Here is a 57,671-nt window from a genome sequence, read left to right on the forward strand (position 1 = left end):
GTCCGCCGCTCATTCCACAAGCGCACACCCCGAAGGGTGATTGCTTGCTTCCTGCGCTCGACTTGCATGTATTAGGCACGCCGCCAGCGTTCGTCCTGAGCCAAGATCAAACTCTCCATAAAATTGGCTTGCACACGGATGTGCTGACATCGACGTTGCAACACGGATGTTGCGAACTTAGTCGACAATCATTGAGTTTGCTTACTCATTACTTGACTAGCATGTTACTTCTTAACATATTGGTTGTTTTGTTCAGTTTTCAAAGATCAAATGGTGGGCCTGAGTGGACTCGAACCACCGACCTCACGCTTATCAGGCGTGCGCTCTAACCAGCTGAGCTACAGGCCCATTTAATGGAGCGGGTGAAGGGAATCGAACCCTCGACATCAGCTTGGAAGGCTGAGGTTTTACCACTAAACTACACCCGCATAAATACTAAATGGGATATTTAATTTCATTTTTCTCTCAATGGTCGGGAAGACAGGATTTGAACCTACGACCCCTTGGTCCCAAACCAAGTGCTCTACCAAGCTGAGCTACTTCCCGTAATGGCGCGCCCGAGAGGAGTCGAACCCCTAACCTCTTGATCCGTAGTCAAACGCTCTATCCAATTGAGCTACGGGCGCTCAGTAAAGCGACATATTCTAATGTATCACACAATGCGATAGTATGTCAATAGTTTTTTTGATGCGGTCGAGAGGACTTGAACCTCCACGGGATTACCTCCCACTAGGCCCTCAACCTAGCGCGTCTGCCATTCCGCCACGACCGCATAAAGTGTTAAAAACACTTTATTTGATGAGCCATGGAGGATTCGAACCTCCGACCCTCTGATTAAAAGTCAGATGCTCTACCAACTGAGCTAATGGCTCGGAACTTTAATATCACATCTAATATCAACTTTCAAAATAGAAAATCCTCCGAAAACAAATTTGTTTCAAAGGTTTTTGTAAAAGAAACATATTTGAGTGTTAAAGACGAAAATGGCTGGGCTAGCTGGATTCGAACCAGCGCATGACGGTACCAAAAACCGTTGCCTTACCGCTTGGCTATAGCCCAACAATGGCGGTCCGGACGGGACTCGAACCCGCGACCTCCTGCGTGACAGGCAGGCATTCTAACCAACTGAACTACCGGACCTATTCTTTTTTTAATAGTAAGTGACCCGTACGGGATTCGAACCCGTGTTACCGCCGTGAAAGGGCGGTGTCTTAACCACTTGACCAACGGGCCATAAGACATAAAAAATGGCGGAGAAGGAGGGATTTGAACCCTCGCGCCGCTTACACGACCTACACCCTTAGCAGGGGCGCCTCTTCAGCCACTTGAGTACTTCTCCACTGGCTCCACAGGTAGGATTCGAACCTACGACCGATCGGTTAACAGCCGATTGCTCTACCACTGAGCTACTGTGGAATAATGTAATTTTTTAAATAACTAACAGCGACGATAGATATTATATCTTGTTAAAAACAATTTGTCAACACATTTTAAAAATTTAATTTCAAAATGTAACTGAAGTATAAGACGACAATGTTTTTCACATCTTTTTTCAAATGCTTATATAATTTAACATGAAATATCTTAATTCGTCAATGGTTTCAGATAAAATACAGAATGTTTTTTTATATTTCTTTTTTCAGCTTTCCGCTACACTTACCACAACGGTATTTATTTGTATCAATTCTACGCCTTCTATTATATCTTTGATTACATCCACTACATTTATACGTAAGTAATGTTTGATTTTGCATCGTTGGTAAAGGCTGACAATGTCGTGGAGATCCTGTTTTTTTTAATAACTGTCTAAATTCTCTATCACCATGTTTGTAGCCTTTCCCCTCAATATGTAAGTGATAATGACACAACTCATGTTTAATGATCCCTTTGAATTCTTCCATTCCTAGCTCTGTTAAAAATTTTGAGTTTAATTCAATTTTACGTTTAGAGGGTAAATATCTTCCACCAGTAGTTCGTAGTCGTTCGTTAAATGCCACACAATCTTTAAAAGGTTTGTTAAAGTAGGTCATTGATATCTCGTTGACCAGTTGATGTAATTCTAATGCATTCACTATCTTCCCTCTCCTTCCTACAAAATGGTTTTAAGTATACATGAAGCATACATAAGCATACATTATTATTTTAAAACCGATTGGACAAATCACCATATAAGCCTAAACTTCATAAACTATATTATCTCGACCCCTACTCTTTTCAACTGTAGACGTTGAATTTAAATAGATTTAGATTTGCTTGCACATTTTAGACCAGGAGGTGAAAGGGATGCCTAATTGGTTCAGAATACAAATGACAAACGCTTTTCTAACAAAAAATATCTATCAAATAAAAATGTTAAATCAATGTTGGTTTTTTTATTTAGATAGAAGGATATCAAAATAATTCGATACCCTTCTATTATTAATCTGCTTTGATCATCGATAAAGCTATGCGTTGTTTTTGAACATCAACATGATCAACCCAGACAGTAATGACATCACCTACCGAAGCAATATCCATCGGGTGTTTTACAAAGCTATTAGACATTTTTGATATGTGAACAAGCCCATCCTGCTTTACACCAATATCGACAAACACACCGAAATCTACCACATTACGAACAGTACCCTGTAGTTCTAATCCAGGTTGTAGATCTTCCATAGAAAGAACATTTTTCTTTAATAATGGTTTAGGTAAATCATCACGCGGATCACGGGCTGGGCTACGTAAAGCTTTCATCATATCAGATAACGTATGCTTTCCGATTTGTAACGCTTCTAATATATGATCTGTTTGAAGTGTATCTAATTGCTTAATTAGTTTTTCTGTTCCTATATCTTCTGATGTACAACCTATCATCTTAAGTAAATTTTTTGTTGCTTGATAGCTTTCAGGATGTATAGGCGTTCTATCAAGTGGTTCTGTTCCATCAATGACACGTAAGAAACCAATACTTTGTTCATAAGTTTTATTACCGAGTCTTGGTATTTTTTTTAATTGTTTTCGATCAGTAAATTTCCCTAATTCTTCTCTTTGCTTAATTACATTGTTTGCCACGGTTTTACTAAGTCCAGATACGTATTGCAATAAAGAGGCTGATGCTGTATTAACATTTACACCAACTTGGTTAACAGCCGTTTCCACTACAAATTTAAGTGATTCATTTAGACTTTTTTGACTGACATCATGTTGGTATTGTCCAACACCAATTGATTTTGGATCAATCTTAACTAATTCAGCCAATGGGTCTTGTACACGTCTGGCTATAGATACCGCACTTCTTTCCTCAACTTGCAGATTTGGAAACTCTTCTCTAGCTAACTTCGAGGCAGAATACACACTTGCTCCAGCCTCATTTACAATCATATATGAGACAGATAAATTATGTTTCGCAATTAAGTCTGCAATAAACTGTTCTGTTTCTCTTGAAGCTGTTCCATTGCCAATAGCAATTAGTTCAATAGGATATTGCTTAATATATTCCAACACTATTTTTTCTGCACCTTTCACATCATGCTTTGGTGCAGTTGGATATATAACATTGATATCATGTATTTTTCCTGTTTCATCAACAATGGCTAATTTACACCCTGTTCGAAAAGCTGGATCCACACCTAAAATTGTTTTTCCCTTTAATGGGGGTTGCAATAATAGGTTTTTTAAATTTTTCGAAAAAATGTCTATTGCTTGTTTTTCTGCCATTTCTGTTAATAAATTTCGAATTTCTCTCTCAATAGACGGTTGAATTAAGCGCTTATAGCTATCTAATACTGCTGCATTCAGAAACTCTCGGATAGCTTCTACAGCATTTGGTTTCATAATCTTGTTCATTAAATAAGTTTCAATGCTGTCAGCCGGTGAGATAATCGAAACTTTAAGTATCCCTTCTTTCTCACCTCGATTCACTGCTAGTACACGGTGGGCAACAATCGTACGAATTGGCTCTTCATATGAATAATACATTTCATATACGCCTTTTTCATCTTCAGCTTTATTCTTTTCTTCTGTCTTAATTAGACCTTTTTTATATGTAGTATCTCTAATATATTCTCGGTATGTCGCTTCATCGGACACCCATTCTGCTAAAATATCATTTGCACCCTGCAATACATCTTCAACTGATAACAACTCATTTTCTTCAGACACATGTGCCTTTGCTTCCACATGCAAGTCTATATTCTGTTGTTCCCAAACGCGGAGTGCCAGAGGTTCTAACCCTTTCTCTTTTGCAATTGTTGCCCTTGTCCTTCTTTTTTGTTTGAAAGGTCGATACAAATCTTCCACACGTTGTAATTGTGTTGCATTTAGAATATCTTTGTGTAACGCATCCGTTAACTTTCCTTGTTCATCAATTAGCCGTATCACTTCTTGTTTCCGTTCAGCTAGATTTAGTGCATAGGTCCATTTATCTTCAATTTGTTTAATCTGCACCTCATCAAGTGCTCCAGTTTGTTCTTTTCGATAACGAGCAATAAACGGTACGGTATTACCTTCTTCTAATAATGAAATGACTTGTTTAATCGAGGGCATTGCGATTGCCGTTTCTGTTGCAACCCATTTCATTAATTGATCTTTATTCGATTCTGCCACACATCTTCCTCCTAACTATTTCTTTTATAGTGTATCAGACTATTGGTTTTTTCCCAACACACATTACGTTAAAGACGCAAGCTCACAGTCTATTCTTTTGATACTTTGCTTACCTCTTAACAGAAAAAAGTTCTTATCTTTTGCGACAAGAACTTTTTAAGCATTATATTTCATAACAAGTAAGGTAGTATCATCTTTAATAGAATCAGATAAGAAATGCGAGAATAATTCAGTGATTTTCGAAACGTCTTTTCCTAAGAAATAACTGGATGATAAATCTAGTGAATCCACACCATCGGAAAACATAACAAAAACCATTTCATCCAATAGGTTATCACGCAAGACTTTTAAAGGTCTAGGAAAACCACCGATATAACCGGCATTTGGAATATTTCGCTTTTTCTCTGATTTGCTTGATATTGTCATTAAACCGATGTTTCCAATAGAAGAAAAAGTATAATTCTTTTCATTAAAATCAACTTTTAATATACCTAAAACCACTCCACGCTTACCTACTAATTTTTGATTGCACACTTTAATGATTTGTTCCACAGAAGCGTTCGTGTTTGATTCAATGATATCCATCACTAATTGTGAAGACTCTTTTGCATATTCTCCACTACCTAAACCATCAGCAAGTGCACAAATAAATCCTTGTTCGGTTTCTTTGTAATAGTAACTATCTCCACAGTAATAGTTACCTTTTTTAGGTTTCTGGAATACAGAGATATCCATATGCATTTGTGTCACAGTTATACTCCTGTTCCATTCGCTTGTAGCGCTTCACGAAGTTTTTTTAATGCCCGACGTTGAATTCTTGATACATGCATTTGAGAGATACCTAATAAGTCACCTGTTTCTTTTTGACTTCTATTTTCAAAATAGGTGTATTGAAGGATATTTTGTTCACGTTCTGATAAAATAGGCAAAATCTTTTCAAGCAACATGCGTTGGTCAGTATTTTTAAAACCATTATCTTGCTCACCAATTAAATCTAAAATAGAAACAGTACTTCCATCAGAATCCGCCTCAATTTTCTTATCAACAGAGAGAGCTTTATAACTCTGTCCCATTTCCATCGCTTCCAATACCTCTTCTTCTGATACTTCAAGGTATGTTGCAATATCTTTCACGGATGGAGAGCGTTGTTGTTCAGTCATTAACTGTTCAGTAGCTTTCTTGATTTTCGGCCCTAATTCTTTAATTCGTCTTGGTACATGCACACTCCATGTCTTATCTCGAATAAAACGTTTAATTTCACCAATAATTGTTGGAATAGCAAACGATTCGAATGATTTACCTAATGTTGGATCATATCTTCTAATTGCTGCTAATAATCCTAGCATCCCTACCTGTACAAGATCTTCATGTATCATGCTGTTTTTAGCATATTTCCTTGCAATTGAGTGTACAAGATCTTGATATGTTAAGACTATTTTCTCTTGTATTTCTTCGTCTTTAGGATTCTTTTGTAGATGCTCTATCCATTGGTAAATCTCATCCCCACGTTTATTGTGTGGCTGAGATTTGGTCGTCATCTAATCCCACCTCATTCGCATGAAGGTATTTTGTCATCAGTACAATTACCCCATAATCATTTTTTATCTCTACTTTATCCATTAATGCATTAATTAGGAATAGACCAAAACCCCCTTCACGGAGATCTGCAACAGATTCAGATTGTCGGTATGGCCCTATCCCCTCTTTTACCTTGGATAAATCAAAGCTACCACCGTGATCAGCCACCATAACTTCTAATCGATTTGCATACAAACCAAAGCCTATTGTTACTTCTCCATCATCACAATCTTCATAGGCATGTGTTGCAGCATTAGTCATCGCTTCTGAAATAGCTACCTTCAAATCTTCAATATCTTCATAAGAAAAGCCCATTCGATTAGCTACACCAGATACACTTAAGCGCACAACACCAACATACTCAGGTTTTGCAGGTACTTTTATTTCTACAAAATCAAATCGTTCCATTAGTTTCCACCTCGTACTGTTGACTCAATTGTAATGATACTATCCAAACTTGTAATTTCAAATAAACGACGTACTCGATCCTGGAGTTGAACTAATTTAAGTTCGCTATCATACTCTTTTGTTGATTTTAACGCACTAATAAAAACTCCCAATCCAGTACTGTCCATATAATTCACCTTTTCTAAATCAACTATTATTTCCATACCAGTTTTTCTTGTCAAAGGTAGTAATTGCTCTTTTAACTTTGGTGCTGTATAGGCATCTATTTCTCCCGTCAATAATAAATGTAAAGTGGTACCTTTTTCAACCAATTCCACATCTAAATTAATATTCATTTAGCTACCTCCAATTATCTTCAATTGCTTTAACATGTACCCTTTATTTATATAAATCAAACTAATTTTTGAATAATGATCAATGTGAAGTCATCTCTAAATTGGAATTCTTGCAGTCGTTCAAAATGTTTATATACTTGTTCTACCGCTTCTTGTGCTGGTAGATGGATGTATCTTTGAATAACCTCTAAAATTTCATCCCGCTCAATAAATCGATCACCTACACGACATTCGGTTACACCATCAGTTAAAAGAATGAGCCGATCGTTTTTATTGATTTTCTTTTCAAATTGTTTATATACCGCGTTATCTGTTGCGCCTAAAACTAAACCTTTCGCTTCTATCTCTTCAAATAATTGTTTATCTGCATGATAATAGAAACCTGGTTCGTGTCCTGCAGAAGCATAAGAAAACATTTCCGTATTTGGATTGTATAATCCGTAAAACATGGTAACAAACATGCTGGGATCAACATTCCGCTCAACAACTCTATTCAAATTTTCTAAAATAGCACTTGGTTCCCTCTGGTTCTCTGGGAAACTATCCATCGAATATTTAATCATGGACATAGCCAAAGCTGCCGGTATCCCTTTACCAATTACATCAGCAATCGCGATCCCTAAAGTATCATCATTATCAGCAACAAAATGGTAATAATCACCACTCATCTGGTTTGCAGGAACACTAATTGCCCCTATATCTAATCCTTTTATATTAGGTTTCACTGTAGATAACAACGTTTCTTGCATCTTTGCCGCCACAGATATTTCAGATTTTAATTCAGACTGCTTTTCTCTCAGGGTTTGAAACTCTTGGTAGGCTAATCCATACGAAATCATCGCCTCTAATAAAAAATTCAATGAATCATCTACTTCTTTCGGTAAATTAGGATAGAGTTCTTTTAAAGCTTTGATATGAACATTAACAATTTCCTCAGGTGAGATATTGTGTTGCATGGATAACTTACTAAACTGTTCCGCTTGATAAAGTGCTGTTTCATTTTTAGTTAATAAGTATTCTTTTAAAATTTTACGATATTGTTCTAAATCAAGTTTAATAGTTTCCAATTAAGCACCTCCTAAGACTACCTTACCCACTTTGCTGTTCGAATCTCCGTTCCTTTTCCATGCTCGGAAACAATATCAAAATAATCCATTAACCTCTTCACACCAGGTAACCCCGCTCCTAAACCACCAGAAGTAGAATAGCCGTCTTCCATGACCTGGCTTAAATCTCGAATTCCCGGACCATCATCTTTCGCAATGATTTTTAAACCTTTATGCTCCAGATCTTCGATGATTTCAAAACAGATTTTACCATTCCCTGCATATAGATAAATATTTCTAGCAAGCTCTGAAATTGCTGTTGCAATTCGTGCCTGATCTACCGTGCCAAAACCAATTTCTTTCGCTTTATCTCTCCCTAGTTGCCTAGCACCAACAATATCCCATTCTTGTCTAATGTGTACGCAGGATTGGAAGTCCATCATCAGTCCTCCATTTCCTGGCGAAGTTTGATCAATCCTTGTTCCAAGTCTAATGCTGTTGGAACGTCCTGCAAGTGGATACCTAAGTCAATTAATGTCATCGCCACTGCAGGCTGGATGCCAGTCAAAACTACTCTCGCTCCCATCAAATCGGACATCGTCACTACATCACCTAACACTTTCGCAATAAAAGAATCGATTATATCAACAGATGTTAGATCAATGACAACACCAGTTGCTCCGCTTTTGTGAATCTTGCTCAACAGATCCTCCTGAAATTGAATCGCTGTTTGATCATCTAAATCGATTTGAATGGAGATTAATAAATAATTATGTAGCTTTAAAATAGGTATTCGCATCTAGATCACTCCTTATTTAAAGAACTAAGTAGTTGTTCAATGGCTTGCTCTTTTTCCTGCGAACGAATAATTTTTCTATCAGTTAATTCAAGCGCAGTTTCAAATCCTTTTCTTAAAGAACTTTTTGTTGGGAATTTTCCTAAATCAATGCCCAAATTAACAATGGTTTGTGCAATTTCTGGCCTAATACCTACCAAGATACAAGTAGAACCAATTAGCCTAACCGCCTCAGCAGCCTGAATAATATGATGTGCCACCATTGTATCTACTACTGGGACACCTGTAATATCAATTAATACAACTTCTGCATTATGTTTAATGACGCCTTCTAATAAATTCTCCATGATTAGCTTAGCACGTTCTGTATCAATCGTACCGATAAGGGGCATGATTGTAATATTTTTCATAACAGGAATCAAAGGAGCAGATAACTCTTGTAGAGCCACGCGTTGTAAAGAAACCGTGTGTTCCCAACTACCGGAATATTCATTCACCAAACGATTGATAATTGGATCAACCCAACTATCTACCATATTTAAGACAGTAGAAAAATATTCAGAATCAATTTGCTCTGAGCGACTTAAAATAAAATCAATTGTTACACGTCTAAATACTTGAAGCCCATCTGTTATATAACTTAATGGCCAACCCAAATTAATTAATCGTTCAGAGAAATGATCTAATTCACTCGTTAACCCTTGTTTATCTAGACTAGTAAAAATAACATTTACAAATTCACGACTTGTACTTTGAAATAATTCTTCAGAAATAGCAGATGTATACTCATTCTTTCGCTTTTCCGATATTTGTTCTAACCAATTTTTTATAATGGTATCACTATTCTCTACCACAATCGATTGCAGTTTTCTATGCATAAGAAATCCTCCAATTCCAGATCTAATCTTCAATTTATTTTAACACTTTTTATAATTCTTACTAATAATTTATCATTGTTTCACAGACAGTACCAGAATATATGACTATTTTTTCTTTCAAATTACAATTTTTCGTATTTTTCAACAATAATAACAAACAAAAGAAGTTCTTATATTTAAATATAAGAACTTCTTTTGTTTGTTAAATTATAATTAGAATTCAGCTAAGCCTAAACTGATTTCTAACGCTTTGTCGATTTTATCCATCATATTATCGTCCAAATATGTGATTTTATCTGTAAGTCGCTGCTTGTCTATTGTCCTAATCTGTTCTAATAAAATAACAGAATCACGTTCAAATCTATACTTTTCCGCATCTATTTCTACATGTGTAGGTAGTTTTGCCTTTTGGATTTGCGCAGTAATTGCGGCTACAATAACCGTTGGACTAAAACGATTTCCAATATTATTCTGTAGGACCAATACCGGACGTACGCCCCCCTGCTCTGATCCAACAACCGGAGAAAGATCAGCGAAATAAACTTCGCCTCTTTTTACTATCAAAATACTACACCCCGCTCACTAAGCGCTCTAAGGTGTTTTCTGCCTCCTCTTCAGCCTGGAAAGCTTCTGAAGCAATATTTAAATTAATTTTAGCCATTTCCATATAACCACGTTGCATTGATTCACGAATATGATTTTTCTTTCTGTCTCGCAAATATGATTTGGTTGCTTGACACACAATTTCACTTAAATCACTGTTCTCATTTTTCATTAGATCATCCACCTCATTAAGTAGGTTTTTAGGTAATCGTACAACTACTTCTTGCACACTCTCTGACAAACCGTACACCTCCACCAAATCTACAAGTAAAAATTTAATCCAATACTATCTTATCATTACTAAAAGTGCTTTGCAAAGGCATTTTTATCTTTTTATTTCATCCTAGCAATTTAATTTGCAATACAATTTCTTTACTAAAAATTTTATAAGTACAATGTAAATCATATGCAACAAAATGCTATACTAAAACAATAAATTTTCAGCGAGTACTATTTAAATAGTGTCGAGGAATGCGAGAACTTAGCATACATGCAATTTCATAATTAATTGTTTCTAATCGAGCAGCAATTTCATCCATAGTAATTTCTTCTTCAAATTGTTTGCCAATCAATGTTACTTGTGTACCAATAGGATACGATTGATCTAACCTAATCATACATTGATCCATACAAATTTTTCCGACAATCGGCATTCTTTTTCCCTCAATTAAAACATCCATACCAGTTAATTGTCGAGCTAATCCATCAGCATAGCCTAGTGGAATGGTACCTATCCATTCTTCTCTATCTGTCGTATAGGTTGCACCATAACTAATCGATCTACCTGTAGGGACTTGCTTCACATGAATTAATTTAGTATGCAGGGACATCGCTGGATGAAGATTGATTGGCTTTTCTTCTTTAACAATCGGAGATGGATAAAGCCCATACATACTAATACCAAAACGAACTGCATCAAACATTTGGTTTGGAAATCGCATGCTAGCAGCACTATTTCCAGTGTGAAGTAGTAGATCATTTTTATAAGATTGGAGTATTTGTTGCAATTTAATCCAATTCAATTGCTGGTGCTCATAATAAGCCAAACCCCGTTCATCTGCAGTTGCAAAATGAGTAAACGCACCAGCTATATGTAATCTTGAATCATTACACACTTCCAAGAGGGTTTCTAATTCTGATTTTGTAGTAACACCAAGTCTGCCCATTCCTGTATCTACTTTTAAATGAAGGGATAATTCACCTTTGAATGGGATTTGCTTCACTTGTTCGAGCCAACTTTTTTGAAAAAAAGTTAAGGTAATGTGGTGTTCGACCGCAATCGGAACATATTTTGGATCCACCCAGCCAAGTACAAGGATAGGTGCTAATATACCACCTTCCCTTAAGTGCAGCGCCTCTTCTAATAGCGCAACAGCTAACATCGAAGCGCCAGCCTCTATTGCAGTTCTTGCTACTTCCACATCACCATGTCCATATCCATTTGCCTTTACTACCGCAAATATTTCTGTACCTTCTGGTAATCGATTTTGTAATTGATGTATATTATAGTAAATTGCGCCTAAATCTACTTCTATCCAAGCAGGACGATATGAAACTTCTCCCATGTACAATCTCTCCTTAAAATGGAAACAAATGCAACAAACAAAATACGAATAGTTAATAATAGTTTACGTTTATTTATAACAAATACTTTATCTTAAATTCATGTCACAAGCAACTTCTACTTGGTTAGTAATTGACTTGGGACAAAGCGCCTGACCCCCTGTCCCATTTTATACAAAAATAAAAGCAGAGCCCTTTTATTAGAGGTATCTGCTTGTTATATATATTATCTTTGAGATTTTGTTATTTACTTGCTTGTGTAGTAATTGAAGTTGCTACCTCAATCATTTCTTCTTTAGTTAATTCTTTGCTCGCTAAATAGTAATCTACTCCTTGATAACTCCATTCAAGCGCTGAATCTGTTTGAGCCGCTACTGTAAAACCTAAACTCACTGGTTCACCAGGTACTATTTTCGGACTCATTACAGTAGTTGGATGTGCTATAACTTTCTCTTGTACGAGCGTGAAATTCTTTTCACCCTCATAAGATAACAGCACACGTTGCCCCTCTTCTAGATCTACTTCTGATGTTTCAGCCAATGTACTACCTAATAGTTCATTTGGATACAACACCCTTAGTTCGTCATTATTTTCAAGAACGCCATCTCCAGTAACTGGAATACCGAATAAGCTACTTGTCATATTATGTTCCATCTCAAACATGTTGTCTTCAAAAGTAGGATTTAGTGTAAACTCAGCAAAACTTACGGTTACAACAGCTTTCCGATCCTGATCAAACACTTTTACCATTACAGGAGTGAATTGCTTCTTATCAAAGTAAATCTCTTGATAAGGTAGTGTGGTATTGTTCTGATAATTTGTCTTTGTTTCAAACACGTAATAATTCTCAGTCGTTTTAAAAGTAGCATCTTTATCGTTTAAAATATCAGAAACAAGCGATTGATACAAGTAAGGTTGACTACTATTTGTTGGCCAATCACTTTGGAACTTAAAGCTTTTGTTTAATGCCGGAGTTAATACAAAGACCCCGTCATCGTTTTTTAAAATAATTTGACTACCTTCTTCATCTTGCTCATTCTTCAATAACACACGATAGTACGCTTTCTTTTTATGCGCGATATCCATATCATAACTTTGTTCTTTTTCACCCGTCTTTAGTTGCATTGTTGCTTGTGTTTGATAACCACTCATTTCTTCCAATGTTTCTTCTAACTTTGTAATTACATCTTCTTTTGATTTTTCACCACATGCACCAAGTATAAATAATGCAAAGATCACCAACACAACGGTGAAGTATTTTTTCATGGTCACAACTCCTTCGATTCAAGATCCAAGGACAAAGGGAATGACCAGTTTTCCGTCAATCTAAAAATGTACGAAATACAGAAGGAAGGGCATCACTTACATCTGTCGCCAGAAGATCATAGGTTGAGTGCGTCTGATTAACTAGTTTATCAGCAGCTTTCCCATGAATAAAACAACTATTAGCAATTGCTGATTCAATCGATTGTTTTTGCATGATTAATGCAAGCATTATTCCTGCTAGCGTATCACCACTTCCACCTTTAGCAAGCCCTGCATTACCTGTCATATTCACCCATTGCTTACCTGTTGGAGTAGTAATAATCGTATAAGTTCCTTTTAACACAAGGTATACTTGATACGTTTGGGCAAATTCCTTTGCCAAGTTAAAAGGACAATCCATTACTTCAGAAACAGAACATTCTAGTAAAGCAGCCATCTCTCCAGGATGTGGCGTTAAAATTGTAGGCGACTCTCTTGCAGATAATAGTTCCAATCTACCATTAAGATGATTTAAACCATCTGCATCAATAATCATAGGAATATCCGCTTTTTTTAGTAATTGAATGGTAAACAGACCTGCCTCTTCTGTTCTGCCCATCCCCATACCAATTGCACATGCATCATAACCTAATACATCAAATGGTTGGTTAATAATCTCCCCTTCTTGACCTTTTAATGAATGAAAAGTCACCTCTGGACATTGTGCTGCAACGGAAGAAATAGCACGCTCGACAGTTGCAATAGTGAGTAAGCCCACACCTGAACGAAGCGCAGCCTTTGCTGTCATTGTAATTGACCCTGGCATTTCACCACTACCGCCAACGATTATCCCTTTTCCATGTGTGCCTTTATGGGAGAATGCTAAACGTTTTGGCAATGTAGCTTGTACATTTTCAGCTTGCCAAACACCTCTATTGATTTGGTGAGAAATCGTGCGAATTGGTAATCCGATTTGCACCACGTCCCACTTCCCATAATAAGGAGCATACTTTGATAAAAACGCACTCAGTTTTGGCGCTTCAATGATATAGGTATAATCTGCACATATCACCTCTTCAACGCTTCCTCCCCCATCTGCTGGCACACCACTAGGTATATCAACAGAAATGGTCATACATCCAGAAGCATTAACAGAAGTAACGACTTCTTTAAATGGTGAACGCAAGCTTCCTTTTACACCAATACCAAACATGGCATCAACAATGACATCTGCTTGTTCAATCATTACTTCCATTGCTTTTGTCGAGTCATATCGCTCTACATTTACACCAAAATGCTCTAAAACACGTTTATGATAGGCTGCATCGCCTACTACTTTTTCATCCGAAACTAATTGCATGATTCTTATTTGATAACCTTGGTTGTATAAGCTACGCGCAATCACGTACCCATCTCCACCGTTATTTCCACTACCAACAAGAATCAGTACGCTAGTATTTTTACTAATGTGTTGTTTGATTTTTTCAGCTACAGCTTGTCCTGCATTTTCCATTAGAATACTTCCATCTAATCCCTTTTCCTCCATTGTAATTCGATCAATTTCGTACATTTCAGATGCGGTAACAATATACACTTCATTCCCTCCTACCCGCAGTAAACTATATGAGTTTACTTTGTAAAATATGCTGAATTAACTTCTTTCACTCTCAATGACAACTTGTGCGACAGCATAATGCTCACTGTGTGAGATGGATACGTACACTTGCTTGTCCCTAGTAAAGGACGAATGTATAGCTGGAGCACCATAGTCATTTTTTATTACTTCTATATCTTTAAATCCTAGCTTACCAATCCCAGTACCATAAGCTTTGGCAAATGCTTCTTTCGCAGCAAAACGACCTGCCAAAAATTCAATTCTTCGTTTTTCTGTTTTACATTTACCCAATTGCGCGATTTCCTGATCTGTTAATATTTTTGTAGCAAACCGCGATTTCCTTGCATATACTTTTTTCAATTTACTAATCTCAACAATATCTATACCAATGCCGTTGATCATCGTTATTGATCACCCTTTTTTGTTTATCTACTTTTTAGTATATCGAATATCCGAATCTAATGACAGTCATGTTTCATATCATGATTGGAATTGTTTTTGTTATACATTTGGAATTAAAATGTTATACTTTTTTTATTGTGATTAATAAAAACGATATGAATACTATCAAAGGAGCATGAAAATGTTTTTTCGCACAGAATCATTTAAAGATTTCATTCGGTTCTATCCAATTATTACTGGGATCATTGCCATTCAATTAATTATTTGGTTATTGACCGCTTTTTCCAACACATTGGAACAACTGATTATTATTGAATGGGGTGGTGGTTGGAATATTGCTATTGCTGCAGGGGAATATTGGAGACTACTTACATCCATTTTCATTCACAGTCCTAATTCATTTAGCCATGTCTTGTTTAATTCTTTTTCTTTAGTACTATTTGGTCCTGCCTTAGAACAAATGGTTGGGAAATGGAAGTTTATTTTCATTTATTTATTCACTGGAGTTGTCGGAAATATATTCACATTCCTTATAGACTCTAACTCCATGTATTTACACTATGGTGCATCTGGGGCTGTCTATGGACTAATTGGTTTATACATTTACATGACCTTTTTCCGAAAAGATTTAATCGACCCCTCTAGTTCACAAATAATTGTCATTATCTCCATTATTGGACTACTGATGACATTCATACGTCCTGGCATTAATATCTATGCTCACCTTTTTGGTTTTATTGCAGGTGTTGCTTTAGGACCAGTTATTCTAACAAAAGCAAAAGCCTTTTCTCCTTGGCGTAATAGAAGACGACAGAAAGAACCTAATGAAATTAACTTTAATCCTAACCGATGGAAAAAAAGAAGAATACTCTCTGGTAAAAACACAGGGAATATTATATGGGGAATTATTATCGCCCTAGTTATCTTAGGATTCCTCGGCAATATTTTTAATCTATAACATAGTAAAAGCCAGTGCACAAACATGCACTGGCTTTTGAATATTAACTTATTGTTTCTTATTTGATGCTCGTTTATTTTGGAACTTACGGTTTCTACCGCCAGCTTGTTTTCCTTTGCGATAAAAATTACGTTTATTATCTCCACGGTAATTTTTTCGTTTTGATTTATCATTTTTTGCTTTTTTCACACTTACTGGTTGAACAGAAGATAACGTAACAGGTGTTTGTCTTCTTTCTTTTGTCATCATTTTTAAAGCAGCAGCTACAACTGTAACTGAATCATGTTGATTTAATAACTCAGCAGCTGTTTCACGATAGTCTTGTAAATTCGCTTTTTCAATTGTGCGATTAAGCTTGTCTACAGTGATTTGTTGCTGTCCGCGACGCGCTTCATCAAATGATGGTGCTTGCATACGTGTCATCTTACTCTTTGTCGTTTTTTCAATCAAGTGAAGATGTGGCATTTCTCTTGGTGTAATAAATGAAATTGCTTCTCCACCTTTTCCTGCACGCCCTGTACGCCCGATTCGGTGCACATAGCTTTCCGGATCTTGTGGGACATCAAAGTTATATACATGTGTTACACCAGAAATATCTAATCCACGAGCAGCAACATCAGTAGCAACTAGGATCTCAATACGCCCATTTTTAAATTTATTTAATACAGACATACGTTTCCCTTGCGTCAGGTCACCATGGATTCCTTCTGCTCTAAATCCTCGCGCATGTAAACCTTCTGTTACTTCGTCTACTCTTTTCTTTGTACGACCAAAGATAATTGCAAGCTCTGGCGCATGAATATCTAACAGATTAGTTAGTGTATCAAATTTTTGTTTTTCATTAATTTCTACAAAGAATTGATTAATATTAGAAACCGTCATTTCCTTTGCTTTCACTTTCACTTCTTCTGGTTTCTTCATCAATGTTGTCGCAATTTCTCTAATCTCTTTTGGCATCGTTGCAGAAAATAGTAACGTTTGACGTTGCTCAGGAATTGCTTTTAAGATATCTCGAATATCATCAATGAATCCCATGTTTAGCATTTCATCTGCTTCATCTAATACAGCAGTGTGTACATTACTTGTATTAATTGTTTTACGACGAATATGATCAAGTAAACGTCCTGGTGTTGCAACGACGATATGTGGGCCATCTTTTAACGCACGGATCTGACGCTCCATATGTTGACCACCATAAACAGGCAGTGTACGTACACCTTTAAATTTACCTAAACGATGAATTTCCTCGGAAACTTGGATTGCTAGTTCGCGTGTTGGTGCTACAACCAAACCTTGGATTTTCTTTTGATCTTTGTTGATCTTTTCGATCATCGGAATACCAAATGCAGCTGTCTTACCAGTTCCGGTTTGGGCTTGTCCAATGACATCTTTTCCTTCTAGTCCTAAAGGGATCGTTTGCTCTTGTATCGGTGTTGCTTCTTCAAAACCCATTTGGTCAAGAGCCTTCATAATCGGTTTTGAAATACCTAAAGATTGAAATGTTGTTGTCAATTTCTTTTCATACTCCTTCTTTTTTATATCTCATAGTTCGCACGTTTAACACGTTAACAACTTCTTTTGTATGTTAAGATGTATTTATCTAGATCATTTATTTATTAAAATAACGGCTTCACTGCCATAATGATTGTCAATATATATTGTGAATCAAGACGTTCCAATTGTGGTTTACCTTATCTTATCCCAACAAAATTTAGAACAGAAGTTTAAAAAATACTTCTCGTCAGCTTCCAGATGAAGGAAGGGTGTATTTAAACCCTTGAATCATTAACGTGAAAAAAGCCTTCCTCCACACACGGAAGAGGCTTGTTATCGAGCATTCAATGGATTATTACATCTTACCATACTCTATTTATTAATTCTACATAGAAACTTAATGTATTTCAAACTTTTACATCATAAAGAGAAAAAATAGGAGAAGTTATCGTGTTATTTTAAATTAATTATTTCATTTAAAGTTTAGTCTTATTGTGACCTATTCACTTTTCCTTAGATCCAAATGACTTTGTTTCTGTACCTTATTACCTCTATTTTTAATCACCATCGTATAAATATACTATTTTTTTAGAACTTCTGTATTTTTCATATTATTTAAAGGTATAAAAATTTCTGTATATTAAATTAAACAAAGTAACATATAGAAATGATATACTAAAACTATATTTTATTTTTTAAAAAAGGTGATGACATGCAAGTTCACACATGTGACATTCCGATCTATACTATCTGTATTACCTGCTTTTAAGAACAACATCGATGAAACTATCATCATTCCAACAAGCAGTAAAAAGTAGTGATACACTTTAAATTGAGAGGTGGCCTCGGATTAATGAAACAAATAAGGGAATACTCAGATAATCCTGTCTATCAGAAACATCTAGATATAGATAAGAGAATACTTCTACTTTCCTAAAAAAGCTCGAAGAATCTGATTCATTTCCAAGTTCATCTGCTCCCGGACCACAAGAATACTACCAAACATTTAAAGATATCCCAGAGGATACACCTATCATTTTCTTAGGAATTTCCGCTGGAATAAGTAGTGCTTACAACCATGCAGTGATGGGGAAAGATATGCTTTTAGAAGAACAACCAAACCGGAAGATAGCAGTCATTAGTACAAATACATCCTCCCCTGGTTTGATTTTATTATTAAATGAAGCTGGTGAAAAACTTACAGAAGGTTATAATTTTGATCAGCTTGTCTCCCATCTATATGATAGGGTTGACCATACGGTTACATTATTTGTTTTAAAAACATTAGACAATTTAATTCGCGGCGGTCGTCTTGATAAGGTTAAAGGCGCAATTGCTAAAACATTAAACATTAAACTATTATTACGATCAGATCACGAGGGGAAAATTGAAGTATTAGAAAAAGTCCGTGGTGACAAAAAGGCATTAAGACGCTTTGTTGAGCAAATCGGTGATTATATTAATCATGCAGAAAATAAAGTTTTAACGATGACACACTGCAATGCAAAAGGTCGTGCAGAACAGGTTATCCAAAATATTCAACAAACATATGGTTTTAAACAAACGATATTATCTGAGATAGGATCTGTAATTTCTACTCACACTGGAGAAGGTTCTTTAGTTATTTCGTTTTTTAAAGACAAAAAATAACAATATCAAAAAAGCAATTTCTATTTAACCTTAGTAGAAATTGCTTTGTTTAAAAAATTAAGTACCGCTTCATTCACTACATCTTTATCTTTCCCTAAACAAATATGGTGCTTGGAGTCAGAATAATAAATTGCTTCAATATCTGTTGGAATTTCTTCATCAAGATAGTGTGTAGACGTATATGGAACCATTCCGTCTTGTATTCCTTGTGCTACAAATACAGGACAGAATATATTTTTTAAAGCTGGTTTAGTAAATTTCATACACTTCAAAAATTCGATATAGGCTCGAATCGGAATGTGGCCTCTTTTATGTTGGTATATTTTATATAAAACATTCTCTTGTAAACGACCTGCTATTTTATCTTTAATAATATCTCCTATATCTAATCCCATTTGCACAACATTTATATACCTTCTGGAAGGTGATAATAGAACTAACTTAGCTACGTTATATTTGGAAGCTAAATAAGAAGCAATCATTCCCCCCATTGAAAATCCAATCACATACACTATATCAACCTTTTGTTTTAATTCAATTAGGGCTTGTTCAGCTTTTTGGATCCATTCTGTATATGATACATCATCTAACGCTAAATCTATTCCATGACCAGGTAGTGTTGGTGATTTTATGATCCAATCTGTATTTTTTTTCAAATATGTTACCAACGGTTCTATCTCATATAATCCTCCAGTAAAACCATGAATACATAAACACCCAATCATGTTTCCATCCCTTTCTTTTTTCTTTACTATTCCCCTATTACATTTGCTTATGCCTTTTTCAGATCAAAGCTAAAAGCGCCCATTTAAATGCGAACAAACTGTACTCATAAACAACATAAGTGGTTTGCTAGTTACTGGGCGCAGAAATCAGACTTGGCTGTTTTCTTATATGATTTTTTATACAACTGTTTAATACAATTGAGTTTCTAGAATTCCTTTCTTCTTTAAATAAATAATCCTTGTCACCTTTCTGACAAGGATCATCATTTAAACCCCTTTATGAATGATCCAAGACCTTTTATCATTGGAGTAATTTGTTGATACGTGTTAGCCACTTGCCCGACCGTATTTAACATCTTATCTAAATCCATTTGTCCATCTTTATCTTGAAAATACTGCATAAAGCCTTTTGCTTGTTGGCCATATGTGCTAAAAGATGTTTGTGATTGTTCCGGATACCATTCCATTGGATGCGGCGGTTTTGAAAAATATTGATAAGGTGTTGGAAAGGGCGCTTGTTGAGATGTTAAGTTATTTGGTTTTTGAGAATGGAAAGGCGAATAGCTATTTGGATTGTACGGATCACCCTCAAAAGGTTGAAAAGGAAACGGACCCTTTCTCTGTTTTGACATAGAAGTGAACACCTCTTTTTCAATCTTTTGCTATATCCTATGCATCAAATCATTTAATTGTTCTTATCCTAATTTACAAACGAATCAATTCGCTTTCTAATTTGTGCTTTTGAAACCCTAATATTTTGTGATTATTTACCATAGTTACTGGGGTTGCATAAATATGTTGTTCTTGTAATTCCTTTAAATTTTTTTTATCTTCCGTAATGTTTTTTATTTCATAAGAAATACCCAATTCTTTCAAAAAATGAATTAACTTATTTGATTCTGAACAATTATTACTGACATAAATGGTAACTTGCTGTTTCCCTTCCATCATGGCTCCTCCTCAAACGTATCTGTGTTTCAAGTTGTTTAATAATCAGTACCTATTTACTAATTTTCTGAAATCAATTCGTAATATACAGGACTCTGTAACTAATTCATTTTATTAGATACCCACTACACTAAAGATTAAACTTCATTGTTTTACTTTTTCATTTTATTGTCACTTGTTTTAAGAATTAGTACAAGAAAACTTACCCTGGTGCTTATATTTTGATACCGACAATGGGAGGCGTATTATCAAGTTTTATTATTTCAGTTGATCTGCATAGGTTCCTAGTTTTTTTAGGAGCTGAATAGCTTGCAATTTTTCTTCCTCTGTTAAGCCATTCATTATTGTTTCTATTTGTTTCCAATGAGCAGGAAAAATGTCATTTAATAATGCTTCCCCTTTCTCTGTAATGGAAGCATAGGTGATTCGGCGGTCAGACTCATCTGGTATTCGATTAATATAACCTTTGCTTTCTAGCTTATTAACTACATAGGTGATACTACCACTAGCTAATAATATTTTATCTCCAATTTTTTGTAATGATTGATTTCCCTGATGATACAATAGTTCTAATACACCAAAGTCTGTTGTGTTTAATCCTTTTTTTCTGATGTCATCTGCCACTTGATCAGATACCGATCGATATGCTTTAGATAAAACCACAAATAGTTTTAAAGAAGGGTCTTGCTTTTTTCTTTGATATAACTTTTTTTGTTCATCCATTGTTTTTCCTCTTTCTATAATTTTTAAATCTACCTACTCCCCTAAAGAACATCCATATTAACACAATAGCTAACAAACTATCGAAGGAGTAGATATACTATTTTTCGTACAACTAGTCCATCACTCAATGATTTTCTCAAAATAAGCCAATTTTGGTGCATGCTCATTTTCTTTTCTTGTTTGCACAAATTGATAGCCATTTCGTTTAAATAATTGTTGTGCATAATGGTTCTCAGAAAAAGTATCTGTATTTATAAGTGTTACATTATTTTTTAAAGCTAACTGTTCTGCATAAGTAAAAAATTGATCTGCAATTCCTTTCCCTCTTGCACTAGGGTCTATTGCTAAACGTTTTAGAGTAAAAAACTTGTGATGGGGTGTCCAAGCAATTAAATGATATTCTTCATGCCCTCTGTTACTAATTGTACATACTCCTACCAACGTTGAATTTGTCTCAAAAACGTATAATTCACCTCTATCTATATCCTTTTGATAATCTTTTACTTGTGGATAAGAATCGTCCCATTGATAACTTCCCTGCCTATTCATTACTGTAACGACCCTTTTTACAATTGCCATTATGTATGTTAAATCCTCACTTGTTGCTTTGCGAATCATCGGTCTAACCTCCGTTAACCATCTTTTAAACGTATTATAACTTATTCAAACGATACATTATGTATTGTTTAAGCACAACAGAGAATTTGTTTTTCTGTTAGAAAGATAAATAAAACGGACACCGTTATCGATGTCCGTTTTATTATGCTAGTTCTTTTTCTAAAAATGCGGTAACTTCTTCTGGTGTTTTCGTATAAGCACTATGCTGATGTGCTATTTTTTCACCATTTTTAAAAATGAGTAGGCTAGGTATTCCCATCACTTCATATGTTTGTGCTAATCCTTCAATTTCATCACTATTGACTTCATACCATTGATAGTCTTTGTACGTCTCTAATATATCACCAATAAACATATCCATTCGTTTACAATCCGGGCACCAGTCTGCATAAAATTTAACGATAACAGGTTTTTCTGATTGAATGACCTGATTAAATGCTTCTTTTGTATTAATATGCTTCATTATTAAATATACCTCCTTTTTTACCACTCACTTTATCATTTTGCTATCATGCTTGCAATGAATCTGTTTACACATTTTTATACTCCACACGGCCAAGCAAAAAGGCAACAAACAGCCCTAGTGCAAAGGTAATAATACTTACTACTGCCTCACTTGTACTTGTTGGCCAACCTGGAAAAATGACAAAGACAGACCCAATTACAAGTCCAATAATTACGGCAAAAGTTGCGGTAGTGTAATTTGCTAGGAAATAATGTACCATTTTACTCATTACTACAATTCCAACAACAATTCCGATGCCTACAACTGCGATAATATCTATTTTAAATTCACTGATTGCATTAATAATCGTATTATACGCACCTAATATTAATAGTAGAAATGACCCGCTGATCCCCGGTAAAATCATTGCCGCACTTGCAATGAAGCCAGCAAAAAATAAAAATCCATACGTTTGTATATTCATCGTTGTTATACTATCTGTATTACCTGCTTTTAAGAACAACATCGATGAAACTATCATCATTCCAACAAGCAGTAAAAAGTAGTGATTCACTTTAAATTTATATTTTGCCTCGGATTTATGAAACAAATAAGGTAATACTCCTATAATCAGACCTAAAAAAGAGAACTGTGTTGGTCTGGGATAATGATCAAATAAAAATTCAATTCCCCTTGCCAACAAAAAGATAGACGTTAAGATCCCAATGCCTAATGGAATTAAAAATGACAAATGCTTCTTCCAATCCTTACTTAAAAATCCATTGACTGCTGTAATTAAACGATCATAAATACCAAGTACTACAGCAATGGTGCCACCACTTACTCCTGGTACGACGTCACTCGCTCCCATCATCATACCGCGATAAATATTTTTCCATTCCATATGTATTATCCCCTTAAAATAAGTATATATCTTCTGTATTATAGCAAAATTGGATAAGAAATACATACTGATTTTTTATGAACCACTTAAATTTAAATTAGAATTTACATTTACTTTTCAATGAATGTTAATTCAGGCATCCACTGTGATAGGTGCTGTTGCATTTCTTTATAATGTTTTTCATGATCAGTTAGTTGTTCGTCAGTTAATTGATACATCGGAATGACTTGATAATCTGATTCTGATTCTTCGGTGAAGTCAACAAATGTTGGTAAAAACTTAGGGGAATGTAATGTAATTCTTTCTTTACCTTTATCCCATTCCTTCTGGATCGTTAGCTGCACCATGCCTCCAATGCGTCGATAGAATTCATCTTGTCCAGATAAAAAATTACCTAGTGAATAGATAACGAAGGTTCGATTTCCTTTTTCACCTTCAATCCATTCCATTGGTTGTAAGACATGTGGATGATGCCCAAAAACAACATCTACTCCTAAATCAGCTACATATTGTACAAGGTCCTTTTGTTTTTCGTTTGGCATTCTCTCGTATTGGTTACCAAAGTGTAGGTTTAGTACAACAACATCTGACACTTTCTTTGCCTTTTTTACATCTTTTGCAATTGCTTTTCGATTAATGCGATTAACGAGATATTCTTTCCCATCTGGTGTAGGAATACCGTTTGTTCCATAGGTATAGCCTAAAAAAGATAAAGAAATATCTTCTTCAGTATGGATTACACGAACCTTCTCACTATCTTCTTGGCTGTGATACGATCCAACATAAGGCATATTTATGTTATTCCAATGTGAAATGGCTCGTTGTATCGCTTGTTCTCCTCGATCTAGTGTATGGTTATTTGCAAGTGATACAATATCAACACCCACTGTTTTTAACGCATCACCAACTGCTACCGGACTATTAAAGCGTGGATAAGAAGATAATCCTATTTCTTCCCCGCCAATCATTGTCTCTTGATTGGCTGTTGTAATCGTTGGTTGGGATAAATATGGCTGAACTTTTTCAAGCATTGGCATAAAATGATAACCCTCAGTTCCTTTAGCATCATTATATACCCGGTCATGAATTAATATGTCACCTACTGCAGCCAGTGTAACATTACGCTTTCTTTGCATAATGTCCAGTTCTTCTTTCAATAGTATATCTATTCCATCACGTTTAGCATGATAGGACGTTTCATACTGCTCTTTGCCTTTTTGGCACGAAAGTAAAAGGCTACCTATAAAAATGATAAATATAACTAATCTAATTCTTTTTCCCATTGTTTCCACTCCTCAATGAAGTGTTTATTTTCCCCTTATGAGATAAACAACCAATACTACATATTTTATGTATTCTGAGACTTTCTAGGATTTTAGAATATGTTTGATGTTTGTAAATACATCATGGTTGAATCCTTCTGCGAAAGAACCTTGGTTTCGTACTGCCTTACCAAAATGGTACTGGGTTGCACCAATATAGGAATGAAGTGTTGATATATTCATGGAATCTAGTCCACTCCCTGGAAGAATTGCAGGTCCTTTTAACTGATTTGCTAATGTTACTAATTGCCTTAATTCCTCTTTTCCTTGTTCACAATTAATTGCTCCACCTGACGTTAGAATCCTTTTCACTTGCTTATATTGAGTCAGCGTGTGATATGCATCTTGTTGTGATACTACTTCATCAAATGCTCGATGAAAAGTAATATCTAGCTGTGGTGCTATTTCTACAATTTTATTTAATGCTTGTTGATTAACCGTATTATCTCTATTTAAAGCACCAAATACAATCCGATTTCCACCAAGTGTGATCACATTTTTTATATCTTCTAAAATAATAGCTAAGTCAGATTCATTGTAATAGAAGTGATTACTATGCGGACGAATCATTACTTGCACAGGGATATTCACGCTTTGTAATACTTGTTTAATCGTTCCATAGCTTGGAGTTAATCCTCCTTCACTGATTGCTGATACTAATTCTAATCGATCTGCTCCCATTACTTCTGCCTCTTTTGCATCTTCTGCATTTTGAACAATTACTTCTATTTTCATGATGTATCACCTTTCTAATATATTGTTTTTTTCTATATCATAATGTTTTTCATTTCATAACATTTTATCAATTTCATTCTCAAAAAGATAGTCTATTCAATTTGCATCTCTTTTTTTATTTAAAACAAATCGGGTATAATAATAAAGAAGAGAAGAGGTGATACGAATGTTAGCTGATAAATTAATTTGCGCGATCACATATGCAACAAAAAAACACGAAGGACAAATAAGAAAAGTAGATGGTGTCCCATATATCGTACACCCTTATCGCGTAGCAATGCTTTTAAAAGAAGAGGGATATAATGATGACATTGTCATTGCAGGTTTGTTACACGATGTAGTAGAAGATACTGACGGCACAATTGGAGAAATCTCTAATTTATTTGGTAACCAAATTGCGAAACTTGTTTCCTTTGCTACTGAGCCCGATAGAAATAATACATGGGAAGAACGAAAAAAGCACACCATTCATCACCTGAAGGAGGCACCTTTAGAAGCAAGGCTAGTTGTATGTGCAGATAAAATTGACAATATCCGCTCTATCTTAGAAAATGAAAAGATATTTGGTAGTGAGATTTGGAAACACTTCAAAAGCAGTAAAGATTCTCAACGATGGTATTATCAAGAGATTTACAAAAGTTTACATACAAATCTTCCTACTGTTTCTATTCCAGCATTATTTATTCAATTAGAACAACTAATTGAACAATTTTAGTAAGGAGGATATGATGAACGATTTAATACAATTAAAAGACAAATCTATTTTAATAATGGGAGTAGCAAACGAACGTAGCTTAGCTTGGGGTGTAGCAAAAGTGCTGCACCAGGCTGGCGCCAAGCTTGCTTTTACCTATCGAAAGGAACGCTCTTACCAAAAGTTATCTAATCTTCTAGAACAAGAAGGGATAGAAGATGCACCAATGGTTGCTTGTGATGTGAATGAAGATGAAAGCATCAAGCAGGCTTTTTCAACCATTCATCAAAAAATGGGGATGATTGATGGGATCGTTCATGCGATTGCATTCGCTCATGGTGAAGATCTTCAAAATGATTTTATTGAAACGACACGAAGCGGCTATGCTTTTGCTCAAGATACAAGTGCTTACTCATTAATTGCCGTTGCTAGAGAAGCACGTCCTTATTTATCGTCCGGAGCATCGATTGTAACAATGAGTGCTCTTGGTGCAGAGCGAGTTCTTGACGGCTATAAAATAATGGGTGTGGCAAAGGCAGCCTTGGAATCAACTTGTAAGCATTTAGCACTTGATTTAGGACCGGATAGTATTCGTGTAAACGCAATCTCTGCTGGACCTATTCGAACATTAGCCTCTCAAGGTGTACCAACCATTAAACAAATGCTTAAAGATACAAAAGAAAAAGCACCATTAAAACGAAATGTGACACAAGAGGAAGTAGGGAAAGCAACTTTAATGTTATTAAGTCCTCTTTCTAGCGGTATTACTGGAGAAACCTTACATGTAGATGGTGGTTACAACATCATGGGATAAAAATAAAATATTTTATGTTTAACGGGATATCTTATCGGGAATAAATAATTTATAGCCATAAGCAACCAATCTAATTAATGAAAGGATGTATACAACATATGGCACGCAAACAACAATATCAACCAACAAAAAAATCAGGTGTTGAATTATCAGATGCACAAGAAGTAAATTACAACAGCGCATTTAAACAAGCTGATATTGCTGGTGGATTTCGTAAGGAAAAACTAAATCAAATTCGTCGTGAAGAATAGTCATAGACGTTATGTTTTAAAGCTAGGTAGTCACCCCACTACCTAGCTTTTTTATGTTTTAGTTTATTTTTTCCTAAAAAAATGTGATTATTTGTAGCTACTTTTCGTCTTTATTATTAAGAACAATAAAACAGGAGGAAACCATGATACAAATCAAAGATTTATCGCATCATTTTGAGTTAGGAAAAAAAGGATCTAAAACGAGCATCCCGGTGCTTCATAATATTTCACTTACTATTGATAAAAAAGAGATTGTTGCTATTGTTGGAAAAAGCGGATCAGGTAAGTCTACATTACTAAACTTGATTGGCGGGTTTATGCGTCCTAGTAAAGGTGACATTTGGATTGATGAAACAAACGTGACAAAATTGAATGAAGCAGGATTCGCTGATTTTCGCCTTAATCATATCGGGTTTATTTTTCAAAACTTTCAACTTATCCCTAGCATGACTGCTTATCAAAACGTTGAACTTCCATTGATTTTAAAAGGTATTGACGAACGAAAACGAACGGAAATTACTAAAAAAACGCTGAAGAGAGTTGGATTACTAGATTATCACGAACATTATCCAAGTGAATTATCCGGAGGACAGCAGCAACGAGTTAGTATTGCTAGAGCTTTAGTATTAAATCCACCAATTATCTTGGCAGATGAGCCTACGGGAAGTTTAGACAGTGAAACAGAAGCTGATCTTTTAGGATTTATTCAACAATTAAATCAAGAATTAGGGATAACCTTTTTAATTATTACACATGATGATGAAGTTGCAAGCATCGGGAATCGAGTGATTGAAATTCGAGACGGTTGGCTAATGGAAGGAAGTGTGTCCTTATGAGAATCAGAGACCAGTTCCGCTTTGTCAAACAAAATATGAAGAAAAATAAAATGCGTGTTTTTATGACGGTCTTAGCAACTGCAATGGGTTGTGCTTTTCTTATCGTTATTGCTTCTGTTCCATTTGGACTTCATCAAACATTTGTAAAAGACTTATTACAGCAAGATACGATTAATGAAATAAATGTCCAAGGTATCGAAACGGATGAAGGATACCAACCTATCACCGAAAAAGACATAAAGAATCTTAGACAATTCAAAAACGTCAAAGCGGTTACGTTTAAGTCCTACATTGAGCAGCCAACTACTTTTTCTATTGATAATTATAAATTAGAAACTGGTGCTATGGCGGTTGACTTTAATGCAGAGCGAAATGCAGGAATATCCTTAGAAGACGGAACTTTTCCCTCTAAAGAAAACGAGGTACTTGTTGGTTATCACTTTGCCACTCAATTATTTCCTACTGATACCGACAAGGAAGAAGAATTATACAATGAAAAAGGAAAATTGAAAGAAGCTTACCAATATCAAAAAGAAATTATTGGTCAAACATTCCAAATGACAGTCACGCGAATGAATAAAGACGGAGAAGAAGAAACAAAAGAAATACCGATAACCATTGCAGGCATTATGGAGGAACCAGCACGCGATTGGATGATGGATACAGAAGTACGAATATCTGAATCATTATTACATGATATAGAACAATACACAGGGACTCCTAATGGACAAATAACTATTCCAAATGAAAATATAGAAAATGAAAAACATTACGCTAACATAACAGTCTATTCTTACTCACTTGAACAAGTACAAACACTAACTGAGAAATTAGAAGATAACAATTATCTTGTTTACTCAGTAGCTAGTTCTCTAAATCAATTAAATATGATCTTTACTATTGCAAAGGCTGGATTAATCTTTATTGGTACCATTGCAATTTTAATTGCTTCCATTGGTATATACAACACCATGACGATGGCTGTTACAGAGCGTGCGCCTGATATTGGTATTATGAAAGCAATTGGTGCAAATCCTAAAGTAATTAAGCGTATATTCTTATTAGAGAGTAGTTATATTGGTCTTCTTGGAGCTGTAATAGGAACTATTATTGCTTATATGATTAGTTTATTCGTTAATTTTGTTATACCAATAATAATACAATCAGCTTTTCAAGAAGAATTACCTGAAGGATTTAAATTCTCAGCGATACCAGCGACATTAGTAATCATTGCTATTGCTATTTGTTTGATAGTTACCATTATTTCTGGATCAAGACCAGCAAAAAAAGCAACACGAATTGATATACTAAAAGCGATGCGTAGAGAAATATAATACAAAGTCCCATTTAAGTTGTATTTCAACTAAATGGGACTTTGTATCGCTCTTTATCCAAGCGCAACATCTAGGATCATCATAACGACGAAACCAACCATTAAACTCATCGTTGTTATTTGAATATGACCTCTTTCTTGTGATCCCGGTATTACCTCTTTTGCAACCACAAAAATCATTGCACCAGCCGCAAAACTTAATGCATAAGGTAATAAAGGTTCAATAAATATGACCGCTACTGCCCCTATTACGGCTGAAATCGGCTCTACCATTCCCGAAAATTGACCATAGAAAAAACTTTTTTTCGGACTCATTCCCTCTCTACGCAAAGGAATAGATACAGCTGTCCCTTCTGGTATATTTTGTATGCCAATTCCTAGTGCTAGAGCGATAGCCCCTGTTAAGGAGCTAGTTGTAAAGTCTGAAGCCAACGCACCAAATGCGACACCTACTGCTAATCCTTCTGGAATGTTATGCATGGTAATTGAAAAAATCAGCATAGCTGTTCGATGCTTCGCTTTTCGATCAATAATTTCTTTAAAATATAATTCGTCATTAATCATAGGTAAGATTCGATCTACCAATAATAAAAATACGCCACCTAACAAGAAACCTACTGCTGCTGGAATATAAGCTGGTACTCCTTGTGATTCAGCCATTTCAATTCCAGGTGCCAATAGTGACCAAAAACTGGCCGCGATCATTACCCCACCAGCAAATGCTAGCATACTATCAAAAACTAAAGGATTTGCCTTCTTTGTTGAAAAAACAAACGACGCTCCAAATGCAGTACATCCCCATGTGAACAAAGTTGCCAATAGGGCTAAAAGCACTGGATTTAAATCTGCAAGCGATTGAATCATTGCTTTCTAACTCCTTTTTTATGAAATCATATTATTATTTAAATCTTTATTTTTTGCCTTAGGGAAAAAAACTAACCTTACTCCAATATTCTATGTGCAACGAGGATCATTTGTCAATAATTTCAGTTACTTTCTCATCTTTCACAACATCTTCTGCTTTAATTGTCTAGTTAAAGCCATAGTGGTTGAGGAATAAAAAATTCGCCCCTGTAAAAAAATTTTCTTCTTACCAGATTTCTACTTATAAAAAAAACCAGTGAATTAATTCACTGGTTTCTTCTTAAATTCTATTTATTTTTTCTTCTTTGAAGCTTTTTCACGTTCATTTTTGTTTAATATTTTTTTACGTAAACGAATCGCTTCTGGAGTTACTTCACAATATTCATCATCATCCAAGTATTCAATCGCTTCTTCTAATGTTAAGGTTCGTGTCTTGCGTATCGTTGCCGTTTGATCTTTGTTTGCTGAACGAACATTCGTTAAATGTTTTTCTTTTGTAATATTAACAGTTAAATCATTCTCTCTGTTATGCTCTCCAACAATCATTCCAGCGTATACTTCTGTACCAGGTTCAACAAAAATCGTACCACGATCTTCTAATCCCATAATACCGTAAGTAGATGCTTTACCATTTTCTAAAGCAACTAGTACGCCTTGTCGTCTACCTCCTACAGAACCCTTTACAACTGGTTTATAAGAATCAAATGTATGATTAATAATTCCATAACCACGTGTTTGTGTCATAAATTCTGTAGAGTAACCGATCAATCCCCGAGAAGGAATATGGAATTCCATTCGTACTTGTCCATTACCTTGGTTTACCATATCAATCATTTCACCTTTTCGTGAACCTAATGATTCCATTACTGCTCCTGTATGTTCTTCAGGAACATCTACTTGCACATGCTCAACTGGTTCACAAGGTACACCATCAACCTCTTTAATGATAACTTGCGGCTTGGAAAGTTGTAATTCATACCCTTCACGACGCATATTTTCCACAAGAATGGATAAATGTAACTCTCCACGTCCAGACACAATCCAAGCATCTGGTGACTCTGTTGGATCGACACGCAAACTAACGTCTGTTTCAAGTTGTGTTAATAAACGTTCTTCAATTTTTCTAGATGTGATATACTTTCCTTCTTTACCTGCAAACGGACTATTATTTACGACAAAAGTCATTTGAAGTGTTGGCTCATCAATACGTAAAATAGGTAATGCTTCCTGTTTATCAACTGGACATACTGTTTCACCTACATTAATATCTTCCATCCCAGATAATGCAATGATGTCTCCAGCTTTCGCCTCTTCAATTTCAATTCGCTTTAATCCGATAAAACCAAATAATTTTGTCACACGGAAGTTTTTAACAGATCCGTCTTTTTTCATTAAAGCTACTTGTTGACCAACTTTAATCGTTCCTCGGAAAATACGTCCAATACCGACACGTCCAAGATAATCATTGTAATCAAGCAAGGTTACTTGAAACTGCAGTGGATCTTGTGAATTGTCAACTGGAGCAGGAATATGTTCTAAAATAGTTTTAAATACTGCTTCCATTGACTCTTCTTGTTCTTCAGGCTCTTCACCAGATGTACCATTTAATGCTGATGCATAAACCACTGGGAATTCTAATTGTGCATCATCTGCACCTAATTCAATAAATAAATCAAGCACTTCATCTATCACTTCATTTGGACGAGCATTTGGACGATCAATTTTATTTAACACAACAACGGGCGTTAGTTTTTGTTCTAAAGCTTTTTTTAATACAAACCGTGTTTGCGGCATACACCCTTCATAGGCATCAACCACTAACAATACTCCATCTACCATACGCATAATCCGCTCTACTTCTCCACCAAAGTCTGCGTGTCCAGGTGTGTCTAGAATATTGATGTGTGTATCTTTATAATTGATGGCTGTGTTTTTCGCTAAAATTGTAATACCGCGTTCTTTTTCTATGTCATTTGAGTCCATTGCTCGCTCATCTACTTGTTCATGTTCATGAAATGTACCAGAATAACGTAACAATTGGTCAACTAGTGTTGTTTTGCCGTGATCAACGTGTGCAATAATCGCAATGTTACGAATATCTTCTCTTAATTGCATCCCTCTTTCAGCTCCTCTTTCTAAAACGTTCGATTTTCTCGATAACCAAACAATTATATCACAATTGTCGAATGATAGCTATTTTTATATTATTTTTTCTTCATACTTTTATAGTACGCCATTTTATTTCTACTATCAAAAAGAAATGATTTTCATTTATAATTGAAAAGTAATGGTAAATTGGGCACCACCTAATGTGGATCGATTTACAGAGATCGAACCGTTTGATCTTTCAATAATAGCGCGTGAAATGGCTAATCCTAAGCCGGTTTCTCCATTTTTCCCTTTAATAAACCGTTGGAAAAGTTGTGGCATCATTTCTTTGTCAATGCCTTCCCCATCATCTTCCACTGTTATTTTAACTTGTTGATTTTCTTTATATAAACGAATAACTACTTTTGATGTTGCATGTCTAATACCATTCGAAACAATATTCATCATTGCCCGCAACAATTTTTCTGTATCAACATTTAGCATTACATCTGTTTCCACATAGTGATCAATTTTTACTTGTTTTTCACTAGCCAATGGCAATGCACGATCAACTGTAGATATTATTACATCTGCCATCTTCACTTTTTCTTCTTTATATATATTTTCCTCACTATCTAATTTAGCTAACAGGATCATTTCATTAATGATTTTTTTCAGACGATTAATCTCTGCAACCATTACTTCTAGGCCTCGATCAGATGCTTCTTTTTCAAAAATACCATCACGTATTCCTTCCGCATAGCCTTGAATTGTCATCAATGGCGTTTTTAATTCATGACTTGCATTTTGAAAAAAATGATGTTGTGATTGAATATAACGATTGAGTTCGTTGGCCATATCATACACACTTTGCTCTACTTCTTTAATTTCCCCAGTTGCTTTCACGCGTTTCACTTCATCAAATTTACGTTTTTCAATTTTCTTTAATTGATATTTTAATTTAGTTAGCGGTGTAACTAATCTTCTTGTTAGATAGTGACTTAAAATACTAATAATCCCTATTCCAATAAGGAAAATAAAAATTAACCGACTAAATAAATCCCTTTGGACTTCCTGTAAATCATCTAATGGCGTAACTAATACAAGTTCCTGGTCTAATAAATCAGGATAGATAGGTAGAATAGAAACAACATAACGTTCATCACCAGCTTTCCATAAAGGCTGATCATATTTATTAATATCGTAATTTTCCATCCAATATTGGATTAAATTTTCCGGAAGTGTACTTAATACAACTTGTTCCGTGTTACCATCATAAATGAATAACTGCAGTGACTCATCACCAAATAACTGACCAAAGTTATTGATATTTACTTCACTCATTAAAAATTGAATAAGGATATCGCCTTTTTCCTGTAATTGTTCTCGCTCATTTTGAATGAGCACATCTAATATAAGCGAATAGATCATAATCGAAACAATAGACATAATAATGATAAGTAAAGTGGTAAAGGCAATCGTTAACTGTGTTTGTAATTTCATTCGGCTTCCTCATTTACATTACTTAAGCGATAGCCATAGCCCCAAACCGTTTCTATCGGTAACCCATCTAATTTTTTTCGCAAGCGTTTAACTAAATCATCAACCGCTCGATCACTACCAAAATAATCTTCTCCCCAAATAAGGGAAAGGAGTTCATCACGTGCAAACGCTCGATTTTGATTTCGAATTAAGATATGTAGCATATCAAATTCTTTCGCCGTCACTTCTACTTCTTGCCCTTTCCAGAATACCCTTCTGCCCTCAACGTGAAGCTCTAGATCTCCCAATTCAAATATATCATGATTTAATTGCTGCTCACTCAAATGGAGTGATGTATCTACCCGCTTAAATAAACGTTTGACACGTGCAACAAGCTCTCTAGGACTGAATGGCTTTGTTAAATAATCGTCACTACCTAATTCAAGCCCCAGTATCTTATCTACTTCTTCATCTTTTGCTGAAATAATAATAATAGGCACTTCACTTTTCTGTCTTATTTTTTTACATAATTCATAGCCATCCATTCCTGGTAGCATAATATCTAAAATCCACATATCTGGTGCGTGTTCACTCGTTAACTCCCAAGCATCTTCTGCATTATCAGCCATAGAAACCTGATAACCTTCTTTGTTTAAATAGGCAGAAACAATATCACGTATATTTGGATCATCTTCTACAATAAAAATGCTATGATTCATTGTTTACCCTCCTTATTAGACTTATTCTCGCATATTATTAATGAAAAGCCTAATTGATACTTTTACATACTTTTTCCACAATTGTACCGAAAACCTGCCAAACCTACTGTCTATAATAAAAGATACAAGAAGGAGATACAACATAGTAAAAGAAAGGTGGTATTAGTAGATGAATTATCAAGATGAGAACAATAATCAAAAGCAATGGGATGACCAACCATTTGATAATAATGCAGATGATAATATTGTGGATAAACAGGTAGCATCAAAAGAGGAAGTATTACAAACAAATGATGCTTTTTTAAACCAAGAACCACAAAAGCCTAACCAATCACCAAAACAGAATCGTTGGGCATTATTTATAAGTAGTCTAGCCGGAGGAATTACCGTTGCTATACTTGGGTTTATTTTATTATTCACGGGAATTATACCAATTGATAAAGACCAAACAATGGATACAAATCAACCAGACGATGCAAAAGCAAGTCATGTGATTAAAACATCAACAAATGAAACTGGTATATCTTCGGATACGCTAACCAATGTTGGTGAGGCAGTAGTTGGTGTCTCCAACATTCAAACAGCTGATTTATGGAGTCAATCTTCCGAAGCTGGAACTGGATCAGGTGTCATCTATAAGAAAGAAGATGGAAAAGCCTATATTGTAACCAACCATCACGTAGTAGATGGTGCGAATGAATTAAATGTTACCTTGCCAAACGGTGAAAGTGTTGATGCACAATTGTTAGGATCAGATGAATTAACTGATTTAGCTGTTTTAACGATTGATGGAAACAATGTGGATACGGTAGCCACATTAGGAACCTCTTCTGACTTGGTCGTTGGTGAAACAGCAATTGCAATTGGGAATCCATTAGGTACAGAGTTTGCCGGCTCTGTAACAAAAGGAATTATTAGTGGATTAGAGCGTTCTGTAGAGGTAGATTTAAATGGTGATGGCGCTCCTGATTGGACAACAGAAGTCATTCAAACAGACGCTGCTATTAACCCTGGTAATAGTGGTGGTGCGTTAGTTAACAGTAGTGGTGAGGTTGTTGGTATTAATTCAATGAAAATCGCTCTAAAATCAGTAGAAGGAATTGGCTTTGCAATTCCAATTGATGATGCAAAACCAGTCATTGAACAATTAGAGACAAACGGAAAAGTATCACGCCCATTTATCGGGATTAGTGCAGTTGCACTTTCTACTGTTCCTGAACGTCACATGCAACAAACACTACAACTAAATGAAGATGTGACAGATGGTGTTGTCATTGCAGAAGTACAACAAGGTTCAGCTGCTGATCAGGCTGGTTTAAAGCGTTATGATGTGGTTACTAAAATTAATGATAAAGAAATTACATCAATGCTGGATCTAAAAGAGTTCTTATACTCTGAAACCAATATTGGTGACGAAATCAACTTGACTTATTATCGTCAAGGAGAACAACAAGAAACAACCCTTACATTAACGAAACAGCAAGAAACAACACAACAGTAAAGCATAATATTAAAAGTCGCATCCTTTTAATACCTAAAAAAGTGAACACAGTTATAGGGGACCACCTTTGTTAACCTTTACCACTAAGTCATTCTAGTTAGGATAGACCTTCTCTCTATTCTGACTAGAATTTTATATAGATAAAAGGCACCGTGGATTTTTCTTCCCAGTGCCTTTTTAATCTTTAATTCATTACCCAAAAAATAAATCAAAGATATTACTACCTGTTGAGCTTTGTTTATTGTAGAATTCTGAGTAACCACAGTTTTGACAGTAAACAACAACAAATTGATTATGCTGTACATCAAACATTTTTGATAAACCTGTCCCTGACATTGCCACTTCTTTTTGTGCCGCATCAGTACTACCACATTTCACACATCCATGACTTTCGTTCATTTCTTCGTCCTCCTTTGCATTACTATGTATATATACGTATATCCATGGTAAAACGTTTCACAAACAATAAGCAAGAGTATCCTAAAAGGAAACCCTTGCCTAATTTATTTAATCATACATAATTGAATTAACATCTTGATCGTCTAAATAATCTTCATAGTGTTCATGACGCTCATTCACGCCGATAAATTTCCCATCACGATCACTTAATAAAAATCCTTCTAATTCTTCCACACTTCCAACTAATTCATCTGAATCAAAAAACATGTCTTGATATGTTTTTTCTGTATCATAAAAATCAGATGGAGTTTCTGATGAGCCATATTTTCCTACGCGTTGCCATGCATCTTCTGCATCAAACATGGTCGTATCATCTTCATCATCTCTACTGATATCGCTATCAAGAATATCTTCTTCCACAGGTCGAACACGTTCAACAGATTGCTCCTCTGTATGATCTACACAATACAACGTGGTTGGCAACGCTTCTAGACGCTCTATCGGTATATCTATGCGACAAACAGCACATTGCCCATACGTTCCTTGCTCGATTGCTTTTATAGCTTGATTAATTGCCTTTAATTCTGTTTCACTATGCTCGTTTAAGGCAATATCTTTTTCTCTTTCATATAATTCTGTCGCTGTATCACCTGGATGATTATCATAATTAGATAACTCCCCAACCGATTCATTGACTTGGGCAGTTGTCATTCCGTAATGATCAGCCAAATGAGCCTCGGTTTCTTTTTTTAACTGCATTAACTGCTTTTTAAATAAAGTTACCTGTTGTTGTGTTAACATCTATCTTGCCTCCTTCATTCAATTTTTGAGGCATGATTAGTATAACCAATGCAATTAGCTTTCAATCGATTATTTATTGGAAACATATAATTGGCATAGCACTTTATTTTTTCGTTTTTTTACCATACTGAGCAACAACAAAAGCTAAATCATCATTACCAAACGCTTGAAGCACTTGCAAAAGTAATTCATGATTGATGGTATCTGATTCATTTGCATCTATTGTATCTTTTAATACTTCTTCTAATAGCGTGTTTATTGGTTGCATTGGATATGCTTCTTGATAAACAGCTTTTGGGTCTAGATTATGATTAATACACCACTGTGCAAAAAGTAAAATCATTTCTTTTTCCTGTTCTTGATAATATTTAATCACCTGTTCATCGCGTTCGTTCATGCCATCTCTCCTTTTAGAAAAATTATCTAACACTAATTTTATCACAATGAAAAAAGGTGTATCTCTTGTATTAGAGATACACCTTTTGAAGTTTGTTTAAACTTATTGAGCTACAACGTTAGCTGCTTGTGGTCCGCGGTCGCCTTCGACAATTTCGAATTCAACTGTTTGACCTTCGTTTAAGGTTTTAAAACCTTCAGCTTGAATTGCTGAAAAATGTACGAATACATCGTCACCGTCTTCACGTTCGATGAATCCGAAACCTTTATCTGCATTAAACCATTTTACTGTTCCTGTCATGCTCATCGACCTCCTTACAATAAAACTACAAAAGTAATGGAACCAATAATATTACCTTTACAACACTTATTGTGAAGAGATCGTAAAGAAATATACTACTTCCAATTGCTTTTACATTACAAATGTACTACGTTTTCATTATAAAATCAACCATCTAAAATGGATAGAATCACTAAATTCACGACTACATTCGACAATTATACTTTACATACCGATAAGTTGCTAAAATAATAATTTTTTTGTATAATAATTGCTTGCAAGAGGCATGCAAAAAATTTGCACCCCTACACGCGTATCTTGCAAATACGAATGAATAGGTGGTTAACCAAAATGGAAAAGTATCAAGTATTACTGTATTACAATTATGTACACATGGAAGATCCGGAAGGCTATGCGGAAGAACATTTAGCTTTTTGTAACGAATTAGGATTAAAAGGACGTATTCTCGTGGCCGAAGAAGGAATGAATGGTACAGTTTCTGGTACGGTAGAAGCAACGAATAAATATATGGAAGCAATGCATAACGATCCTCGTTTTGCAGATATGATGTTTAAAGTAGATGAAGCTGATGGTCATGCATTTAAAAAAATGCACGTTCGACCTCGTCCAGAATTAGTAACACTTCGATTGGAAAATGACATCAATCCAAAAGAAACAACTGGTAACTATTTAACACCAAAAGAATTTTATGAGGCAATGCGTGATGAAAACACTGTTGTTATTGATGCAAGAAATGATTACGAATATGATTTAGGTCATTTCCGCGGTGCCATTCGTCCAGATATTCACACATTCCGTGAATTACCAGAATGGATAGAAGAAAATAAAGAACAATTTGAAGATAAAAAAATACTAACCTATTGTACTGGTGGTATACGTTGCGAAAAATTCTCTGGCTGGTTAGTTGAACAAGGGTTTGAAGATGTCAATCAATTACACGGAGGTATCGCGACGTACGGAAAAGATCCAGAAGTGCAAGGTGAACTTTGGGATGGGCAAATGTATGTATTTGATGAACGTATTAGTGTACCGATTAATCGAAAAGAACACGTTATCGTAGGAACAGATTATTTTGATGGAAAACCGTGCGAACGTTATGTGAACTGTGCTAACCCTGCATGTAATAAGCAAATCTTATGTTCAGAAGAAAATGAACACAAATATATGCGTGGTTGCACACACGATTGTCGTGTATCACCGAGAAACATGTATGTAAAAGAGCATGATTTAACAGCAGAAGATATTCAAGCAAGATTGCAACAAATCGAAGAAGAAGATAGTGTTTCGACAGCCATATAAATTTGATCAATAGACAAGTCGCTACCATACGTAGCGACTTTTTTATACTTTCGGGCAAATATGGTGGTTTGATTTTCACTCCGTTATTTCTTTTTTTATTTTGTATATAGAAAAATAGTTATTATAAAGCAAAAACACATATATCCTTACATGATGTTATAAGGCTTTTACTTTGACATTACATATACCTACTGCTATCTTTTTAATTACATAAAAGGGAGGGAATTCATAAATGATGACTGTATATAGCTACAAAGTAAAAACGATCGATGGTGAGAATAAATCTTTAGCTGACTACCAAGGGAACGTTTTGTTAATTGTTAATACAGCTAGTAAATGTGGCTTCACCCCACAATATGAAGGCTTACAAAAGCTCTATGATACATACCATCAAGATGGTTTTGAAATTTTAGGTTTTCCCAGTAATCAATTTATGAATCAAGAGCCCGGTTCAGATGATGATATTAACTCTTTTTGTCAACGCAATTATGGTGTTACCTTTCCAATGTTTAGTAAAATTGACGTAAATGGGAAAACAGCACATCCATTATTTCGATTTCTTACCAAAGAAGCACCTGGTATACTAACTGATCAAGTTAAATGGAACTTCACTAAATTTCTTGTTGATACAGAAGGGAACGTATTAAAACGTTATGCGCCGAAGACGAAACCTGAAGAAATAGAAGCCGATATTCAACAAGCTTTAGCGTGAACTACCGACCAGTTACAAAAGAAGTCTATTTTTACTGAAATGAGACTTTTCTTGCCTTACAAAAGTTTTCTTAGAAGTTAGACAGCTTATCCATTCCCTTTAGTGGTTGCTTTTTTTAACCTCTTTCGTATAACTGCTACACATAATAAAAGCAATGGATAAGCTGCACAAACAGTAAACGCAAATGGAATCACAGATGTAGAGAAGAAAAACACCAACTGCTGCAAACTTGCAATATCCCAAATACTAAATAATAGTGCTAAAAAACCTAGTGGGAAGATAATTGGCCGATAATCTGATAGGCTTAACATGCGAGCCGTACCAACAGCAAGTGCATAATACCATACGGATAACTGAATAAACCCTCCTCCTACCCAGATTACTAGTATCACCGCATCCAAATTTTTAAAGAATTCAGCGATACTAATGTACGTACCGACGAGAAATACCGGAAAGATGAAAGTCGCTGTTACATCTCCCAGTACAAAAAGACAGACTAAGTTAGCAATAACCATCGTCACCATTAAAGCAAGTACAGAGACCATTCCTCCTTTTAAAGCTTTTCTGTGACTATGCAAAACCGGGAATAAAAATGTAATTAAAACCAACTCAATAAACCAAACATGTGGAATAATTGAACCCTCGATAGCAGGCTTCCAACCACTTTCCATCACAGGGGACATATGCGTTAGATCAAAATCAGGAATCGATAAAAGAACCATTATGATGGAAAATAGAATGACGATCGGTAGGAACATCTGTGCACACCTTGCGATAACTTCAATACCCCCCCGAACTGCAAATGCACAAACAACAAGCATACTTCCGATCACAACAACAATAGGAGTTGTATTTAAAATTTCTCCTACAATAAATTCACCGTATTCTCTTGCAATCGTACCAAACGTGTGCAATAGAAAAAAAAGAAAAAGAAAACTAAGTATTTTTCCTAATAGACGACCAAGAATTTTTTCACTGTATTCAATAATTGTCTCCCCAGGGAATAGTTGGTGTAATCCCCAAGTAATCCACACGATAAGGAAACCACTTATGGAACTCAAGATCGGTGAAAGCCACATATCACGTCCTGCATATTGTGCGGTAATGGAAGGCACGATAAGAATTGCTGTTGCACCATTAATTAGATAAGTCATTATACCCATTTGGAACACTGAAATTTTTCCCTCTGTACTCAAAAATCCACCTACTCCTAAACGCATATTTCGATGGTAGAAACAATGTATATTCCAAGTTCAATTACACAGAGTAACTACAAAACTAACCTTATATATACCTGCTATTATTGCTAAAACAGTATTATTATAATTGTCGAATCCTTTTATTTCTATACTGACAATGATCCAAAAGTATAATTACCACATTCGTCAAAAATGTTATTGTAATGACCTATTTGTAACATCACCCCAAATGTATTCTTGTAGATATTAGTCGGCTCCCCCCCTTATCAAACAACCATAAGTGATGATAGTTTTCTCCTTTAAAGCAAAACATTCCATTAAAATAAAACCTATTTTTCCTCTTTTCAGTCAAATTCGATTATAAAATTCCCAAACTTGTAGCACACTAAACCAGGAAATGTTTAGTTTAACTTGAAGAGGGTGACTGTCATGGCGTGGAACCTATTAAAACCGAAAAAACAGAAAAAAAAGAAGAAACAAACAGCAACAAAACAATCCAAGCAGGGACAGAACCCGCTATCTACCAATTTATCAGATAATAAGAACCAGCTTCGTTCGATTTATCAGGATTGTTCTGACTTCATTTTACGTTCTTTCATGATAAGTGGAAAACACCAGGCTATTCTTATTTACATGGATGGTCTATCTAATAGAGAAGAAATTGATGATAATGTCCTTTCCCCACTAATGGTAAAAACCCAAGAAGACCAAAGTGATCTACAAATCGATAAATTGATTAAGAACCGAGTGAGTATTTCTGATGTAAAAGAAGTGAAGACCATTGAAGATTGTATTCAACTGATATCTTCTGGAAATCCTGTTGTACTAGTAAATAATAGTAAAACAGGTTTTTCAGTGGGATTGCCTCAATGGGAAAAACGCTCGATTGAAGCACCAGAGGCTGAAAAAGCGATTAGAGGACCACGCGAGGGATTTGTAGAAACTTTAGCAGTAAATATTTCTATGCTCCGCAGAAAAATCAGAAGCCCCAAACTTAAAATGCAATCGATGGAAATCGGACGGTATACGAAGACAAATGTGATAATTACTTATATCGATGGTGTGGTGGACAAAACACTAGTAGAAGAAGTGGAAAATCGATTAAAGCGAATTGATATCGATGGCATCTTGGATAGTGGTGTAATCGAAGAGTTTATCGAAGACAATCCATATTCTCCTTTTCCGCAGATATTAGAAACAGAGCGACCGGATACCGTAACAGGAAATCTGTTGGAAGGACGAATTGCTATCCTTGTAGATGGCTCGCCATCTGCACTTATTGTTCCAATCACATTTTATTCATTCCTTCAGGCTAATGAGGATTATTATAATCGTTTTTTAATTGCCACAGCGATTCGTTGGCTTCGATTTATCTTGGTTATCATTTCATTACTTTTGCCATCATTGTATGTTGCCTTGCTCACGTTTCACCAGGAAATGATACCGACTGCTTTATTGATTAGTATGGCATCCTCTCGTGAGCAAGTCCCATTCCCTGCAATTGTAGAAGTATTGATAATGGAAATTACATTTGAAGCCTTACGAGAAGCTGGATTACGATTACCGAAACAAATCGGTTCCGCCGTTAGTATAGTAGGTGCGCTTGTTATCGGAGAATCTGCAGTATCTGCTGGAATTGTTTCTGCACCAATGGTTATTGTTGTTGCAATCACAGGCATTGCCTCTTTTACAATTCCACGTTATTCAGCAGCTATTGCCCTTCGTATGCTTCGTTTTCCTCTAATCTTTCTAGGTGGGATGTTAGGATTACTTGGAATCATGCTTGGCATTATTATGGTCATTGTTCACTTGTCTACTTTACGTTCGTTCGGTGTTCCATACCTTAGCCCAATGGCACCAATGAAATATAGTGAAATAAAGGATACCATGATGCGAGCACCTTGGTGGAAATTAAATAAAAGGCCCCATCTAACTGGAGAATATAATGAATATCGTCAGTCTTCCGGACAAAAACCATCTCCAATAAGAGGTAAAGATTAACTGAACTGATAATGAAGTGAGGTAGGACTTAATGCTTGAAAAAGGAAAAATCAGTGCTTTACAGATGACTGTATTGTTATACCCAACTATCACCGCAACGGCAATTCTTGTTTTACCAGCTACCACAGGAAATTTTGCGAAACAAGATATGTGGCTGTCACCAATATGGGCATCTATTTTTGGTTACCTTTCCGTCTTTATAGCCTATCTTCTTCATCACTATTATCCACAGAAAACACTTATACAATTTAGCGAGAAAATTGTTGGGGTGATACCTGGGAAGTTAATCAGTTTTGGTTTCTTGTTCTTTTTACTTCACACAAATGGATTGAATTTAAGAGATTATGGTGAATTTGTTATTGGAAATTTTTTACCGAAAACGCCAATGATCGTTATTATTTTAAGCATGGCCTTTGTTTGTGCCATAACAGTATATGGGGGACTGGAAGTAATGGCAAGAGCTTCTCAATTCTTCTTCCCAGTATTTGTGGTGTTATTTCTATTCATCATTATATTACTTGTACCTGTTCTAAATCCTGAGAATATATTTCCTATTTTAGGTGAAGGACTGACACCATCGTTAAAGGGGGCCCTTATACCTTCACAATGGTTTAACGAATTTATACTTATTTCTTTTTTTCTCCCTTACTTAAATAGGAACGGAAAAGGGTTAAAATGGGGGATAATAGCAGTAACACTTGTCATGATAACTTTAGTCATTTCTAATTTATTTTCGCTTCTATTGTTTGGCGATCTCACACCGTTTTTCACCTATCCCTTTATGGATGCTGCCCGTTATATCAGCATAGCTGATTTTCTACAACATGTGGAGTCTATCATAATGGCATTATGGGTGACCGGTATGTTTATCAAAATTTCTGTTTTTTATTATGCCGTAGTTATTGGCGTTGCTCAGTGGTTAGATTTAACTAACTATCGCCCAATTGTTTTTCCGATTGGATTTTTACTAGTGGTCGTGAGTATATGGTCCACTCCAAGCTTGCAGAAGTTAATTGATTTTTCTGGAACTACCTGGCCCTTTTATGCGTTTTTATTCCAAATGTTAATTCCTATTTCTCTTCTATTTATAGCAATCATACGCAAAAAAAGAAGTAAGTGAACGAACTAACACGTGTAAATAGTTAAACATGCACCAGAAAGGAGAAGAGCATGCATCTTTTAAGAACGAACATACTATTACGAACGATTCTTATCTGTTTACTATTATTAGTCTTGAATGGCTGTTGGGATAGAGTCGAGATAAATGATTTAGCCATTGTTATGGGGATCGGTCTTGATAAAACAGAAGAAGGAGATATAGAACTTTCTGTACAAATTGCCAATCCTAAAGCAATGGCAGGATCAGGTAGTAGTGGTGGTCAATCTAGTGGTAATCCTATTGTGGTTGAAACAGTTACAGGCAGGACCATTTTTGACGCCAGGTCTAAACTTCAAGAAAGTCTTTCCCGTCAACTTTTTGAAGGACATAATCGTGTTATTTTTATTAGTAAGGCATTAGCTGAAGAAGGCATTCAAAAGCATATTGATTTTTTTGCGCGTTTTCCTTCTCCAAGGTTAAGAGCAAATATATTTATTGTCGATAGTAAAGTCATTGACATCTTAAAGGTTCCATCTGATTTTGAATTAAATTCTTCCGAGGTGGCTAGGGAGCTTGCCAAATTAAAAATAGGGATGAATATAACAACAAAAGATTTATTAGAACAATTAGCGAATGAATCGAGTTCGATTGCACTACCAAGCATAACAGTTGAAGATAAACCAGTAGGCACAAAGGGACTCCGAGTGAACGGATCCGCCATTATAAAAGAAAATAAAATGGTTGGGGAAATAGATAACGCATTATCAAGAGGAGTATTATGGTTACGAGATGAGATAAAATTATCTTCCGTTACACTAGAACCTGAAAATACAGAAGGTTACATCTCGTTTAAGCTATTACGATCAAGTACAGACCTTAGTCCTACAATTAAAAACGGGAAATGGAAAATGGTTGTTAATATCACTACAGAGGACGACGTGGTAGAAAACGAAACAAATTTAGATGTACTTGATCCAAAAATAACAGACAAACTCGAAAAACAATTGGAACAAAAGGTAACTGAACGCATTCAAAAAACATTAGATTATGTTCAGAAAGAAATTGGGGCAGACGTTTTTGGTTTTGGAGAAGCCTTCTACCGTAAATTTCCGAAACAATGGAATAAGGAAAAGGATATGTGGGCTGAGAAGTTCCCTGAATTAGAAGTTGAAATTAATTGTAAAGCCTATATAAGAAGACCAGGGCGATCCAATATACCGCAAGGAACACAAAAAGAAGAAGGAGTTAAAAAATGAAGTGGTTATCTGTTTTGGGAATAATTCTCATAGCATTGCTCATTACTCTTTACGAATGGCCAAAGTTAAAAAAGAATCAAAAAAAAGAAAAAAAAGCCTTTGTAGTACTTATGCTGACAAGCGTAACGCTCTCCATTTCTATTCTTTATTTTCCGGATATGCCAGGTCCGACAGAATTAATTGATAAGATTTTTAAGCCTTTTGGTAAGTTGTTAAGTACAAAATAGTAGAAAGTTAGAGCAATAAACATAAAAAACGAACTCGAAGGTACTGTACCACTAAAGCTTGAGTTAAAAATCCACCTTAAGGGCGCAGTACTGAATCAAGTTCGTTTTTTATAAAATTATTTTATATCTTTAAGTAAATTGGCCATCTCAATTGCGGAGACTGCTGCTTCTGCCCCTTTATTTCCTGCTTTTGTACCAGCTCGTTCGATTGCTTGTTCAATTGTTTCTGTTGTCAGCACACCAAATATAACTGGAAGATCTGCATCCATACCTACTTTTGATACGCCCTTTGAAACTTCTGCACAAACATAATCAAAATGAGGAGTAGATCCTCTGATAACTGTACCTAGCGTAATAATTGCATCGTATTTTCCGGATGATGCCATTTGTTTTGCTACTAATGGTATTTCAAAAGCTCCTGGTACCCAAGCGATCGTAATATTTTCTTCATTTACACCGTGGCGACGTAATGTGTCTTCCGCTCCACCCAATAGCTTACTTGTAATAAATTCATTAAACCTTGCTACAACAATACCTACCTTTAAATCTGTTCCTACTAAATTACCTTCTACTAATTTTGCCATAATCATTTTCTCTCCTTATCCTTTTAATAAATGTCCTAATTTTGATTTCTTTGTATTTAAATAATTTTCATTATCTTTATTTGGCGGAATTTGGATTTCTTTTCTCTCTACAACATCGATTCCATACTCAGTCATACTAGCAATTTTTCTTGGATTATTAGTAAGTAATATTAACTTCCCAACTCCGATGTCTCTTAACATTTGCGCGCTAATTGCATAATCACGTAAATCATCAGGAAATCCTAATTGATGATTTGCTTCAACCGTATCGTATCCTTCTTCTTGCAATTTATATGCTTTCAGCTTATTTAGTAAGCCAATGCCTCTTCCTTCTTGTCGCATATAAATTAATACGCCTTTTCCGGCCGCTTCAATTTCGTGTAATGCTTTTTCTAGTTGAGGTCCACAATCACAACGATGTGATCCGAATATATCACCAGTTAAGCATTCGGAATGAATCCGAACCAATGGTGTATCATTAACTGTTATATCACCTTTTACTAGAGCTAAATGTTCCTTTTTTGTCCACTTTTCAGTGTATGCCATTAATTTAAAGTCACCGTAACTGGTTGGTAGTTTTATTTCAACTTCTTTTTGAATTAACGTATCAAACCTTTTACGGTAAGCAATCAGATCTTGAATAGAGATGATCGGCATACTTTCTTTTTCTGCGATGGTTTTAAGTGCAGGTAAACGTGCCATTGTCCCATCTTCCTGCATAATTTCGCAAATAACTCCAGCTGGTTTAGATCCTGTTAGACGAGCGAGATCCACTGCAGCTTCTGTATGACCAGCCCGTTCTAATACACCTGCATCTTTTGCAATCAACGGAAACACATGCCCTGGCCGTTTGAAATCAGTTGCTATGGCTTCTGGTTCGATTAATTTTTGAATGGTTAATGATCGTTCATATGCACTAATCCCAGTATGTGCATCCTTATAATCTACACTAACTGTAAATGCCGTACCATGTGGATCCGTATTTCGAGTAACCATGTCTTCTAATCCTAATTTACTAGCCAATTCTGTTGCCATTGGCGTACAAATCAAGCCACGCCCTTCTTTTGCCATATAATTAATTACTTCAGGGGTGGCATGCTCTGCCAAAGCAACAAAATCCCCTTCATTTTCTCTATCTTCATCATCAACAACAATAATTATTTTTCCTTGCTTTAATGCAGTTAAGGCCTCTGGTATTGTATTTAACATCGTTGTTTCCTCCTAATCGATGAACCCATGTTCTCTTAATGTGTCTTCAGTTACCTTACTTGTCTGTTTCTCTGTCTCGTTATGCCTGATCAAGTTTTCCATGTACTTCGCTAACATATCATACTCTAAGTTAACTAGATCACCTTTTTGTTTATCCCCTAGAATAGTTTTCTGCTGTGTTTCAGGGATTAATGAAACGATGAAACGATCCGTGTCCACATCAAAAACTGTTAAGGACGTACCATCTATGGTAATCGAACCTTTTGGCATGAGATACTTTATACCATCTCCTGTTACTTGTATGGAAAAATATTGTGCATTGGCCTCTGTCCAACTATTTAAAATTTCTCCGACAGTATCGACATGACCAGATACAAAATGACCACCAAACCTACCATTAGCATGCATGGCTCGTTCTAAGTTTACCTCAACACCTGTATGAGCTTGTGATAAAGAAGAATAGCGATACGTTTCTGGCATCACATCAACAGAGAATTGATCTGAAAGAAACGAAGTGACAGTTAAGCATACACCATTTACAGCAATACTATCTCCAATTTTTACGTCAGATAGAACTGTTTTCGCATGAATGACTAGTTTTAAACTATTTGCTTGCTGTTTTACGGATAAAATGGTTCCTTTCTCCTCCACAATTCCAGTAAACATTTACTCTACCTCCTGTTTTGGATATGCAATTACTTTTATATCTGATCCAATCTGTTCTACTGAGTCGATCGACAATTGTGCTGCATCCAACATTTTCTCTGGTGAGCTTCCACCGACTGTCGTATATGCATCTGCTCCACCTAATAGTTTTGGCGCAATATACCAATGACATGATTGGAATAATTTATCTGCTACAAATGAACCTTGCAACGTACTTCCACCTTCTACATATAAAGATTGAATTCCCATTTCACCAAGCTGATCTAACATAGCTGCCAATTGAACGTTTGGTGTCAATTGTTTTAATAGTTTAATGTGAGGAAATTCTCTTTGAAATGCGTTAGTATTTGCTTTACTTCCACAAACAATCCATGTAGGTGCTTGATCATCATGCAAAAGATTACTTTCTCGATTAATCGATAACTGCGTATCTAAAATAATTCGAATGGGATTTAGTCCACCTTGGGGCAGTCTGGTGGTTAACTGTGGGTTATCCTGTTGGACAGTATTGACACCAACCATTATGGCATCATGGATAGAACGCTCTCTGTGAACATCGTGTCTTGCTTCTTCAGAGGTTATCCATTTGCTGTCACCAGTTTTCGTTGCAGTCTTACCGTCTAGTGTCATGGCAGCTTTTAAGGTGACATATGGGCGTTTATGTGTCATGTAATGAAAAAAATGTTTATTTATTTCTAACGCTTTTGCTTCCCTAATTCCAACCTCTACTTCAATTCCTGCTTGCTTTAATTTTTCAATCCCTTTTCCGGCTACTGCGGGATTCGGGTCAACACAAGCAATATATACTTTCTTTACATGGTGTTGGACAAGCAAATCCGCACATGGTGCTGTTTTACCGTAATGTGCACAAGGTTCTAAGGTCACATATACATCAGAACCTTCTGCTTGCTCTCCTGCCTGGTTTATTGCAACCACCTCTGCATGTGCTTTGCCAGCTTGTAAATGGCTTCCCATGCCTACAATTCGTCCATCCTTAACAATAACTGCTCCAACCGATGGATTAGGACTTGTTTGTCCAATTGTACTTTCTGCTAGTGATAAAGCAATATCCATGTAATTTTCCTTTGTCATCTGCATCCACTCCTTCTTTATTGTGGAAGCACAGAAAAGCCCCAGACTTTCTAGTTCTGGGGCTTTGTTAGCGTTAGTAAATAAACATATCCTATTGGTTATGTCTACTCGTTATTCCTTTTCCCCTCCAGACTTTCACTGTCGGCTTTGGATTTTCACCAAATCCACCTTCACACCTATGTGCTCCGGGTCACGGACTGAAGATATTCGTCTATCTATCACCGTCGGTCGGGATTTACACCCTGCCCCAAAGGAATTACCTATTCGATTGTTCATAGTTTAACATGGTTATAGTAGATACTCAAGTTTTTTTCTTTTTTATGCTTATGCATTTCTGTTTTTTTTATAAGCTAAATAGTCTTGTAATAACTCAACTTTCGGAGAGGGAAATTGACAAATAAACCTTGGTATAACTAGGAAGTCTCCACAATCCAAAGGTAAAGTTGACTTCGACTTAACTGTTTGTTTTCATGCATCTTGAAAAATTTATTCTACAGTTGTCATGTAACAGCCTTCATTTCATCTATTCTATAAGGTGGTAAACTCCCATAAAATTATATCTTTTACCGCTCCTCAAGTGAAATGAACTCGCTTTCCACGGGCACGGCCTCAACTAATTTTTAGAAGAAAAAGCACTTCTAAAAATGGATTTTCGGCTCGTGCTGTTCCCGTAGGAGTCTCGTCCATTTCATTTGACACGCTAGATAGTCTAAAAACATAATAATGCATTAAAGACGATTTAGTAGGAACCGCTTAAGCCGAAGATCCACTTGGTAAAGTGATTTTCTTTATCAAGTTAGCTGAGGCTGAGCCCACGGAGAGGGGATCCATTTGCTTCTGTAGCAGGTAATGGTACATTAGAGTTTACAAATATTTAGTCATAGTACAGCTAACGCTCAGCAGTTATTTTTTAGTGAGGAATTTGAGTAATAACTAAATCTTATTGTTGTAAATACCAAATACCCAAGCACTGCACCGAATGTATTAAAAAATAGGTCATCTACCGTTGCCAATCGTGTTAATGTAAAAGATGTCTGTATCAATTCAATCGTTAATGATGAAAAAAAGCCTAACAACAAAATAACAAAAAAATGACGGGTATGTTTAAACAAATATGGAACAAAAATACCAAGCGGGACAAAAAGCACTACATTACCTAAAGAATACAATAGTTGAAACATTAAATAACCATCTGCCATATGAAGCAAATTATAAAAAAGGTTCGTGTCGAAGCTAATTGTATTTTCTTTTGTTAGTGCATTGGTGAAGTAAAATGGCTCCATGGTTACATAAGTAACGGCAAGCAAATAAACAAAAAATAAATTGATAACAATCTCTCTTAAAAAACGAAATCTCCCTTTATGAGATAAATAGCGATTTCCTCTATACCATATCCAAATTAATGTCAACATCGAGTAAATAATAATGGGATCAAGACTAATCATTCGTTGAATCCTTTCTTATATTTCTTTCGATTATATTCATATATATGCAAACAAGCTACTCTTCCATTCGAAGTTTATCTCTTTATTCTATCACAGAATAAGCTTTTAACTAACTTGTCTAATATAAATGGATTTTTTTCCTTGACTATAAAAAAAGCACACCATTTTCTAGTTGGTATGCTGTAAAATAATTTAGTTAATCTTCTCCTATAATACGAACTTCTCGTTCTAGTTCAACACCAAATTTTTCTTTAACCGTTCGCTGTACCATTTCAATAACAGCAATATAATCCGATGCCGTCGCATTGTTTTTATTGACAATAAAGCCAGCATGTTTAGTTGAAACCTCTGCACCACCAATACCTTTTCCTTGCAGCTCACTATCTTGAATTAGTTTTCCTGCGAAATAACCTGGTGGTCGTTTAAATACACTACCACATGATGGGTACTCTAATGGTTGCTTTGACTCCCGCTTATACGTAAGCTCATCCATCACTGCTTTGATTTCCTTTTCCTCTCCAGGTTCAAGGCGAAAATGTGCTTCTAGTACGATATATCCTTTTTCAGGAATATTACTTGATCGATAGCTTAAATCTAATTGTGAGGCTTCAAGCGTTAACAACGTACCACTAGGATCAACAACAACCGCCTTCTCTAGGCAATCTTTAACCTCTCCACCATAAGCTCCAGCATTCATATATAATGCGCCTCCGACTGTGCCCGGAATACCACACGCAAATTCAAGACCGGTTAACTTTTCATCTAGCGCGCGATAAGATACATCAATAATACGAGCACCACTTTCAGCGATTAATGTATTTCCGTCTCGACGTATGCTAGTAAATCGTTTGGGGCTCATCACAATACCACGAATACCACCATCACGTACAATTAGATTCGATCCATTTCCCAATAGTGTGAAAGGGATTTTTGCCCGATTAGCGTATTGAATAATGGCTTGAACTTCTTCTATACTCGCTGGCGTAACAAAAAAATCAGCTTTTCCACCTAGTTTTGTATATAGATAATGTTTAAGTGGTTCATCTATTAAAATATTTTCTTCAGCAGTTAATTGGCTTAATGCTTGAAAAACAGTAGGCTCTTTCTCCATAATAATCATCCTTTAAATTGTCATTATGACACACGTAAAAAACTACACAACCTAAATTATAGCAGGAGACTGACCTATTCGCCAATACAGATTTTCTGGAGCTTTTGTAGATGTATGTCACATCGCTACACTATTCTCGTAAAAAATTTCCATTACATTCGTTTTTATTTACAGTATTCCGTTTTTATCCTTTTGTATGATTAGGCTGTAATCCGTGAAAAATTAATGTTATTACATAGTCCACTTCTTGTTCTTCATTTAATACAGGTTCTGTCGTTAGGATATAACGATGGAAAATAAACCCTAACACCGTAGACAAGATAAAACGAATACTTGTATCTATCGGAAGTTCCTTTAACTTTCCTTTCTGTTGTAAGCTTTCTAGCCTTTCTTTCACAGTTGGATAAATTTTTGTTACAAATATATCCTTAAACACTTGTTGTATCTCTGGATGAAAAGCTACTTCTTGTAAAATTATTCGAATCATTTGGACATTTTTCTTTACAAAACTAATTCGATTGTAAATAAACACACGTAATAACCCCTCTAAATCTACCTCCTCTGAATGAAATACTTCTTCTATCATTTGTTCAGCAAAGTAAGGAACGGCTAACTGCAAAATACCTGGTTTAACAATAGCCATTAGTAAATCTTTTTTTGAAGGATAATGTCGGAAAATTGTCCCTTCCGCAACACCTGCTTGTTTAGCAATTTCACTAGTGGAGGTTGCTGCATAACCATATTTTGCAAAGTTTTCAATTGCCTTTGTTAAGATAGCCGCTTTCTTTTCTGTTAATTTTACTGGTTCTTTGTCGACTTCTAATAATTGTTGAATATATGCTTTGTCCATCATTGTTTTCACCCTTATTTACGATATGCTATCAGTGTACCAAGATTGAGGATAAAAAATAAGCTAGAGAATCCAAATAAAATGAGGAGATCCAAGCTAACCTCACCAAAGCCATTGCCTTTAATCATAACATCAGTTAGTGCAGAGGCACCGTATTTAATCGGCATGATTCGACCGATTCCCTCTACCCATGCAGGTGCATTATCCAAAGAAAATAGTCCTGAGAAAAAGGCTTGAGGGACAATAACAATTGGAATAAACTGCATCATTTGAAATTCATTCTTAGCAAAGGTTGACAGCAACATTCCCAATGTAAGTGCAGTTAATGCAAGCATCAAGGTAATAAACATAACAAGTAAAACAGATCCTTGAATTGGAATAGATAACACATACACACTAAAGGCAATTACTACAATGGACTGGATAATTGCAAACACACCAAAACCTGCTAGATAACCAATAATGATCTCCCAGCTCCTTATAGGTGTTGCAAATAACCGCTCCATTGTACCTTGGGATTTTTCTCGTAAAAAAGAAATACCTCCAACTAAAAATACGAAAAAGAAGGCAAAGTATCCGATTAAAACGGGACCAACATAATCAAACGTCGTTTCTACTTCTGCTTGGTAATAATCAGTCACTTCTAATGCAATGTTTGTATTGTTCGTTGTTGAAAGGGCACGCTGTAATTGCATGAATAAAGCTTTCTCCGCATTAGGTTGGCTATTATCAACAGTAAGCTGTAATTGTTGATCTTCCAAAGTCAAGACTGCTTGAACCTCTCCATCTGCTAAATCTGCATATGGCGTACTCGTTTCCACCATTTCAATATGCTCACCTTCTATCTTTTCCACGACAGGCTCAGGGACACTTACAGCTGCAATAGCATAATCACCTGCTGCTTCTTGGTCAAGAACAACCCAGGTTAAGATTAAAATTAGTAATGGAGCCAAAAACAATAAAGCGAGTGTTCGTTTATCTCGAATGAACTGTTGTACAATTCGTGTAATAATAGCGGTTATTTTCATTATTGAACATCTCCTAACTGCAAGAAAGCTTCCTCAATGGTTGCTGTATTTGTTCGTTGCTTCAATGAGATTGGCGTATCACTTGCTAGAATATGGCCATTTCGTAAAAGGCCTAAGCGATCACATTTCTCCGCTTCATCCATTACGTGTGTCGTAATAATAACAGTGACACCTGCTTCTTTTAATTGGTAAAAGCTATCCCAAATTTGATTGCGCAGTACCGGATCTATTCCAACGGTTGGTTCATCTAAAATTAATAATTTGGGTTCATGCAGTAAAGCAATCGCAAGTGATAATCGTCTTTTCATACCACCTGAAAAATGCTCAACTCGTTTTTCTTTATCTGCTAATAGATCTACTTGCTTTAACACTTCAGTTATTCGTCTTTTTCTATAGGAACCTTGCATACGATATAATTTCGCAAAGAATGCTAAGTTTTCATTGGCGGTTAGTTCATCATATAATGCATCAGCTTGTGCCATATAACCAATATCATTTAATTTATTTAAGTTAGGCATTTTTACACCTTCTACTTCAATCAGACCACTTTTTGGTGTTATGGCACCAATGATTGTTTTTACCAAAGTGGTTTTGCCAGAGCCAGACGGACCTAATAATCCATATATTTCGCCTTTGTTAATCTCTAGCTGAATATCCTTAAGCACAACTTCTTTTCCATAAGCTTGATTTACTTGATCCAAATGAATAATCGAACACATTTGCTTACCCCCTCCAAATTAAAAAAGTGAGTAATCACTCACTTTTAATTATAAAGCATTATTTAGTAATGTAAAGACCTTTATCTAAAAAAGCTACAAGGCTAACGAGTTAACCTTGTAGCTTTTCATCATTATATTAAGCACCGGCCATTAACGCTACCATCAATGCTTTTTGGGCATGAAGACGATTTTCTGCTTCTTGAAATACGACAGAATGAGAACCGTCTATAATAGCAGTAGCAACCTCTTCCTCACGATGTGCTGGTAAGCAATGCATAAATATATAATCTGACTTAGCATGCGTAAGGAGTTCCTCATTGACTTGATATGCAGCGAACAACTTTTCACGGGCTGCTTGCTCACTTTCTTGCCCCATACTCGCCCAGACATCCGTATAGATTACATCCGCATCTTTCACCGCTTCTTTTGGATCAGTCGTGATCGTAATTGAAGATTGGTTTGCAATAGCTTTCGCTTCTTTAACAATCGAGTCATCTGGTAAATAGCCTTCAGGTGCGGCAGTACTAAAATCCATTCCCATTTTCGCTGCACCTAGCATGAGTGAATGTGCCATATTGTTACCATCACCGATATATGCGATTTTTAGCCCAGCCAATGTTCCCTTCACTTCTTGTATCGTTTGTAAATCAGCTAACACCTGACAAGGATGATACAGATCAGTTAATCCATTCATTACCGGAATACTAGCATTTTTCGCTAATTCTTCTACATCTGATTGCGCAAACGTACGAATCATGATCCCATCTAAGTAACTAGACAACACTTTGGCAGTATCTGCTATGGTTTCTCCTCTACCTAGTTGAATATCACTAGAACTTAAAAATAACCCTGTTCCTCCAAGTTGATAAATTCCTGTTTCAAACGATACACGTGTTCGTGTAGATGATTTTTCAAAAATCAGTCCCAATACTTTTCCTTTTAATGGCTGATAGACTTCTCCTTTCTTTTGTTTCTGTTTTATTTCTTTTGCTAATTCTAATAGATACATAATCTCTTCTGGTTGATAGTTAGTAAGTGTTAAAAAATCTCTTCCGATAAGGTTTGATGATACATTATTTTGTTTAATCATCGTAATACGCCCTCCTTTTTGTTTACATTCTGTTTTTTTTGATACGCATGTATGGACTTAGGTGCTTCTAATGTTTGTGTCATTACTTGTACATACGCCCGTAATGTCTGATTTGCTGTTAAGCAGATTGCACCTGCTTGTAAAGTACTTTCACGCAATTTCTTACTTAATTTGTCAAGCTTCGTACTGCATACTACGGAAAAAGTTTCTTGATTATTTGATGCAATAGCCGTTTGTATGGATGCTACCTGATCAACTTCCACTCCTTTTTCTAATAAAAGAGTCGCCGTCTCATCATCAGCCACAATTTTTCCCGTAATTGTTTGCAAAACATTTGCCAATTCTTCTTCCACTTGCTCCAATGATACATATATAGCACTATCGTCTGTTATTGGTTGGAAGAACTCTTTTTTCCATCCGAATGCTTTTGTTAATGCGGCTACTACAGTAGAGCCAATCCCAATGGCTTCTCCAGTTGATTTCATTTCTGGTGCTAAAATCGGATCTAACCCTGGTAATTTATTGGTTGAAAAAACTGGCATCTTCACCGCATAAAATGGGACATCTTGATGCAATCCAAGATTCCATTGTTGTTGATTAAGTTTCTCTCCCATTTGGACACGTGTTGCCAAGTCAATCATCGGTACACCTGTCACCTTACTCGCAATAGGTACAGTTCGAGAGGCTCTAGGATTTACTTCTAAACAATAAATCGTTTGTCGATCTGCACTAATTACAAATTGGATATTCATGATCCCTTTCACCTCTAAAGCAGCAGAAATTTTTTGAGTATAAGCCTCAATTATCTCCTTTTCTGCTTTAGAAAGACTTGGTGCAGGAAAAATAGCAATACTATCTCCAGAATGAACACCAGCCTTTTCAACATGCTCAAAAATTCCAGGTATGATAATATCTTCCCCATCACATACTGCGTCCACTTCCACTTCAGACCCTTGAATAAACCGATCAATTAACAGGGGAAAAATATGCTGATAGCTAGTGGTTTGTTTTAATTGCGTTAAATATGTGATAAGTTCCTCTTCATTATGAAGAATGACCATTCCTTGGCCACCAATGACATAAGATGGGCGAAGTAAAATAGGATAACCAATGTTTTCGGCAACATGCTGTGCATCTGCTGTCGACATCACGGTATCACCCGGAATATGTGGGATGTCTAATTTTTTTAGTAATTGATAGAACTGATCTCTGTCTTCTGTAGCCTCTATGACATGCAAGTCTGTACCTGTTATGGCAATCCCTTGTTCTACTAAATCATTTGCTAGCTTTATAGCTGTTTGGCCACCAAACTGAACAAGTACGCCATCTGCTTGTTCTTTTTTTACGATTTGTATGACATCTTCTGCCGTCAACGGTTCAAAATAGAGATGATCAGCTGTATTAAAATCCGTGCTTACTGTTTCTGGATTGTTATTAACAACAATTGCTGCAATTCCTTGTTCCCTTAATGACATGGACGCATGTACAGAACAGTAATCAAATTCTACCCCTTGACCAATTCGAATTGGTCCTGAGCCAAGTACAACCATGCGTCGCTTCTCTGTTAAGGACTCCACTTCATCTCGTTCATTCCATGAGCTATAAAAATATGGGGTATCAGCCGCAAACTCAGCAGCACATGTATCTACCATTTTATATGCCGGTACAATTGACTCTTGTTCTAAGCGAACTTGAATATCTTTATCGGAAACAGCCCAAATAGATGCTAACGTTTTATTTGATATGCCATAATGCTTTGCCTTCTTTAAATCTTCTTTAGAAACCTCTAGCCAACTATTTTGTTTTAAGCTTTGCTCCATTTCTATCATAGCTGCAATTTCATGTAAGAAATATTTCGTGATTGCTGTAATTTCATGTAATTGTTCGATCGTGTAGCCTCGACGAATTGCTTCACCAACAACAAATAAACGCTCATCGGTTGGATTAACTAATGCTTGATTAATAGATTCATTGCTCCAACTTTCTAATGCAGGTAGTTCTAAGGAATCCAAACCAATTTCAAGTGA

At 35.7% G+C, this 57,671-nt stretch carries 60 protein-coding genes, 11 tRNA genes, 1 rRNA gene, 1 pseudogene and 1 riboswitch (1 of these 74 running past the window's edge); of the genes and pseudogenes, 15 read left to right on the forward strand and 58 right to left on the reverse strand.

Annotated features, from left to right (window positions below):
- From BN1058_RS12500 to BN1058_RS12560, 13 genes are all read right to left on the reverse strand, one after another.
- A 16S ribosomal RNA gene (locus tag BN1058_RS12500) occupies positions 1 to 122 on the reverse strand; the annotation flags it as partial.
- A 149-nt stretch (positions 123 to 271) separates the two neighbouring features.
- Positions 272 to 348, reverse strand: a tRNA-Ile gene (locus BN1058_RS12505).
- A gap of 6 nt (positions 349 to 354) precedes the next feature.
- Positions 355 to 428 (reverse strand) — tRNA-Gly (locus tag BN1058_RS12510).
- A 41-nt stretch (positions 429 to 469) separates the two neighbouring features.
- Positions 470 to 546, reverse strand: a tRNA-Pro gene (locus tag BN1058_RS12515).
- A gap of 3 nt (positions 547 to 549) precedes the next feature.
- Positions 550 to 626: transfer RNA gene (locus BN1058_RS12520), tRNA-Arg, on the reverse strand.
- Between the two features lie 62 nt (positions 627 to 688).
- A tRNA-Leu gene (locus BN1058_RS12525) sits at positions 689 to 772 on the reverse strand.
- Positions 773 to 799: 27 nt separating this feature from the next.
- Positions 800 to 872, reverse strand: a tRNA-Lys gene (locus BN1058_RS12530).
- A gap of 112 nt (positions 873 to 984) precedes the next feature.
- Positions 985 to 1,059: transfer RNA gene (locus BN1058_RS12535), tRNA-Gln, on the reverse strand.
- Positions 1,060 to 1,063: 4 nt separating this feature from the next.
- Positions 1,064 to 1,140, reverse strand: a tRNA-Asp gene (locus BN1058_RS12540).
- Positions 1,141 to 1,161: 21 nt separating this feature from the next.
- Positions 1,162 to 1,233, reverse strand: a tRNA-Glu gene (locus BN1058_RS12545).
- A gap of 15 nt (positions 1,234 to 1,248) precedes the next feature.
- Positions 1,249 to 1,339: transfer RNA gene (locus tag BN1058_RS12550), tRNA-Ser, on the reverse strand.
- A 2-nt stretch (positions 1,340 to 1,341) separates the two neighbouring features.
- Positions 1,342 to 1,416: transfer RNA gene (locus BN1058_RS12555), tRNA-Asn, on the reverse strand.
- Positions 1,417 to 1,625: 209 nt separating this feature from the next.
- Complete coding sequence (locus tag BN1058_RS12560; RefSeq protein WP_255307074.1) at positions 1,626 to 2,072, reverse strand: SprT family protein; 447 nt, start codon at positions 2,070 to 2,072, stop codon at positions 1,626 to 1,628.
- Between the two features lie 211 nt (positions 2,073 to 2,283).
- Between BN1058_RS12560 and cmpA the strand changes: the two genes are divergently transcribed.
- Complete coding sequence (gene cmpA / locus BN1058_RS12565) at positions 2,284 to 2,400, forward strand: cortex morphogenetic protein CmpA (protein ID WP_090858310.1); 117 nt, start codon at positions 2,284 to 2,286, stop codon at positions 2,398 to 2,400.
- A gap of 18 nt (positions 2,401 to 2,418) precedes the next feature.
- Here the strand turns inward: cmpA and BN1058_RS12570 are convergent, their stop codons facing one another.
- The 15 genes from BN1058_RS12570 to acpS form a co-directional block, all read right to left on the reverse strand.
- The gene (locus tag BN1058_RS12570; protein ID WP_304362517.1) at positions 2,419 to 4,587 is read right to left on the reverse strand and encodes a Tex family protein; all 2,169 of its coding nucleotides are present in this window, start codon (positions 4,585 to 4,587) and stop codon (positions 2,419 to 2,421) included.
- Between the two features lie 156 nt (positions 4,588 to 4,743).
- Entirely contained in the window at positions 4,744 to 5,328 is a 585-nt protein-coding gene (locus BN1058_RS12575; protein WP_255307095.1) for a PP2C family serine/threonine-protein phosphatase, read from the reverse strand.
- 11 nt (positions 5,329 to 5,339) lie between these two features.
- A complete protein-coding gene (gene sigB / locus BN1058_RS12580) occupies positions 5,340 to 6,125 on the reverse strand; it encodes an RNA polymerase sigma factor SigB (RefSeq protein WP_090858313.1) in 786 nt (261 codons plus the stop codon).
- Positions 6,097 to 6,573, reverse strand: coding sequence for an anti-sigma B factor RsbW (gene rsbW / locus BN1058_RS12585; RefSeq protein ID WP_090858316.1), 477 nt, complete (start codon positions 6,571 to 6,573; stop codon positions 6,097 to 6,099). Before rsbW ends, sigB begins: the two co-directional genes overlap by 29 nt.
- Complete coding sequence (locus BN1058_RS12590) at positions 6,573 to 6,908, reverse strand: anti-sigma factor antagonist (RefSeq protein ID WP_090858319.1); 336 nt, start codon at positions 6,906 to 6,908, stop codon at positions 6,573 to 6,575. The genes rsbW and BN1058_RS12590 overlap by 1 nt, the downstream gene beginning before the upstream one ends.
- A 56-nt stretch (positions 6,909 to 6,964) precedes the next feature.
- Positions 6,965 to 7,975: a PP2C family protein-serine/threonine phosphatase gene (locus BN1058_RS12595; RefSeq protein ID WP_090858322.1), complete on the reverse strand. Its 1,011-nt coding sequence runs from the start codon at positions 7,973 to 7,975 to the stop codon at positions 6,965 to 6,967.
- Between the two features lie 17 nt (positions 7,976 to 7,992).
- Positions 7,993 to 8,394: an anti-sigma regulatory factor gene (locus tag BN1058_RS12600; protein ID WP_090858325.1), complete on the reverse strand. Its 402-nt coding sequence runs from the start codon at positions 8,392 to 8,394 to the stop codon at positions 7,993 to 7,995.
- A gap of 2 nt (positions 8,395 to 8,396) precedes the next feature.
- Positions 8,397 to 8,753, reverse strand: a complete 357-nt coding sequence (locus BN1058_RS12605; protein ID WP_090858328.1) for an STAS domain-containing protein — start codon at positions 8,751 to 8,753, stop codon at positions 8,397 to 8,399.
- 5 nt (positions 8,754 to 8,758) lie between these two features.
- On the reverse strand, positions 8,759 to 9,628 hold the full coding sequence (locus tag BN1058_RS12610) for an RsbT co-antagonist protein RsbRA (protein WP_090858331.1): 870 nt from the start codon (positions 9,626 to 9,628) through the stop codon (positions 8,759 to 8,761).
- A 213-nt stretch (positions 9,629 to 9,841) separates the two neighbouring features.
- Positions 9,842 to 10,192 (reverse strand): type II toxin-antitoxin system PemK/MazF family toxin, encoded by a 351-nt coding sequence (locus BN1058_RS12615; protein ID WP_090858334.1) that lies wholly within the window; start codon positions 10,190 to 10,192, stop codon positions 9,842 to 9,844.
- A 4-nt stretch (positions 10,193 to 10,196) separates the two neighbouring features.
- Entirely contained in the window at positions 10,197 to 10,472 is a 276-nt protein-coding gene (locus tag BN1058_RS12620; RefSeq protein ID WP_090858337.1) for a CopG family ribbon-helix-helix protein, read from the reverse strand.
- A 199-nt stretch (positions 10,473 to 10,671) separates the two neighbouring features.
- The gene (gene alr / locus BN1058_RS12625) at positions 10,672 to 11,796 is read right to left on the reverse strand and encodes an alanine racemase (protein WP_090858340.1); all 1,125 of its coding nucleotides are present in this window, start codon (positions 11,794 to 11,796) and stop codon (positions 10,672 to 10,674) included.
- A gap of 241 nt (positions 11,797 to 12,037) precedes the next feature.
- On the reverse strand, positions 12,038 to 13,060 hold the full coding sequence (locus tag BN1058_RS12630) for a LolA family protein (protein WP_090858343.1): 1,023 nt from the start codon (positions 13,058 to 13,060) through the stop codon (positions 12,038 to 12,040).
- 55 nt (positions 13,061 to 13,115) lie between these two features.
- Complete coding sequence (locus BN1058_RS12635) at positions 13,116 to 14,633, reverse strand: NAD(P)H-hydrate dehydratase (protein ID WP_090858346.1); 1,518 nt, start codon at positions 14,631 to 14,633, stop codon at positions 13,116 to 13,118.
- A 57-nt stretch (positions 14,634 to 14,690) separates the two neighbouring features.
- Positions 14,691 to 15,056, reverse strand: coding sequence for a holo-ACP synthase (gene acpS / locus BN1058_RS12640; protein WP_090858348.1), 366 nt, complete (start codon positions 15,054 to 15,056; stop codon positions 14,691 to 14,693).
- Between the two features lie 181 nt (positions 15,057 to 15,237).
- Between acpS and BN1058_RS12645 the strand changes: the two genes are divergently transcribed.
- Positions 15,238 to 16,014, forward strand: coding sequence for a rhomboid family intramembrane serine protease (locus BN1058_RS12645; RefSeq protein WP_090858350.1), 777 nt, complete (start codon positions 15,238 to 15,240; stop codon positions 16,012 to 16,014).
- Between the two features lie 48 nt (positions 16,015 to 16,062).
- Here the strand turns inward: BN1058_RS12645 and BN1058_RS12650 are convergent, their stop codons facing one another.
- Complete coding sequence (locus BN1058_RS12650) at positions 16,063 to 17,526, reverse strand: degradosome RNA helicase CshA (protein ID WP_304362518.1); 1,464 nt, start codon at positions 17,524 to 17,526, stop codon at positions 16,063 to 16,065.
- A gap of 915 nt (positions 17,527 to 18,441) precedes the next feature.
- Here BN1058_RS12650 and BN1058_RS12655 point away from each other — a divergent pair.
- Positions 18,442 to 19,158 (forward strand): annotated as a pseudogene (locus BN1058_RS12655) (DegV family protein); the annotation flags it as partial.
- Between the two features lie 20 nt (positions 19,159 to 19,178).
- Here BN1058_RS12655 and BN1058_RS12660 read toward each other — a convergent pair.
- The 9 genes from BN1058_RS12660 to BN1058_RS12700 all read right to left on the reverse strand — a co-directional run bounded on the left by BN1058_RS12660 (position 19,179) and on the right by BN1058_RS12700 (position 25,578).
- A complete protein-coding gene (locus BN1058_RS12660) occupies positions 19,179 to 19,883 on the reverse strand; it encodes an alpha/beta hydrolase (protein WP_090858355.1) in 705 nt (234 codons plus the stop codon).
- A gap of 263 nt (positions 19,884 to 20,146) precedes the next feature.
- Entirely contained in the window at positions 20,147 to 20,515 is a 369-nt protein-coding gene (locus BN1058_RS12665) for a YppG family protein (protein WP_090858358.1), read from the reverse strand.
- A 73-nt stretch (positions 20,516 to 20,588) separates the two neighbouring features.
- Entirely contained in the window at positions 20,589 to 20,831 is a 243-nt protein-coding gene (locus BN1058_RS12670; RefSeq protein WP_176694520.1) for a glutaredoxin family protein, read from the reverse strand.
- Between the two features lie 258 nt (positions 20,832 to 21,089).
- Positions 21,090 to 21,554: a MarR family winged helix-turn-helix transcriptional regulator gene (locus BN1058_RS12675; protein WP_090858363.1), complete on the reverse strand. Its 465-nt coding sequence runs from the start codon at positions 21,552 to 21,554 to the stop codon at positions 21,090 to 21,092.
- A gap of 120 nt (positions 21,555 to 21,674) precedes the next feature.
- Entirely contained in the window at positions 21,675 to 22,172 is a 498-nt protein-coding gene (locus BN1058_RS12680) for a GNAT family N-acetyltransferase (protein ID WP_090858366.1), read from the reverse strand.
- Between the two features lie 142 nt (positions 22,173 to 22,314).
- A complete protein-coding gene (locus tag BN1058_RS12685) occupies positions 22,315 to 22,635 on the reverse strand; it encodes a thioredoxin family protein (RefSeq protein ID WP_090858370.1) in 321 nt (106 codons plus the stop codon).
- 67 nt (positions 22,636 to 22,702) lie between these two features.
- Positions 22,703 to 23,521 carry a DUF368 domain-containing protein gene (locus tag BN1058_RS12690; RefSeq protein WP_090858373.1) on the reverse strand — a complete coding sequence of 273 codons (819 nt, stop codon included), beginning with the start codon at positions 23,519 to 23,521 and terminating at the stop codon, positions 22,703 to 22,705.
- 110 nt (positions 23,522 to 23,631) lie between these two features.
- Positions 23,632 to 24,804: a CapA family protein gene (locus tag BN1058_RS12695; RefSeq protein ID WP_090858376.1), complete on the reverse strand. Its 1,173-nt coding sequence runs from the start codon at positions 24,802 to 24,804 to the stop codon at positions 23,632 to 23,634.
- 84 nt (positions 24,805 to 24,888) lie between these two features.
- Positions 24,889 to 25,578 (reverse strand): copper homeostasis protein CutC, encoded by a 690-nt coding sequence (locus tag BN1058_RS12700; protein WP_090858379.1) that lies wholly within the window; start codon positions 25,576 to 25,578, stop codon positions 24,889 to 24,891.
- Between the two features lie 166 nt (positions 25,579 to 25,744).
- On the opposite strand from BN1058_RS12700, the gene BN1058_RS12705 reads away from it, so the two are divergent.
- From BN1058_RS12705 to BN1058_RS12725, 5 genes are all read left to right on the forward strand, one after another.
- Positions 25,745 to 26,293 (forward strand): HD domain-containing protein, encoded by a 549-nt coding sequence (locus tag BN1058_RS12705; RefSeq protein WP_090858382.1) that lies wholly within the window; start codon positions 25,745 to 25,747, stop codon positions 26,291 to 26,293.
- Between the two features lie 13 nt (positions 26,294 to 26,306).
- Entirely contained in the window at positions 26,307 to 27,086 is a 780-nt protein-coding gene (locus tag BN1058_RS12710) for an enoyl-ACP reductase FabI (RefSeq protein WP_090858386.1), read from the forward strand.
- Positions 27,087 to 27,184: 98 nt separating this feature from the next.
- On the forward strand, positions 27,185 to 27,337 hold the full coding sequence (locus BN1058_RS12715; protein WP_090858389.1) for a YfhE family protein: 153 nt from the start codon (positions 27,185 to 27,187) through the stop codon (positions 27,335 to 27,337).
- A gap of 143 nt (positions 27,338 to 27,480) precedes the next feature.
- The gene (locus BN1058_RS12720; RefSeq protein ID WP_090858392.1) at positions 27,481 to 28,173 is read left to right on the forward strand and encodes an ABC transporter ATP-binding protein; all 693 of its coding nucleotides are present in this window, start codon (positions 27,481 to 27,483) and stop codon (positions 28,171 to 28,173) included.
- Positions 28,170 to 29,507, forward strand: coding sequence for an ABC transporter permease (locus tag BN1058_RS12725; RefSeq protein WP_090858395.1), 1,338 nt, complete (start codon positions 28,170 to 28,172; stop codon positions 29,505 to 29,507). The genes BN1058_RS12720 and BN1058_RS12725 overlap by 4 nt, the downstream gene beginning before the upstream one ends.
- A 53-nt stretch (positions 29,508 to 29,560) precedes the next feature.
- Here the strand turns inward: BN1058_RS12725 and BN1058_RS12730 are convergent, their stop codons facing one another.
- The 4 genes from BN1058_RS12730 to BN1058_RS12745 form a co-directional block, all read right to left on the reverse strand.
- Complete coding sequence (locus BN1058_RS12730; RefSeq protein WP_090858398.1) at positions 29,561 to 30,370, reverse strand: ZIP family metal transporter; 810 nt, start codon at positions 30,368 to 30,370, stop codon at positions 29,561 to 29,563.
- A 291-nt stretch (positions 30,371 to 30,661) separates the two neighbouring features.
- On the reverse strand, positions 30,662 to 32,485 hold the full coding sequence (gene typA / locus BN1058_RS12735) for a translational GTPase TypA (RefSeq protein WP_090858401.1): 1,824 nt from the start codon (positions 32,483 to 32,485) through the stop codon (positions 30,662 to 30,664).
- A gap of 156 nt (positions 32,486 to 32,641) precedes the next feature.
- The gene (locus BN1058_RS12740) at positions 32,642 to 33,961 is read right to left on the reverse strand and encodes a sensor histidine kinase (RefSeq protein ID WP_090858403.1); all 1,320 of its coding nucleotides are present in this window, start codon (positions 33,959 to 33,961) and stop codon (positions 32,642 to 32,644) included.
- On the reverse strand, positions 33,958 to 34,659 hold the full coding sequence (locus tag BN1058_RS12745; protein WP_090858406.1) for a response regulator transcription factor: 702 nt from the start codon (positions 34,657 to 34,659) through the stop codon (positions 33,958 to 33,960). Before BN1058_RS12745 ends, BN1058_RS12740 begins: the two co-directional genes overlap by 4 nt.
- 169 nt (positions 34,660 to 34,828) lie before the next feature.
- Between BN1058_RS12745 and BN1058_RS12750 the strand changes: the two genes are divergently transcribed.
- Positions 34,829 to 36,160 (forward strand): S1C family serine protease, encoded by a 1,332-nt coding sequence (locus BN1058_RS12750; RefSeq protein WP_090858409.1) that lies wholly within the window; start codon positions 34,829 to 34,831, stop codon positions 36,158 to 36,160.
- 192 nt (positions 36,161 to 36,352) lie between these two features.
- Here BN1058_RS12750 and BN1058_RS12755 read toward each other — a convergent pair whose 3' ends face one another.
- From BN1058_RS12755 to BN1058_RS12770, 4 genes are all read right to left on the reverse strand, one after another.
- Positions 36,353 to 36,559, reverse strand: coding sequence for a zinc ribbon domain-containing protein (locus BN1058_RS12755; RefSeq protein WP_090858412.1), 207 nt, complete (start codon positions 36,557 to 36,559; stop codon positions 36,353 to 36,355).
- Between the two features lie 108 nt (positions 36,560 to 36,667).
- The gene (locus BN1058_RS12760) at positions 36,668 to 37,360 is read right to left on the reverse strand and encodes a TraR/DksA C4-type zinc finger protein (RefSeq protein WP_090858413.1); all 693 of its coding nucleotides are present in this window, start codon (positions 37,358 to 37,360) and stop codon (positions 36,668 to 36,670) included.
- Between the two features lie 103 nt (positions 37,361 to 37,463).
- Complete coding sequence (locus BN1058_RS12765) at positions 37,464 to 37,757, reverse strand: hypothetical protein (protein ID WP_090858416.1); 294 nt, start codon at positions 37,755 to 37,757, stop codon at positions 37,464 to 37,466.
- Positions 37,758 to 37,859: 102 nt separating this feature from the next.
- Positions 37,860 to 38,057, reverse strand: coding sequence for a cold-shock protein (locus tag BN1058_RS12770; protein ID WP_090858418.1), 198 nt, complete (start codon positions 38,055 to 38,057; stop codon positions 37,860 to 37,862).
- A 330-nt stretch (positions 38,058 to 38,387) separates the two neighbouring features.
- Between BN1058_RS12770 and BN1058_RS12775 the strand changes: the two genes are divergently transcribed.
- Both BN1058_RS12775 and BN1058_RS12780 read left to right on the forward strand, forming a co-directional pair.
- Positions 38,388 to 39,356, forward strand: coding sequence for an oxygen-dependent tRNA uridine(34) hydroxylase TrhO (locus BN1058_RS12775; protein ID WP_176694521.1), 969 nt, complete (start codon positions 38,388 to 38,390; stop codon positions 39,354 to 39,356).
- Positions 39,357 to 39,591: 235 nt separating this feature from the next.
- Positions 39,592 to 40,068 (forward strand): glutathione peroxidase, encoded by a 477-nt coding sequence (locus tag BN1058_RS12780; protein WP_176694535.1) that lies wholly within the window; start codon positions 39,592 to 39,594, stop codon positions 40,066 to 40,068.
- Positions 40,069 to 40,154: 86 nt separating this feature from the next.
- Here the strand turns inward: BN1058_RS12780 and BN1058_RS12785 are convergent, their stop codons facing one another.
- Positions 40,155 to 41,264 (reverse strand): GerAB/ArcD/ProY family transporter, encoded by a 1,110-nt coding sequence (locus tag BN1058_RS12785; RefSeq protein ID WP_090858423.1) that lies wholly within the window; start codon positions 41,262 to 41,264, stop codon positions 40,155 to 40,157.
- A 432-nt stretch (positions 41,265 to 41,696) separates the two neighbouring features.
- Here BN1058_RS12785 and BN1058_RS12790 point away from each other — a divergent pair, with 432 nt between their 5' ends.
- From BN1058_RS12790 to BN1058_RS12805, 4 genes are read left to right on the forward strand one after another with little or no spacing between them, the layout of a single operon-like run.
- Positions 41,697 to 43,268: a spore germination protein gene (locus tag BN1058_RS12790; RefSeq protein WP_090858427.1), complete on the forward strand. Its 1,572-nt coding sequence runs from the start codon at positions 41,697 to 41,699 to the stop codon at positions 43,266 to 43,268.
- Positions 43,269 to 43,299: 31 nt separating this feature from the next.
- Positions 43,300 to 44,388, forward strand: coding sequence for a GerAB/ArcD/ProY family transporter (locus BN1058_RS12795; RefSeq protein WP_090858430.1), 1,089 nt, complete (start codon positions 43,300 to 43,302; stop codon positions 44,386 to 44,388).
- Between the two features lie 50 nt (positions 44,389 to 44,438).
- The gene (locus tag BN1058_RS12800) at positions 44,439 to 45,623 is read left to right on the forward strand and encodes a Ger(x)C family spore germination protein (RefSeq protein WP_090858433.1); all 1,185 of its coding nucleotides are present in this window, start codon (positions 44,439 to 44,441) and stop codon (positions 45,621 to 45,623) included.
- A complete protein-coding gene (locus BN1058_RS12805; protein ID WP_090858436.1) occupies positions 45,620 to 45,850 on the forward strand; it encodes a hypothetical protein in 231 nt (76 codons plus the stop codon). Before BN1058_RS12800 ends, BN1058_RS12805 begins: the two co-directional genes overlap by 4 nt.
- 116 nt (positions 45,851 to 45,966) lie before the next feature.
- Here the strand turns inward: BN1058_RS12805 and ribE (BN1058_RS12810) are convergent, their stop codons facing one another.
- From ribE (BN1058_RS12810) to carB, 11 genes are all read right to left on the reverse strand, one after another.
- Positions 45,967 to 46,434 carry a 6,7-dimethyl-8-ribityllumazine synthase gene (gene ribE / locus BN1058_RS12810; protein WP_090858439.1) on the reverse strand — a complete coding sequence of 156 codons (468 nt, stop codon included), beginning with the start codon at positions 46,432 to 46,434 and terminating at the stop codon, positions 45,967 to 45,969.
- A 15-nt stretch (positions 46,435 to 46,449) separates the two neighbouring features.
- The gene (locus BN1058_RS12815) at positions 46,450 to 47,643 is read right to left on the reverse strand and encodes a bifunctional 3,4-dihydroxy-2-butanone-4-phosphate synthase/GTP cyclohydrolase II (protein ID WP_090858442.1); all 1,194 of its coding nucleotides are present in this window, start codon (positions 47,641 to 47,643) and stop codon (positions 46,450 to 46,452) included.
- 12 nt (positions 47,644 to 47,655) lie between these two features.
- A complete protein-coding gene (gene ribE, locus BN1058_RS12820) occupies positions 47,656 to 48,309 on the reverse strand; it encodes a riboflavin synthase (protein WP_090858444.1) in 654 nt (217 codons plus the stop codon).
- Positions 48,310 to 49,401: a bifunctional diaminohydroxyphosphoribosylaminopyrimidine deaminase/5-amino-6-(5-phosphoribosylamino)uracil reductase RibD gene (ribD, locus tag BN1058_RS12825; protein WP_090858447.1), complete on the reverse strand. Its 1,092-nt coding sequence runs from the start codon at positions 49,399 to 49,401 to the stop codon at positions 48,310 to 48,312. It lies immediately after the preceding gene.
- 111 nt (positions 49,402 to 49,512) lie between these two features.
- Positions 49,513 to 49,660, reverse strand: a riboswitch (FMN riboswitch).
- Between the two features lie 637 nt (positions 49,661 to 50,297).
- Positions 50,298 to 50,846 carry a VanZ family protein gene (locus BN1058_RS12830; RefSeq protein WP_090858450.1) on the reverse strand — a complete coding sequence of 183 codons (549 nt, stop codon included), beginning with the start codon at positions 50,844 to 50,846 and terminating at the stop codon, positions 50,298 to 50,300.
- A gap of 196 nt (positions 50,847 to 51,042) precedes the next feature.
- Positions 51,043 to 51,957, reverse strand: a complete 915-nt coding sequence (gene murB, locus BN1058_RS12835) for a UDP-N-acetylmuramate dehydrogenase (protein WP_090858453.1) — start codon at positions 51,955 to 51,957, stop codon at positions 51,043 to 51,045.
- 184 nt (positions 51,958 to 52,141) lie between these two features.
- Positions 52,142 to 52,810, reverse strand: a complete 669-nt coding sequence (locus BN1058_RS12840; protein ID WP_090858457.1) for a TetR/AcrR family transcriptional regulator — start codon at positions 52,808 to 52,810, stop codon at positions 52,142 to 52,144.
- A gap of 11 nt (positions 52,811 to 52,821) precedes the next feature.
- The gene (locus tag BN1058_RS12845) at positions 52,822 to 53,835 is read right to left on the reverse strand and encodes an ABC transporter permease (RefSeq protein WP_090858460.1); all 1,014 of its coding nucleotides are present in this window, start codon (positions 53,833 to 53,835) and stop codon (positions 52,822 to 52,824) included.
- Positions 53,835 to 54,554 (reverse strand): ABC transporter ATP-binding protein, encoded by a 720-nt coding sequence (locus BN1058_RS12850; RefSeq protein ID WP_090858463.1) that lies wholly within the window; start codon positions 54,552 to 54,554, stop codon positions 53,835 to 53,837. Before BN1058_RS12850 ends, BN1058_RS12845 begins: the two co-directional genes overlap by 1 nt.
- 136 nt (positions 54,555 to 54,690) lie before the next feature.
- A complete protein-coding gene (argF, locus tag BN1058_RS12855; RefSeq protein WP_090858466.1) occupies positions 54,691 to 55,644 on the reverse strand; it encodes an ornithine carbamoyltransferase in 954 nt (317 codons plus the stop codon).
- A protein-coding gene (gene carB / locus BN1058_RS12860; RefSeq protein ID WP_090858469.1) for a carbamoyl-phosphate synthase (glutamine-hydrolyzing) large subunit crosses the window boundary here: on the reverse strand, positions 55,641 to 57,671 show its 3' portion. It continues 1,194 nt past the right edge of the window; only the last 2,031 of its 3,225 coding nucleotides appear in the window; the start codon falls outside the window, past its right edge; the stop codon is at positions 55,641 to 55,643. Before carB ends, argF begins: the two co-directional genes overlap by 4 nt.

The sequence above is a fragment of the Paraliobacillus sp. PM-2 genome (assembly GCF_001368815.1).
In the GTDB taxonomy this organism is placed as follows: Bacteria; Bacillota; Bacilli; order Bacillales; family Amphibacillaceae; genus Paraliobacillus.

Coding starts and splice junctions, on each gene's coding strand:
- cmpA (WP_090858310.1), top strand. CDS start 2,284: ATGCCTAATTGGTTCAGAATACAAATGACAAACGCTTTTCTAACAAAA.
- BN1058_RS12575 (WP_255307095.1), bottom strand. CDS start 5,328: ATGCATATGGATATCTCTGTATTCCAGAAACCTAAAAAAGGTAACTAT.
- sigB (WP_090858313.1), bottom strand. CDS start 6,125: ATGACGACCAAATCTCAGCCACACAATAAACGTGGGGATGAGATTTAC.
- rsbW (WP_090858316.1), bottom strand. CDS start 6,573: ATGGAACGATTTGATTTTGTAGAAATAAAAGTACCTGCAAAACCTGAG.
- BN1058_RS12590 (WP_090858319.1), bottom strand. CDS start 6,908: ATGAATATTAATTTAGATGTGGAATTGGTTGAAAAAGGTACCACTTTA.
- BN1058_RS12600 (WP_090858325.1), bottom strand. CDS start 8,394: ATGGACTTCCAATCCTGCGTACACATTAGACAAGAATGGGATATTGTT.
- BN1058_RS12605 (WP_090858328.1), bottom strand. CDS start 8,753: ATGCGAATACCTATTTTAAAGCTACATAATTATTTATTAATCTCCATT.
- BN1058_RS12610 (WP_090858331.1), bottom strand. CDS start 9,628: ATGCATAGAAAACTGCAATCGATTGTGGTAGAGAATAGTGATACCATT.
- alr (WP_090858340.1), bottom strand. CDS start 11,796: ATGGGAGAAGTTTCATATCGTCCTGCTTGGATAGAAGTAGATTTAGGC.
- BN1058_RS12630 (WP_090858343.1), bottom strand. CDS start 13,060: ATGAAAAAATACTTCACCGTTGTGTTGGTGATCTTTGCATTATTTATA.
- acpS (WP_090858348.1), bottom strand. CDS start 15,056: ATGATCAACGGCATTGGTATAGATATTGTTGAGATTAGTAAATTGAAA.
- BN1058_RS12645 (WP_090858350.1), top strand. CDS start 15,238: ATGTTTTTTCGCACAGAATCATTTAAAGATTTCATTCGGTTCTATCCA.
- BN1058_RS12660 (WP_090858355.1), bottom strand. CDS start 19,883: ATGATTGGGTGTTTATGTATTCATGGTTTTACTGGAGGATTATATGAG.
- BN1058_RS12665 (WP_090858358.1), bottom strand. CDS start 20,515: ATGTCAAAACAGAGAAAGGGTCCGTTTCCTTTTCAACCTTTTGAGGGT.
- BN1058_RS12670 (WP_176694520.1), bottom strand. CDS start 20,831: ATGGAAGGGAAACAGCAAGTTACCATTTATGTCAGTAATAATTGTTCA.
- BN1058_RS12675 (WP_090858363.1), bottom strand. CDS start 21,554: ATGGATGAACAAAAAAAGTTATATCAAAGAAAAAAGCAAGACCCTTCT.
- BN1058_RS12680 (WP_090858366.1), bottom strand. CDS start 22,172: ATGATTCGCAAAGCAACAAGTGAGGATTTAACATACATAATGGCAATT.
- BN1058_RS12685 (WP_090858370.1), bottom strand. CDS start 22,635: ATGAAGCATATTAATACAAAAGAAGCATTTAATCAGGTCATTCAATCA.
- BN1058_RS12690 (WP_090858373.1), bottom strand. CDS start 23,521: ATGGAATGGAAAAATATTTATCGCGGTATGATGATGGGAGCGAGTGAC.
- BN1058_RS12695 (WP_090858376.1), bottom strand. CDS start 24,804: ATGGGAAAAAGAATTAGATTAGTTATATTTATCATTTTTATAGGTAGC.
- BN1058_RS12700 (WP_090858379.1), bottom strand. CDS start 25,578: ATGAAAATAGAAGTAATTGTTCAAAATGCAGAAGATGCAAAAGAGGCA.
- BN1058_RS12705 (WP_090858382.1), top strand. CDS start 25,745: ATGTTAGCTGATAAATTAATTTGCGCGATCACATATGCAACAAAAAAA.
- BN1058_RS12710 (WP_090858386.1), top strand. CDS start 26,307: ATGAACGATTTAATACAATTAAAAGACAAATCTATTTTAATAATGGGA.
- BN1058_RS12715 (WP_090858389.1), top strand. CDS start 27,185: ATGGCACGCAAACAACAATATCAACCAACAAAAAAATCAGGTGTTGAA.
- BN1058_RS12720 (WP_090858392.1), top strand. CDS start 27,481: ATGATACAAATCAAAGATTTATCGCATCATTTTGAGTTAGGAAAAAAA.
- BN1058_RS12725 (WP_090858395.1), top strand. CDS start 28,170: ATGAGAATCAGAGACCAGTTCCGCTTTGTCAAACAAAATATGAAGAAA.
- BN1058_RS12730 (WP_090858398.1), bottom strand. CDS start 30,370: ATGATTCAATCGCTTGCAGATTTAAATCCAGTGCTTTTAGCCCTATTG.
- typA (WP_090858401.1), bottom strand. CDS start 32,485: ATGCAATTAAGAGAAGATATTCGTAACATTGCGATTATTGCACACGTT.
- BN1058_RS12740 (WP_090858403.1), bottom strand. CDS start 33,961: ATGAAATTACAAACACAGTTAACGATTGCCTTTACCACTTTACTTATC.
- BN1058_RS12745 (WP_090858406.1), bottom strand. CDS start 34,659: ATGAATCATAGCATTTTTATTGTAGAAGATGATCCAAATATACGTGAT.
- BN1058_RS12750 (WP_090858409.1), top strand. CDS start 34,829: ATGAATTATCAAGATGAGAACAATAATCAAAAGCAATGGGATGACCAA.
- BN1058_RS12755 (WP_090858412.1), bottom strand. CDS start 36,559: ATGAACGAAAGTCATGGATGTGTGAAATGTGGTAGTACTGATGCGGCA.
- BN1058_RS12760 (WP_090858413.1), bottom strand. CDS start 37,360: ATGTTAACACAACAACAGGTAACTTTATTTAAAAAGCAGTTAATGCAG.
- BN1058_RS12765 (WP_090858416.1), bottom strand. CDS start 37,757: ATGAACGAACGCGATGAACAGGTGATTAAATATTATCAAGAACAGGAA.
- BN1058_RS12770 (WP_090858418.1), bottom strand. CDS start 38,057: ATGACAGGAACAGTAAAATGGTTTAATGCAGATAAAGGTTTCGGATTC.
- BN1058_RS12775 (WP_176694521.1), top strand. CDS start 38,388: ATGGAAAAGTATCAAGTATTACTGTATTACAATTATGTACACATGGAA.
- BN1058_RS12780 (WP_176694535.1), top strand. CDS start 39,592: ATGACTGTATATAGCTACAAAGTAAAAACGATCGATGGTGAGAATAAA.
- BN1058_RS12790 (WP_090858427.1), top strand. CDS start 41,697: ATGGCGTGGAACCTATTAAAACCGAAAAAACAGAAAAAAAAGAAGAAA.
- BN1058_RS12795 (WP_090858430.1), top strand. CDS start 43,300: ATGCTTGAAAAAGGAAAAATCAGTGCTTTACAGATGACTGTATTGTTA.
- BN1058_RS12800 (WP_090858433.1), top strand. CDS start 44,439: ATGCATCTTTTAAGAACGAACATACTATTACGAACGATTCTTATCTGT.
- BN1058_RS12805 (WP_090858436.1), top strand. CDS start 45,620: ATGAAGTGGTTATCTGTTTTGGGAATAATTCTCATAGCATTGCTCATT.
- ribE (WP_090858439.1), bottom strand. CDS start 46,434: ATGGCAAAATTAGTAGAAGGTAATTTAGTAGGAACAGATTTAAAGGTA.
- BN1058_RS12815 (WP_090858442.1), bottom strand. CDS start 47,643: ATGTTAAATACAATACCAGAGGCCTTAACTGCATTAAAGCAAGGAAAA.
- ribE (WP_090858444.1), bottom strand. CDS start 48,309: ATGTTTACTGGAATTGTGGAGGAGAAAGGAACCATTTTATCCGTAAAA.
- ribD (WP_090858447.1), bottom strand. CDS start 49,401: ATGACAAAGGAAAATTACATGGATATTGCTTTATCACTAGCAGAAAGT.
- BN1058_RS12830 (WP_090858450.1), bottom strand. CDS start 50,846: ATGATTAGTCTTGATCCCATTATTATTTACTCGATGTTGACATTAATT.
- murB (WP_090858453.1), bottom strand. CDS start 51,957: ATGGAGAAAGAGCCTACTGTTTTTCAAGCATTAAGCCAATTAACTGCT.
- BN1058_RS12840 (WP_090858457.1), bottom strand. CDS start 52,810: ATGATGGACAAAGCATATATTCAACAATTATTAGAAGTCGACAAAGAA.
- BN1058_RS12845 (WP_090858460.1), bottom strand. CDS start 53,835: ATGAAAATAACCGCTATTATTACACGAATTGTACAACAGTTCATTCGA.
- BN1058_RS12850 (WP_090858463.1), bottom strand. CDS start 54,554: ATGTGTTCGATTATTCATTTGGATCAAGTAAATCAAGCTTATGGAAAA.
- argF (WP_090858466.1), bottom strand. CDS start 55,644: ATGATTAAACAAAATAATGTATCATCAAACCTTATCGGAAGAGATTTT.